58 protein-coding genes and 1 riboswitch (2 of these 59 running past the window's edge) are annotated in these 54,566 nt (G+C 70.0%); of the genes, 27 read left to right on the top strand and 31 right to left on the bottom strand.

The genetic code is table 11. The features are described 5' to 3' along the window. Positions 1-205: the end of an amino acid ABC transporter ATP-binding protein gene (locus ACIBI4_RS23815; RefSeq protein WP_399206091.1), read on the top strand. Its footprint begins 548 nt before the window's first position; only the last 205 of its 753 coding nucleotides appear in the window; its start codon lies off the left edge, out of view; its stop codon occupies positions 203-205. Positions 206-330: 125 nt separating this feature from the next. On the opposite strand, the gene ACIBI4_RS23810 is transcribed toward ACIBI4_RS23815, so the two are convergent. Continuing rightward, the gene (locus ACIBI4_RS23810) at positions 331-1,104 is read right to left on the bottom strand and encodes a class I SAM-dependent methyltransferase (RefSeq protein ID WP_399206010.1); all 774 of its coding nucleotides are present in this window, start codon (positions 1,102-1,104) and stop codon (positions 331-333) included. 101 nt (positions 1,105-1,205) lie between these two features. Here ACIBI4_RS23810 and ACIBI4_RS23805 point away from each other — a divergent pair, with 101 nt between their 5' ends. Beyond that, positions 1,206-1,835, top strand: a complete 630-nt coding sequence (locus ACIBI4_RS23805; protein ID WP_399206009.1) for a CGNR zinc finger domain-containing protein — start codon at positions 1,206-1,208, stop codon at positions 1,833-1,835. Here the strand turns inward: ACIBI4_RS23805 and sodX are convergent. Continuing rightward, on the bottom strand, positions 1,739-2,164 hold the full coding sequence (gene sodX / locus ACIBI4_RS23800; RefSeq protein ID WP_399206008.1) for a nickel-type superoxide dismutase maturation protease: 426 nt from the start codon (positions 2,162-2,164) through the stop codon (positions 1,739-1,741). The genes ACIBI4_RS23805 and sodX overlap by 97 nt on opposite strands. A gap of 174 nt (positions 2,165-2,338) precedes the next feature. On the opposite strand from sodX, the gene sodN reads away from it, so the two are divergent. Further along, a complete protein-coding gene (gene sodN / locus ACIBI4_RS23795; RefSeq protein WP_187811750.1) occupies positions 2,339-2,734 on the top strand; it encodes a superoxide dismutase, Ni in 396 nt (131 codons plus the stop codon). A gap of 101 nt (positions 2,735-2,835) precedes the next feature. Here sodN and ACIBI4_RS23790 read toward each other — a convergent pair whose 3' ends face one another. The 4 genes from ACIBI4_RS23790 to ACIBI4_RS23775 form a co-directional block, all read right to left on the bottom strand. After that, complete coding sequence (locus ACIBI4_RS23790; RefSeq protein ID WP_399206007.1) at positions 2,836-3,489, bottom strand: deoxynucleoside kinase; 654 nt, start codon at positions 3,487-3,489, stop codon at positions 2,836-2,838. A gap of 274 nt (positions 3,490-3,763) precedes the next feature. After that, positions 3,764-4,510, bottom strand: a complete 747-nt coding sequence (locus tag ACIBI4_RS23785; protein ID WP_399206005.1) for a hypothetical protein — start codon at positions 4,508-4,510, stop codon at positions 3,764-3,766. A 155-nt stretch (positions 4,511-4,665) separates the two neighbouring features. Next, positions 4,666-5,523: an ABC transporter permease gene (locus tag ACIBI4_RS23780; protein WP_399206004.1), complete on the bottom strand. Its 858-nt coding sequence runs from the start codon at positions 5,521-5,523 to the stop codon at positions 4,666-4,668. Positions 5,524-5,569: 46 nt separating this feature from the next. After that, positions 5,570-6,496 carry an ABC transporter ATP-binding protein gene (locus ACIBI4_RS23775; protein ID WP_399206003.1) on the bottom strand — a complete coding sequence of 309 codons (927 nt, stop codon included), beginning with the start codon at positions 6,494-6,496 and terminating at the stop codon, positions 5,570-5,572. A 133-nt stretch (positions 6,497-6,629) separates the two neighbouring features. Between ACIBI4_RS23775 and ACIBI4_RS23770 the strand changes: the two genes are divergently transcribed. From ACIBI4_RS23770 to ACIBI4_RS23760, 3 genes are all read left to right on the top strand, one after another. Then, the gene (locus ACIBI4_RS23770) at positions 6,630-8,042 is read left to right on the top strand and encodes a sensor histidine kinase (protein ID WP_399206002.1); all 1,413 of its coding nucleotides are present in this window, start codon (positions 6,630-6,632) and stop codon (positions 8,040-8,042) included. After that, on the top strand, positions 8,039-8,695 hold the full coding sequence (locus ACIBI4_RS23765) for a response regulator (RefSeq protein ID WP_399206001.1): 657 nt from the start codon (positions 8,039-8,041) through the stop codon (positions 8,693-8,695). Before ACIBI4_RS23770 ends, ACIBI4_RS23765 begins: the two co-directional genes overlap by 4 nt. Before the next feature lie 109 nt (positions 8,696-8,804). After that, positions 8,805-9,635, top strand: coding sequence for a hypothetical protein (locus ACIBI4_RS23760; protein WP_399206000.1), 831 nt, complete (start codon positions 8,805-8,807; stop codon positions 9,633-9,635). Between the two features lie 108 nt (positions 9,636-9,743). On the opposite strand, the gene ACIBI4_RS23755 is transcribed toward ACIBI4_RS23760, so the two are convergent. Then, a complete protein-coding gene (locus tag ACIBI4_RS23755; protein ID WP_399205999.1) occupies positions 9,744-10,907 on the bottom strand; it encodes a serine hydrolase domain-containing protein in 1,164 nt (387 codons plus the stop codon). A gap of 170 nt (positions 10,908-11,077) precedes the next feature. Here ACIBI4_RS23755 and ACIBI4_RS23750 point away from each other — a divergent pair, with 170 nt between their 5' ends. After that, positions 11,078-11,815, top strand: coding sequence for a hypothetical protein (locus ACIBI4_RS23750; RefSeq protein WP_399205998.1), 738 nt, complete (start codon positions 11,078-11,080; stop codon positions 11,813-11,815). On the opposite strand, the gene ACIBI4_RS23745 is transcribed toward ACIBI4_RS23750, so the two are convergent. The 4 genes from ACIBI4_RS23745 to ACIBI4_RS23730 all read right to left on the bottom strand — a co-directional run bounded on the left by ACIBI4_RS23745 (position 11,783) and on the right by ACIBI4_RS23730 (position 14,572). Beyond that, entirely contained in the window at positions 11,783-13,015 is a 1,233-nt protein-coding gene (locus tag ACIBI4_RS23745) for an RNA polymerase sigma factor (RefSeq protein WP_399205997.1), read from the bottom strand. The two genes, ACIBI4_RS23750 and ACIBI4_RS23745, sit on opposite strands and share 33 nt — an antisense overlap. Positions 13,016-13,030: 15 nt before the next feature. After that, entirely contained in the window at positions 13,031-13,444 is a 414-nt protein-coding gene (locus ACIBI4_RS23740; protein WP_399205996.1) for a YciI family protein, read from the bottom strand. 109 nt (positions 13,445-13,553) lie between these two features. Continuing rightward, positions 13,554-13,829 carry a hypothetical protein gene (locus tag ACIBI4_RS23735; protein WP_399205995.1) on the bottom strand — a complete coding sequence of 92 codons (276 nt, stop codon included), beginning with the start codon at positions 13,827-13,829 and terminating at the stop codon, positions 13,554-13,556. Positions 13,830-13,900: 71 nt separating this feature from the next. After that, positions 13,901-14,572, bottom strand: coding sequence for an enoyl-CoA hydratase-related protein (locus ACIBI4_RS23730; protein WP_399205994.1), 672 nt, complete (start codon positions 14,570-14,572; stop codon positions 13,901-13,903). Between the two features lie 229 nt (positions 14,573-14,801). Between ACIBI4_RS23730 and ACIBI4_RS23725 the strand changes: the two genes are divergently transcribed. From ACIBI4_RS23725 to ACIBI4_RS23715, 3 genes are all read left to right on the top strand, one after another. Next, positions 14,802-15,035: a hypothetical protein gene (locus ACIBI4_RS23725; protein ID WP_399205993.1), complete on the top strand. Its 234-nt coding sequence runs from the start codon at positions 14,802-14,804 to the stop codon at positions 15,033-15,035. 175 nt (positions 15,036-15,210) lie between these two features. Next, positions 15,211-15,801 carry an N-acetylmuramoyl-L-alanine amidase gene (locus tag ACIBI4_RS23720; protein ID WP_399205992.1) on the top strand — a complete coding sequence of 197 codons (591 nt, stop codon included), beginning with the start codon at positions 15,211-15,213 and terminating at the stop codon, positions 15,799-15,801. Positions 15,802-15,998: 197 nt separating this feature from the next. Then, positions 15,999-16,937, top strand: coding sequence for a 1-aminocyclopropane-1-carboxylate deaminase/D-cysteine desulfhydrase (locus tag ACIBI4_RS23715; RefSeq protein WP_399205991.1), 939 nt, complete (start codon positions 15,999-16,001; stop codon positions 16,935-16,937). 13 nt (positions 16,938-16,950) lie between these two features. Here ACIBI4_RS23715 and ACIBI4_RS23710 read toward each other — a convergent pair whose 3' ends face one another. Then, positions 16,951-18,543 (bottom strand): Na+/H+ antiporter, encoded by a 1,593-nt coding sequence (locus ACIBI4_RS23710; RefSeq protein WP_399205990.1) that lies wholly within the window; start codon positions 18,541-18,543, stop codon positions 16,951-16,953. Between the two features lie 88 nt (positions 18,544-18,631). On the opposite strand from ACIBI4_RS23710, the gene ACIBI4_RS23705 reads away from it, so the two are divergent. The 6 genes from ACIBI4_RS23705 (at position 18,632) to ACIBI4_RS23680 (ending at position 22,821) form a co-directional block, all read left to right on the top strand. Continuing rightward, entirely contained in the window at positions 18,632-18,892 is a 261-nt protein-coding gene (locus ACIBI4_RS23705) for a UBP-type zinc finger domain-containing protein (RefSeq protein ID WP_399205989.1), read from the top strand. Positions 18,893-19,196: 304 nt separating this feature from the next. Continuing rightward, the gene (locus ACIBI4_RS23700; RefSeq protein WP_399205988.1) at positions 19,197-19,610 is read left to right on the top strand and encodes an anti-sigma regulatory factor; all 414 of its coding nucleotides are present in this window, start codon (positions 19,197-19,199) and stop codon (positions 19,608-19,610) included. Then, entirely contained in the window at positions 19,607-20,665 is a 1,059-nt protein-coding gene (locus ACIBI4_RS23695) for an RNA polymerase sigma factor SigF (protein ID WP_399205987.1), read from the top strand. Before ACIBI4_RS23700 ends, ACIBI4_RS23695 begins: the two co-directional genes overlap by 4 nt. Positions 20,666-20,715: 50 nt before the next feature. Then, positions 20,716-21,144, top strand: a complete 429-nt coding sequence (locus tag ACIBI4_RS23690) for a hypothetical protein (RefSeq protein ID WP_399205986.1) — start codon at positions 20,716-20,718, stop codon at positions 21,142-21,144. Positions 21,145-21,278: 134 nt separating this feature from the next. After that, positions 21,279-22,247 (top strand): diacylglycerol/lipid kinase family protein, encoded by a 969-nt coding sequence (locus ACIBI4_RS23685; RefSeq protein WP_399205985.1) that lies wholly within the window; start codon positions 21,279-21,281, stop codon positions 22,245-22,247. Positions 22,248-22,563: 316 nt separating this feature from the next. Beyond that, positions 22,564-22,821 carry a WhiB family transcriptional regulator gene (locus tag ACIBI4_RS23680; RefSeq protein ID WP_052576829.1) on the top strand — a complete coding sequence of 86 codons (258 nt, stop codon included), beginning with the start codon at positions 22,564-22,566 and terminating at the stop codon, positions 22,819-22,821. 197 nt (positions 22,822-23,018) lie between these two features. Here ACIBI4_RS23680 and ACIBI4_RS23675 read toward each other — a convergent pair whose 3' ends face one another. Then, positions 23,019-24,485: a sensor histidine kinase gene (locus ACIBI4_RS23675; protein WP_399206090.1), complete on the bottom strand. Its 1,467-nt coding sequence runs from the start codon at positions 24,483-24,485 to the stop codon at positions 23,019-23,021. A gap of 453 nt (positions 24,486-24,938) precedes the next feature. After that, positions 24,939-25,637, bottom strand: a complete 699-nt coding sequence (locus ACIBI4_RS23670) for a TetR/AcrR family transcriptional regulator (protein ID WP_399205984.1) — start codon at positions 25,635-25,637, stop codon at positions 24,939-24,941. A 93-nt stretch (positions 25,638-25,730) separates the two neighbouring features. On the opposite strand from ACIBI4_RS23670, the gene ACIBI4_RS23665 reads away from it, so the two are divergent. After that, positions 25,731-26,495, top strand: coding sequence for an SDR family oxidoreductase (locus ACIBI4_RS23665; protein ID WP_399205983.1), 765 nt, complete (start codon positions 25,731-25,733; stop codon positions 26,493-26,495). Positions 26,496-26,510: 15 nt separating this feature from the next. Here the strand turns inward: ACIBI4_RS23665 and ACIBI4_RS23660 are convergent, their stop codons facing one another. Next, positions 26,511-27,566 (bottom strand): SIS domain-containing protein, encoded by a 1,056-nt coding sequence (locus ACIBI4_RS23660; protein ID WP_399205982.1) that lies wholly within the window; start codon positions 27,564-27,566, stop codon positions 26,511-26,513. A gap of 307 nt (positions 27,567-27,873) precedes the next feature. Between ACIBI4_RS23660 and nagB the strand changes: the two genes are divergently transcribed. Further along, a complete protein-coding gene (gene nagB / locus ACIBI4_RS23655) occupies positions 27,874-28,659 on the top strand; it encodes a glucosamine-6-phosphate deaminase (protein ID WP_399205981.1) in 786 nt (261 codons plus the stop codon). 109 nt (positions 28,660-28,768) lie between these two features. Here nagB and ACIBI4_RS23650 read toward each other — a convergent pair whose 3' ends face one another. From ACIBI4_RS23650 to ACIBI4_RS23635, 4 genes are all read right to left on the bottom strand, one after another. Further along, on the bottom strand, positions 28,769-30,244 hold the full coding sequence (locus ACIBI4_RS23650; RefSeq protein WP_399205980.1) for a glycoside hydrolase family 3 protein: 1,476 nt from the start codon (positions 30,242-30,244) through the stop codon (positions 28,769-28,771). Between the two features lie 9 nt (positions 30,245-30,253). Next, entirely contained in the window at positions 30,254-31,150 is an 897-nt protein-coding gene (locus ACIBI4_RS23645) for a carbohydrate ABC transporter permease (RefSeq protein WP_399205979.1), read from the bottom strand. Then, the gene (locus tag ACIBI4_RS23640; RefSeq protein WP_399205978.1) at positions 31,147-32,175 is read right to left on the bottom strand and encodes a carbohydrate ABC transporter permease; all 1,029 of its coding nucleotides are present in this window, start codon (positions 32,173-32,175) and stop codon (positions 31,147-31,149) included. The genes ACIBI4_RS23645 and ACIBI4_RS23640 overlap by 4 nt, the downstream gene beginning before the upstream one ends. A 120-nt stretch (positions 32,176-32,295) precedes the next feature. Then, positions 32,296-33,594 carry a sugar ABC transporter substrate-binding protein gene (locus tag ACIBI4_RS23635; protein ID WP_399205977.1) on the bottom strand — a complete coding sequence of 433 codons (1,299 nt, stop codon included), beginning with the start codon at positions 33,592-33,594 and terminating at the stop codon, positions 32,296-32,298. Between the two features lie 314 nt (positions 33,595-33,908). Here ACIBI4_RS23635 and ACIBI4_RS23630 point away from each other — a divergent pair, with 314 nt between their 5' ends. From ACIBI4_RS23630 to ACIBI4_RS23605, 6 genes are all read left to right on the top strand, one after another. Beyond that, positions 33,909-34,688: a GntR family transcriptional regulator gene (locus tag ACIBI4_RS23630; RefSeq protein ID WP_399206089.1), complete on the top strand. Its 780-nt coding sequence runs from the start codon at positions 33,909-33,911 to the stop codon at positions 34,686-34,688. Positions 34,689-34,835: 147 nt separating this feature from the next. Continuing rightward, positions 34,836-35,144 carry a hypothetical protein gene (locus tag ACIBI4_RS23625; RefSeq protein ID WP_399205976.1) on the top strand — a complete coding sequence of 103 codons (309 nt, stop codon included), beginning with the start codon at positions 34,836-34,838 and terminating at the stop codon, positions 35,142-35,144. A gap of 76 nt (positions 35,145-35,220) precedes the next feature. Then, positions 35,221-37,413: a carbon starvation CstA family protein gene (locus tag ACIBI4_RS23620; RefSeq protein WP_399205975.1), complete on the top strand. Its 2,193-nt coding sequence runs from the start codon at positions 35,221-35,223 to the stop codon at positions 37,411-37,413. Next, positions 37,410-37,616, top strand: coding sequence for a YbdD/YjiX family protein (locus ACIBI4_RS23615; RefSeq protein WP_399205974.1), 207 nt, complete (start codon positions 37,410-37,412; stop codon positions 37,614-37,616). Before ACIBI4_RS23620 ends, ACIBI4_RS23615 begins: the two co-directional genes overlap by 4 nt. 164 nt (positions 37,617-37,780) lie before the next feature. Continuing rightward, complete coding sequence (locus ACIBI4_RS23610; RefSeq protein ID WP_399205973.1) at positions 37,781-39,979, top strand: carbon starvation CstA family protein; 2,199 nt, start codon at positions 37,781-37,783, stop codon at positions 39,977-39,979. Further along, positions 39,979-40,158 carry a CstA-like transporter-associated (seleno)protein gene (locus tag ACIBI4_RS23605; RefSeq protein ID WP_399205972.1) on the top strand — a complete coding sequence of 60 codons (180 nt, stop codon included), beginning with the start codon at positions 39,979-39,981 and terminating at the stop codon, positions 40,156-40,158. Before ACIBI4_RS23610 ends, ACIBI4_RS23605 begins: the two co-directional genes overlap by 1 nt. Before the next feature lie 42 nt (positions 40,159-40,200). On the opposite strand, the gene ACIBI4_RS23600 is transcribed toward ACIBI4_RS23605, so the two are convergent. The 4 genes from ACIBI4_RS23600 to ACIBI4_RS23585 all read right to left on the bottom strand — a co-directional run bounded on the left by ACIBI4_RS23600 (position 40,201) and on the right by ACIBI4_RS23585 (position 44,770). Continuing rightward, positions 40,201-41,220, bottom strand: a complete 1,020-nt coding sequence (locus tag ACIBI4_RS23600) for a ribonucleotide-diphosphate reductase subunit beta (RefSeq protein WP_399205971.1) — start codon at positions 41,218-41,220, stop codon at positions 40,201-40,203. Continuing rightward, on the bottom strand, positions 41,220-43,610 hold the full coding sequence (locus tag ACIBI4_RS23595; protein ID WP_399205970.1) for a ribonucleoside-diphosphate reductase subunit alpha: 2,391 nt from the start codon (positions 43,608-43,610) through the stop codon (positions 41,220-41,222). Before ACIBI4_RS23595 ends, ACIBI4_RS23600 begins: the two co-directional genes overlap by 1 nt. A 134-nt stretch (positions 43,611-43,744) precedes the next feature. After that, positions 43,745-43,876: riboswitch (cobalamin riboswitch) on the bottom strand. Positions 43,877-43,984: 108 nt separating this feature from the next. Continuing rightward, complete coding sequence (locus ACIBI4_RS23590; RefSeq protein WP_399205969.1) at positions 43,985-44,488, bottom strand: GNAT family N-acetyltransferase; 504 nt, start codon at positions 44,486-44,488, stop codon at positions 43,985-43,987. Between the two features lie 42 nt (positions 44,489-44,530). After that, positions 44,531-44,770, bottom strand: a complete 240-nt coding sequence (locus tag ACIBI4_RS23585; protein ID WP_399205968.1) for a hypothetical protein — start codon at positions 44,768-44,770, stop codon at positions 44,531-44,533. A gap of 93 nt (positions 44,771-44,863) precedes the next feature. On the opposite strand from ACIBI4_RS23585, the gene ACIBI4_RS23580 reads away from it, so the two are divergent. Further along, positions 44,864-45,841 carry a helix-turn-helix domain-containing protein gene (locus ACIBI4_RS23580; protein WP_399205967.1) on the top strand — a complete coding sequence of 326 codons (978 nt, stop codon included), beginning with the start codon at positions 44,864-44,866 and terminating at the stop codon, positions 45,839-45,841. A gap of 53 nt (positions 45,842-45,894) precedes the next feature. On the opposite strand, the gene def is transcribed toward ACIBI4_RS23580, so the two are convergent. The 8 genes from def to ACIBI4_RS23540 all read right to left on the bottom strand — a co-directional run bounded on the left by def (position 45,895) and on the right by ACIBI4_RS23540 (position 53,252). Beyond that, the gene (gene def / locus ACIBI4_RS23575) at positions 45,895-46,545 is read right to left on the bottom strand and encodes a peptide deformylase (RefSeq protein ID WP_399205966.1); all 651 of its coding nucleotides are present in this window, start codon (positions 46,543-46,545) and stop codon (positions 45,895-45,897) included. A gap of 117 nt (positions 46,546-46,662) precedes the next feature. Further along, complete coding sequence (locus tag ACIBI4_RS23570; protein WP_399205965.1) at positions 46,663-47,643, bottom strand: tetratricopeptide repeat protein; 981 nt, start codon at positions 47,641-47,643, stop codon at positions 46,663-46,665. A gap of 145 nt (positions 47,644-47,788) precedes the next feature. After that, the gene (locus ACIBI4_RS23565; RefSeq protein WP_399205964.1) at positions 47,789-49,036 is read right to left on the bottom strand and encodes an HD-GYP domain-containing protein; all 1,248 of its coding nucleotides are present in this window, start codon (positions 49,034-49,036) and stop codon (positions 47,789-47,791) included. After that, a complete protein-coding gene (locus ACIBI4_RS23560) occupies positions 49,033-50,403 on the bottom strand; it encodes an HD-GYP domain-containing protein (RefSeq protein ID WP_399205963.1) in 1,371 nt (456 codons plus the stop codon). Before ACIBI4_RS23560 ends, ACIBI4_RS23565 begins: the two co-directional genes overlap by 4 nt. Before the next feature lie 243 nt (positions 50,404-50,646). Then, positions 50,647-50,958 (bottom strand): mycothiol system anti-sigma-R factor, encoded by a 312-nt coding sequence (gene rsrA / locus ACIBI4_RS23555; RefSeq protein ID WP_399205962.1) that lies wholly within the window; start codon positions 50,956-50,958, stop codon positions 50,647-50,649. After that, positions 50,955-51,614 carry a sigma-70 family RNA polymerase sigma factor gene (locus ACIBI4_RS23550; protein ID WP_399205961.1) on the bottom strand — a complete coding sequence of 220 codons (660 nt, stop codon included), beginning with the start codon at positions 51,612-51,614 and terminating at the stop codon, positions 50,955-50,957. The genes rsrA and ACIBI4_RS23550 overlap by 4 nt, the downstream gene beginning before the upstream one ends. 225 nt (positions 51,615-51,839) lie before the next feature. Beyond that, positions 51,840-52,487, bottom strand: a complete 648-nt coding sequence (locus ACIBI4_RS23545; protein ID WP_399205960.1) for an alpha/beta family hydrolase — start codon at positions 52,485-52,487, stop codon at positions 51,840-51,842. A gap of 24 nt (positions 52,488-52,511) precedes the next feature. Further along, a complete protein-coding gene (locus tag ACIBI4_RS23540) occupies positions 52,512-53,252 on the bottom strand; it encodes a M50 family metallopeptidase (protein ID WP_399205959.1) in 741 nt (246 codons plus the stop codon). A 49-nt stretch (positions 53,253-53,301) separates the two neighbouring features. Here ACIBI4_RS23540 and ACIBI4_RS23535 point away from each other — a divergent pair, with 49 nt between their 5' ends. Together ACIBI4_RS23535 and aroA are read left to right on the top strand one after the other, a co-directional pair. Further along, positions 53,302-54,117 (top strand): SOS response-associated peptidase, encoded by an 816-nt coding sequence (locus tag ACIBI4_RS23535; RefSeq protein WP_399205958.1) that lies wholly within the window; start codon positions 53,302-53,304, stop codon positions 54,115-54,117. A 112-nt stretch (positions 54,118-54,229) separates the two neighbouring features. After that, on the top strand, positions 54,230-54,566 hold the start of the coding sequence (gene aroA / locus ACIBI4_RS23530) for a 3-phosphoshikimate 1-carboxyvinyltransferase (protein WP_399205957.1). It continues 992 nt past the right edge of the window; only the first 337 of its 1,329 coding nucleotides appear in the window; the start codon lies at positions 54,230-54,232; the stop codon falls past the right edge of the window.

Genomic DNA, 54,566 nt, shown 5'->3' with positions numbered 1-54,566 from the left:
TGACGTCCTCGACGTCATGCGCGGCCTCGCCGAGGACGGCATGACGATGATCGTCGTCACCCACGAGATGGGCTTCGCCCGTGAGGTCGGCGACTCGCTGGTCTTCATGGACGAGGGCGTGGTCGTGGAGGCGGGCAACCCGCGCGACGTCCTGACCAATCCGCAGCACGAGCGGACGCAGTCGTTCCTCTCGAAGGTGCTGTAGTTCTTGTCGAAGCGGCAGGGGCGGTACGGGATTTCCCTGTACCGCCCCTGCTCGTTGCCGGGCTTCGCCCGGCCGCATCCGAACTCCGTTCGTTCGGATCTGCTCAATCGCCGCAGGGGCTGAAATTACTTGAGCGCGAGGACCAGCGAGTCCGCCGGGGAGGCCCAGACCGTGCGGGCTTCCGCGAAGCCCATGTCGCACAGGGTGCGGGCGTGCCAGTCGGCGGAGGGCATGTCGCCGTCGGCGTGGTCGCCGTAGATCTCGAAGCGCTCGGCGGTCGGGGCTGCGAGGACCGGGTCGGCGGCGGCGAGCTGCCACCACTCCTTCCAGTCGAGGACGCCCTCCGCCTTCACCCGCGCGGCGCGCGCGTTGCGGTAGGCGCTCTCCGCCGCGTTGATCCGCGTGGTGGCCGGGTCGGGCATGTGGTCGGCGTTCATGAAGACGCCGCCCTCGCGCACCAGATCCGCGACCTGCCCGTACAGGACGGCCAGTTCGGGGCTGTGCAGCCAGTGCAGTGCCGTCGCGGTGAGCACGGCGTCGTAATTGTCGTACGGGAGCTTCGCGGCCCACTGCGGGTCCTTGAGGTCCGCCCGTACGAAGGTGACGCGGTCGTCGCCGGCGAAGGTGCCCTCGGCGATGGTGAGCAGCGCCGGGTCGAGGTCGACGCCGGTGCTGACGGCCTCGGGGAACCTCTTGAGGAGCCGGTCCGTAATACTCCCCGTACCGCACGCGAGATCCAGCACCCGCGCCTTCGGACCGACCAGGGCCTCCACCATGTCGAGCATGACCGAGAACCGCTCCTCGCGGTCCGGCAGATACCACTGCTGCTGCCGGTCCCAGCTGTCCTGCCAGGCCCGCCAGTCGGTGCCGAGGCCGCTGCCGCTCTTGGTGTCCGCCATGGTTCCCCTCCGTACGTAATACCCTGTAGGTAAGCCCCTGCTATGGGCTCCACCCATTACTTCGATACGACGACGATAGACCGCCTCCGTAAGGACTACAAGTGGAACTGGCCTATTACTCGGACTACGCTGTGCGTCTCGTGAACAGCGAGGAGCCGCTCCGCGAAAAGGACGTGCTGACAAGCGTCGAGGCGGTCCGCGCGCTGTTCGGCGCGAATCAGTCGGCGGCCCGGCGCGCGACGGACGCGGACGTCACCCGCTTCCGGTCCGTACGGGCCCGGCTGCGCGCCGTCTTCGAGGCGGCCGACGGCGGCGACGAGACGCTCGCGGTCGACCTGCTCAACTCCCTGCTGCTCGAGTTCCCGGTGAGCCCGCAGATCTCCGGGCACGACCACCGCGACGACGACGGCCATCCGCTGTGGCACATGCACCTCGCGGACCACCCGTCGAACGCGACAGCGGGCTACGCGGCCATCGCCTCGATGGGCCTGGCCTTCCACCTCACCGAGCACGGCGTGGACCGCCTGGGCCTGTGCGAGGCGACGCCGTGCCGCAATGCGTACCTGGACACGTCCACGAACCGCTCGCGCCGCTACTGCTCCGACCGCTGCGCGACCCGCGCCAATGTCGCGGCCTACCGGGCCCGCAAGCGCGAGGAGGCCGCCGAGCGCATCGAGCGGGACGCGAAAACGGGCCGCACGGCGGAGAACAGCCAGAACGGCAGCCGCTGACCCTTCGCGCGCGGCCGGTAGCGGCCCAGCACCTTCGCGAGCACCAGCTCCTCGGGGACGGTCCCGTAGTCCGTACTGTCCCCGCCCGCAAAGGAGTTGTCCCCGAGCACCCACCAGCCGCCGTCACGGCGCTCGACCGCGCGCTTGACGACGAGCAGATCCTGCTGGAAGGGGTGGCGCAGGACCACCACGTCACCGGGACGGACGCGCGTCCCGTAGCGGATCAGCAATTGGTCGCCGTGGTGCAGCGTCGGCACCATGGACGGCCCGTGCACCTCGGCGATCCCGAACGGCACTCTGCCCTCGCCGCCTTGCCCCGACTCCCGCATCAGGCACCTCCCGCCATCCGTGTCGCCACCCCTTCCCAGTGTGCAGTGGGATCGTCCACGGGTCCCAGGCCCACCCTGGACTTTTGACCTAAGCCACCGGGGGCACCCGCGAAAGTCCCTCCTCCAGGGAGTAATGTCCCACCTGAGAAGACGATCACGAGGAAGGACAGCCACATGCTCTCCCGCCTGTTTGCGCCCAAGGTGAAGGTCAGCGCCCACTGCGACCTGCCCTGCGGTGTGTACGACCCCGCCCAGGCCCGTATCGAGGCGGAGTCGGTCAAGGCCGTCCAGGAGAAGATGGCGGCGAACGACGACGCCCACTTCCAGGCTCGCGCCGTTGTCATCAAGGAGCAGCGCGCCGAGCTCGCCAAGCACCACGTCTCGGTGCTGTGGAGCGACTACTTCAAGCCCCCGCACTTCGAGAAGTACCCGGAGCTGCACCAGCTGGTGAACGACACCCTCAAGGCCCTCTCGGCCGCGAAAGCGTCGACCGACCCGGCGACCGGCCAGAAGGCGCTGGACTACATCGCCCAGATCGACAAGATCTTCTGGGAGACGAAGAAGGCCTGATCCAAGGCCTGTTCGCTCCGGGGCTGCGGTTGGTGCACCATCGCAGGCCAACGAGCGGAACACAGGGGCTCGGCCGGTGATCCGGCCGGGCCCCTCTTCGTTCAGCGCGTGAGTGCCAGAGCCTCGCGGACCTCGCGGGCCACCCGTGACGCGTCCTCGGGGTTGTGGACGACGTCCGTGTTGTTCATGTCGATGACCAGGACCTCGCTGGCCGAGTAGTGCTTGTGCACCCAGTCGTCGTAGCCGGACCAGAGCGTCTTGTAGTACGCGACGAGGCTCTCGTCCTGCTCGAAATCGCGCCCTCGCAGGCCTATGCGGTGCAGCACGGTCTCGAAGTCCGCCTTGAGGTAGACCATGAGATCCGGCGCCTTGCGGTACGGCAGCCCGTCGATCTCGCGCATCATCTCGTCGAGCAGACCTTCGTAGACCTGCATCTCCAGGGAACTGATCCGGCCCAGGTCGTGGTTGACCTTGGCGAAGTACCAGTCCTCGTAGATGGACCGGTCCAGGACGTTGTCCCCCTTCTTGTACGCCTCCTTGATCGAGGCGAACCGGGTCTGCAGGAAGTACAGCTGCAGCAGGAAGGGGTAGCGCTTCGCCTGGATCTCCTCGGGGCTCGCCGTGTAGAAGAGCGGCAGGATCGGGTTGTCGTCCACGCTCTCGTAGAAGACATCGCTGCCCAGATCCTTGGCGATCAGCTCGGCGACGCTCGTCTTACCGATGCCGATCATGCCTCCGACGCAGATCACTGGCATTCCTCACTTCCCCCTGGGGGTCTTTTACCGCGCTTACGGACGGTCCCCGCGTATCCGGGTTCCTGGAGTCCGGGCAGGCGGAAACGGTCGTCACCCCCCGAGCCGCCCTGAATCCTAAAGGACGGGAGCGGCGAGGGAGCCCGGCCGATATCTCGGCCGGGCTCCCTCGCCGTCGTACCGGGCTCCCGCTTCGTCGTCGTACCGGGCTCGCTCTTCGTCGGACCGGGCTCCTCGTCGGCGTACCGGGCTCCCTCGTTGTCGTACGCGCGCCGGATCAGAGCGTCGCGACCTCGTCCGCCGGCGGCGGCGTGACGGTCACCAGCTCGTCGAAGTCGCTGAGCTCGGCGGACATCTTCCCGTCCGCCGACTCCGACTTCACCGGATAAGGCTTGCCCTCGGTGGCCACGTACAGCGTGTGCTCCTGCCCCCTGACCGTGCCCTTGACTGCGATCACCTTGGTGTCGTCGACCTCGCTCTGATCACCCTTGACCGGGTCGGTGATCTGCGTACCCGCCAGGGACTGCAGCGTGCCCAGGTTGCACAGCACCTTCAGGCTCGCGAGCTCCGGCGAACTGTTCAGGTTGCGCTTGATGTACTTCCCCTTGAGATCGTCCGGTACTGCCGACGCGCTGGAGCCCGCGTCGGATGCCAGGCTCTCCAGCAGCTTGTCGTCCGGCTTGATCCACGCCGTACGGTCCGCGAGGACCAGGAACTCGAAGCCGCCACCGTCGTCCGGCAGCTTCATGTCCCCCGTGCAGTTGCCCTGCCGGTCCACCGACAGCTCGGTCTCCCTGGCTCCCGTGGTGGCGGCCTCGTCGTCGATCTCGATGTGCACGGACTCAGCGGTCTTGAACGCTGCTACCGACCTGCGCAGGATCTGTTCCGCGTCCAGCTCCGCGACGCCGTTGTCATCCGCCGCGGCCGCCGGCCCCGCGAAGCCTCCCGCGAACAGGGTCGCCGCGGTGACGGTGACGGTGGCGACGGTGACGCCCAAGGTCCTGGCCGTTCGTGGGCTGCGCATGAGAAGCCTCCCGCTACCCGATAGGTCTGATCTATAACGATTCGACCGTATCCATCACCCATTCGGCCCGCATCCGGAGACTTCCGGGTTCTACGCCGCCGGCGGCGCGGAACCGGCGCCTGCAGGACGCGGGCGCCGGGCTTCGGCTTCGCGCCCTACTGATCCCGCCGCCGTACGCAAACCACTGCCAGCCCGGCCGCCACGACAACCCACACCGCATACACCGTCCACGCGCCCGTCTCCGTCCAGCCGAACTGCGGCGGTATCGAGGGAGGTTCGGCGAGGCGGAGCCAGGCCTGGTACGGCTGAGCGTGGCCCAGGAGCGCGGACCAGTAGCGGCCGTCGGTGAGGGCGATCGGGAGGAAGACCAGGACCGTCACCGACGCGATCATCGTCGTCGCGGTCTGTCGTATGAGGGCGCCGAGCGCGAAGCCGGTCAGGGCACACACCGGGGCCAGGAGGGCCGAGGCGAGCAGGACGCGCAGGGCCCCGGGGTGGTCTATGCCTACGCCGGCATCGCGTGCACCGAGGATCGCCTGTGTGCCGAAGAAGGAGGCGGCAGCCAGGAGCAGGCCGTAGACGGTGGTGATGGCGGCGAGCACCGCCGCCTTCGCCGCCATCACAGCGCTGCGCGCCGGGACGGCCGCGAACGTGGTGCGGATGGTGCCGGTGCTGTGTTCGCTGACGATCGTGAACGCACCGATCGCACCGAGCGCGAGCATCATGATCAGCGCAGCGTTGGTATTGAAGGCGTGCTGGAGCGGGATGCCGTCCGCTATGAACTGGGCGCGGTCGGCGGCCGTTCGCGCCGTCCAGTAGTTGTACGTGTCGTAGGCCTGGCCGAGGTTGAAGGCGAGGACGGCCAGCGCGGTCGTGCCATACGCGATGAACGTCGATCGCAGGGAACGGATCTTGATCCACTCCGCGGCGGCCAAGTCCCGGAAGCGGGCACTTGGTTCGGCGGGCTTTGCCATGTCCGCACGGGTGGCATGGGTGAGGGAGGCGAGTGTCATGGGGTCTCCTTGCAAGGCTGATGAAACGGGCGCTGTGGGGTGGGCGTCACCCGGCAGCTCGGGCTGACGCACCCTCCCGGCCCGCGTACTCCACGCTGTCGGCGGTCAGCTCCATGAACGCCCGCTCCAGCGAGGCGTTCTCCGTCGACAGGTGGTGCAGCAGGATCCGGTGGTCGAGGGCGATGCGGGCTATCTCGGGGGCGGTCGCACCCGTGATCTCCAACCTCTCCCCGTACGCAGTGACGGTGGCCCCGGCCGCCGACAGGAGGTCGATGAGCGCATCGCCCTGGGGTGTGCGGACCGTGACATGGCCGCGGGTCGCGCGCGCGGAGAAGTCGGCCACGGACTCGGCCGCTATGAGCTCGCCCCGTCCGATGACGATCAAGTCATCGGCGGTGTGCTCCATTTCCGACATGAGGTGGCTGGAGACGAAGACCGTGCGGCCATCGTCGGCCAGCCGTCGGAACAGGTCGCGCACCCACTTCACGCCCTCAGGGTCAAGCCCGTTCAGCGGCTCGTCGAAGAGAAGGACCGGCGGGTCGCCCAGGAGTGCGGAAGCGATGCCCAGGCGCTGCTTCATTCCGAGCGAGTAGCCGCCGATGCGCTTGCCGGCGACCTCGCTCAGGCCGACCTCGGCCAGGACCTCGTCCACGCGTGTGCGCGCGATCCTGTTGCTGCGGGCCAGTGCGAGGAGTTGGGCGCGGCCGCTGCGCCCGCCATGGACATCGTGTGCGTCGAGCAGCGAGCCGACGTGGCGGAGCCCGCGCGGCCGGTCCGCGAACGGGCGGCCGTCGACCGTCACCGTGCCCGAGGTCGGCGCGTGCAGGCCGAGGATCATGCGCAGGGTCGTCGACTTGCCGGCGCCGTTCGGACCGAGGAAGCCCGTGACGCGGCCGGGCCGCACCGTGAACGTCAGGTCGTGGACGGCCGCGGTGCGGCCGTATTGCTTCGTCAGCTGCGTGGCTTCGATCATGCGAATACGGTCCCGCGAGCGGCGGTGCCGCGTCGTCCGGCGACGGCTGACAATCGGCGGCCTCGATTGTCACCCCAGGTTGTACAGCCGCGGGCCGATGACCGCGACGGGCCCTCGTCGCTACGATCGCGGCATGCCCACGACCTCGGCCGATTCGGCCTCCGCAGCGCCTGGCACGCCCGCCGTGCCCGGCGGCCCGGGCGCGCCCGCGGCTCCGTTCCTACGGCGGATCCCCGCGGAGACGTGGGCCGTTGTGCTGTGGTTCGGGACGCTGGTGTTCAGTCTTCTCGACAGGTTCTATCGGCTGCCGGGCGAAGCCACGATGGACAACCAGCCCCTGCCGTCGTTCGAGCCCGGTCTGCTCGGCTGGGTGATCATCGTCGGGATGTGCTGTGGTGTGATCCTCGGTGGCCGGCTGCTGCACCGTCGCCCGCTCGCGGGCTATGCGGTGTTCCTACTCGGCCCGGCGGGAGCGGCCGGAGTGCTCGGCACCTCCGAGTTCCCCTTTGTCGCGTTCCTCGGCCCGGCGCTCGCCCTGTATTACGTCGCGCGCACGCGCGGGCGACGTACAGGTGTCATCGCGGCGTCCTACGCGCTGGCCGTCATCCTGTGCCCGGTGGCCGTCCGCATAGCCGTGCGCGGAAACATCGATACGGCCCAGCTGCTCGCGGTCGTGCTGCTGGTCCTCGTCGCCCTGGTGGTCGGCGACTCCACGCACCAGGCCCAGGTTCACGCACAGGCGCTGCGCACCCAGGCCGACCGTCAGGCGATCACGGCCGAACGGCTGCGGATCGCCCGCGAGATGCACGACACCGTCGCACACAGCATCGGCATCATCGCGCTCCAGGCGGGCGCGGCCGCCCGGGTCGTGCACAGCAGGCCGGATCTCGCGGGCGAGGCGATGCGCACCGTGGAGGAGGCGGGCCGCGAGACGCTCTCGGGGCTGCGGCGGATGCTCGGCGCGCTGCGCGAGAGCGAAGGCGAAAGCGAGGGCAGAGGTGAGCGAACCCGTGAGCTCACGGGTTCGTCCGGGCAGACTGTGCCTCCTCCGATGCAGGGTCTGGCCGACCTGGACCGACTGGCCGAGTCCACCACGGCGGCGGGCGTCCGCGTCGCCCTCACCTGGCAGGGCACCCGCCGCGCCCTGCCGCCGGACATCGATCTGTCCGCGTATCGCATCGTCCAGGAGGCGGTCACCAACGTCCTGCGGCATGCGAGAACGGAGGCTTGCGAGGTGCGGGTGACGTACGAGGAGCAGGCAGTCGCCTTGGAGATAACCGACCACGGCGCGGGGTCCGGCCAGGCGAAGAATCTCGGCGGCGGCTTCGGGCTGACCGGGATACGGGAACGGGTGGCGCTCCTGAAGGGCGAGTTCGCGGCAGGTCCACGCCCACGTGGCGGGTTCCGCGTGATGGCCCGGCTTCCGCTGCCCGCGAGTGAGGAGGTGCGATCGCATCGGAAGGACACTGGTGCGGCGCCCGAGGGTGAGACGGTCCCGTCACCCGAGGACAGGATCAGCGCGGTGCCCACGGGTGAGGTCCGGTGATCCGCGTGGCGCTGGTCGACGACCAGCCCTTGGTGCGGACCGCCCTGCAGATGGTGATCGGGGAGGCCGCCGACCTGGAGCTGGTCGGTGAGGCCGGCAATGGGAAGGAGGCGGTGAAGCTCGCGGAGGAGACTGCTCCGGATGTGATCGTGATGGACATCCGGATGCCGGAGATGGACGGGATCGAGGCCACCCGGCAGATCGTCGCCGGGCCGTCCGCGGCCCAGATCATCGTGCTGACCACGTTCGATGACGACGAGTACGTCTACGGTGCGCTGCGGGCCGGCGCGGCCGGGTTCCTCGTCAAGGACATGGCGCTGGAGCAGATCCTTGACGCAGTGCGTGTGGTGTCGTCCGGCGACGGGCTGCTCGCTCCGGCGGTCACGCGTCGGCTGATCAAGGACTTCGCATCCAGTCGGGATCAACAACCTGGGCCAGTAAGGGAGCTGAGCGGGATCACGGACCGGGAGCGCGAGGTGCTGACACTCATCGGCTCCGGTCTGACCAACACGGAGATCGCCGAGCGGCTGCACATCAGCGTTGCCACATCGAAGACGTATGTGACCCGGATCCTCGCGAAGCTGGGGGCACGGGACCGCGTCCAGCTGGTGATCATGGCGTACGAGGCGGGGCTCGTGACCATCGGCGGGTGAGGCCCCGGATAACTTGAACACGCAACAACCAGCCGCGCCCACGCTCCCCCGAGCCCAGCCCACCGCACCCGCACCCGCACCCGCACCCGCACCACGAAAGGTCCCGCACATGCCGTCCCCCAAGCCCCGGATCCTGTACGTCAGCGACCTCTCCTACCCTGCGCGCGGGCGGCGGTACGGGGATGAGGATGTCGCGTTGACCGCGCGGCTGCGGGAGCACTTCAGCCTGGCCGTGTGCCACCCGCTCGACGCCACCGCGTTGATGGAGGGCCACGACGCGGTGATAGTCCGCAACAGCGGGCCGGTGCTCAACTACCAGGAGGAATACCAGGCGTTCGGGCATGCCGCCCTGATGAGCGGCATCCACGTCTACAACACGCTCAACGGCAGCGGTGACATGGCCGGCAAGGAGTACCTCATCGACCTCACCGAGGAGGGCCTGCCCGTCATCCCCACGGTCGACAATCCGCAGGGCATACGGGCGCTCCCGTCCGTGGACGCGTATGTGGTCAAGCCGAAGCTGGGCGCCGATTCGCTCGGGCTGCGCACGGTCACGCCGGCCGAGCTCGACTCGCTCCCGTACGAGGACGGGATCCTGGTGCAACCGATGATCCCGTTCCTGTACGAGGTGTCGTTCTACTTCGTCGACGACGCCTTCCAGTACGCGCTGTACGCGCCCGACCCCGAGCGCCGCTGGGAGCTCGTGCCGTACGAGCCCACCGCCGACGACCTGGAGTTCGCGCGCCGCTTCATCGCGTGGAACGACCTGGCGTACGGGATCCAACGTGTGGACGCCTGCCGCGCCCCCGACGGCGAGCTGCTCCTCGTGGAGCTGGAGGACCTGAACCCGTATCTCTCACTGGACCGGGTGGACGCGGGGACGCGGACGCGCTTCGTGGACGCGATGGTCACGTCCGTGCAGGCGCTGCTCCGTTCCTGACGGAAGCGGGAGGCGGGAGGGCGCCGGAAGCGGGCACGGGAGCCAGACACCCACCCGCCCAACGCACCCCTGCCGAACCACCTCGCCCCCACCCCCGCACCCGCCACCTCACCCAGCAGCCACAGCCTCAGCCGCCCCCACCACAACCTCCCCCAACCGCAAGTTCTCCGGGGCCGCGCCGCCCGGGAAGGCCCACAGGCGGCGGGTGTACGCGTAGGTGAGGCCGGTCGACGGGTCCGCCCAGACCTCGGCGCCCGCCGCACCGCAGTGCCCGAAGGCGTCGGCGCCGAGATACGGGTAGCGGACCTGCTGTGCCTCGAAGCCGACCAGGAAGTGCCCCACCTCGCCGGTGACGACGTCGGCGCCCACGGTCGAGGTGCCCGGGCCCGTGAACAGCGCCACGGTCTCGGGCATCAGGAACGCGTCCGCACCGTCGAGCCCGGTCAGCGCAGCCGCGTACAGCCCGGCGATCCCGCGCGCGCTGCCCACCCCGCCGGCGGACGCGGGGCCCTTGGCGCGGACGGCCGGGGAGTTCCCGTAGACGCTGAGTTCGGGGATGCCGTCGATGTCGAACGAGACGCGCATCGCCTGCGAGGGCACCGACTCCGCCAGGAGTGCGGCCTGTTCCGGTGTCGGCCGCATCGGCAGCATGTCGCGTGTGCGGGCCGCTTCCTTCTCCGGAAGCCCCATGAAGAAGTCGAGGTGGTGCGGGGCGCGCAGCCGCTCCTCGTAGATCTCCTGCAGCGAGCGGCCGGTCGCGCGTCGCACCACTTCGCCGACCAGCGCGCCGATCACCAGTGCGTGGTAGCCGTACGCCGTACCGGGCTGCCACAGCGGCACCTGGGCCGCGAGGCGCGCGGCGATCTCCTGCTCGTCGGCCAGTTCCTCGGGGCTCGCCCCGCCCGGGATCCCGACCACGCCGGCGCGGTGTTGGAGCAGTCCGCGCAGGGTGAGCGCGCCCTTGCCCTGGTCAGCGAATTCCGGCCAGTAGTAGGCGACTTCGCGGTCCAGATCGAGGACGCCGTCCTGGACCAGCAGCGCGACGACCAGATAGGCGGCGCCCTTGGTCACGGAGTACAGGGGTGCGAGCTCGTCCCCGGTCTCACCCACGCCGGTCGCCGCCCAGAGGTCCACCACGCGTCGGCCGTCGCGGTAGACGACGAGCTGCGCGCCCGTGTCCGCGGGCTCGCGCGCGACGACCGCCGCGAACTCCTCCCGTACGGCCTCGAATCCCGCCGCGACCTCGCCCACGACCTGTGCCGCGTCCGTCATGATTCCCCCTTGCCGACCGTTCCCGGCGTTGCATCCCGCGTTCGAACGTCACGTTCCGCGCCACGTTCTCACGGGGTCAACTGCGCCTATACACAAGGCATTCCCACCCTCACAGCCCAGCCGCCGCGAACCCACCCGTAACCGGAACCCTCTCCCTACACTTCTGCACCATGCCCCACCCGATACCCCGCCCGTCCCCCGACGCCGGCGCCGACGCCATATCGATCCGGACCACCAACCGCGCGAGCCTCGCCGTGCCGCTCGCGCTCGGGGTGATCGCCGTGGGGGTGCTCGGTGTCGTCGGCGCGGTGAGCGTGATCGTCGGTGAGCGGCGCAGACCGCCGCCGGCCGCGGGCTATGTGGGCGTCGTCCTGATGCTGGGCTTCGTCGCGCTCGGCGTCCTCGCGCTGTTCGCCACGTACCGGTCCCGCAATGCCCGCGCCCTGTTCGACGGCACCGGCTTCTGGTGGGACAACGGGACGGCACGCGCTCTGATCCCCTGGGACGTGCTGTCCGGGGTCGCCGTGCACTGGAGCCGTCTGGGGCGGGGTACGAAGCTGTACTCGCTGGAGCTCTATCCGGCTCCGCAGGTCACGGTCGACCGTGACGATCCGGTGCTGTGGCCGCTCGTCCGCGATGCGGATCCGGCGGGTCCGGAACTGCCGCGGGTGCACTACCAGTTGCCGTTCCGTGCTGGGGCGCGCGATCCGCTGATGGCGGCGCTGCGGCAGTACGCGCCCGCGCTGTGGCTGGGTGAGCTGCGGCGCCCGCCGGGGCACATCGGCCGCCCCGACCGTCGCGGCCACCGGGCACGCCTGCGGGCCCACGCGGAGGACAGGGAGGGCAACGGTCCCCACTCCGGCAACGGTCCCGGTTCAGGAGGGCAGCCGGGCCGCCCGCGCCCGTAGGTACCGCCGTTCCGGACGGCTGAGCGTCCCCTCGGCCGCAGCGCCGTACGCCGCCCGCGCCCCGGCCGCGTCACCGGACTTCTCCAGAAGGTGGGCCCGTACCGCATGAAAGCGGTAGTGCGCGCCCAGCACCTCCTCCAGGCCGGCCAGTTCGCCGAGCCCGGCGCTCGGACCGCGCACCATCGCGACCGCCACCACCCGCCCGAGCTGCGCCATCGGCTCGGGTGCCTGGCGGACGAGCAGGTCGTACAGGGCCAGGATCTGCGGCCAGTCCGTGTCCTCGGCGCGCGCGGCCTCGTCGTGCAAAGCGCCGATGGCGGCCTGCAGTTGGTACGGTCCCGCCGGCCCCTGCGCGAGCGCCTCCTCTACGAGCTTGAGGCCCTCGTCGATCGCGGGACGGTCCCATCGCGTGCGGTCCTGTTCGTCGAGCGGGATCAGCTCGCCGTGCGGGCCGCTGCGGGCGGGCGTCCGCGCGTCGGTGAGCAGCATCAGCGCGAGCAGCCCGGTGACGGCGCCCTCGACGGGCAGCAGCCTGCGCACCGCACGTGTGAGCCGGATCGCCTCGCGTGCGAGGTCGGAGCGGTGCAGCTCTGCCCCTGAGGTCGCCGTATAGCCCTCGTTGAAGATGAGATAGAGGATCTGCAGGACGGCCGCGAGCCGCTGGTCACGGTCGTCGGGCCCGGGCTGGCGGAAGGGCACACCCCGTATCGCCTTCTTCGCGCGGCTGATGCGCTGCGCCATCGTCGCCTCCGGCAGCAGATGGGCGCGGGCGATCTCGGCGGTGGTCAGCCCGCCGACCGCGCGCAGCGTCAGCGCGATCTGTGCGGCGGGCGTCAACTGCGGGTGGCAGCACAGGAAGAGCAGCGTGAGCGTGTCGTCCTCGGAGGGAGCGCGCGACTCCCCCGGCGCGGGCGCCGCCCACGTGTCGACGGGCGCGAGGCGCGCGGCCTCCTCCTCGCGCCGGGCGCGCGCCTGCTCGCTGCGCAACCGGTCGGTGAGCCGGCGCGATGCGACGCGGATCAGCCAGCCGCGCGGATTGTTGGGCACACCCTCGTCCGGCCACTGCTCGGCGGCGGCCAGCAGCGCTTCCTGTACGGCGTCCTCGGCGAGGTCGAAGTGCCCGTACCGGCGCACCAGCGCACCGAGGACCTGCGGCGCGTGCTTGCGCAGCAGGTCCTCGGTGCGGTGTTCGTGTCTCACCCGTCCAACTCTGGCTCAGACGTCGCCCCCGCCGGAGTCGATCGGCCGGATGATCACTGGATAGAAGGGCGCGCCCTCGGGCTGCGGACACTCGGTGATCTTCTCGGCGATCTCGGTGACGCGCTCGACCGACTCGCAGTCGAGCACCCAGTAGCCGGCGAGCAGTTCCTTGGTCTCGCTGTACGGGCCGTCGGTGACGACCACCCGGCCGTCGGCGCCGCGGAAGACCGAGCGCTGCTGCGCGGGCGAGGTGAGGCCCTGGCCGTCGACCATCTCGCCCGACTCGGCGAGGTCGTTGTTGAGGTCGGTCATGAACGCGTACATGGCCTGCAGGTCCTTCTCGCTCCAGGCCGGGCTGTGCTCGTTCGCCTGCCCGCTCATCGCGTCGTAGTCGGCCTTCGAGCCCTGCACCATCACGAGGTACTTCATGAGTCCACTCCTTGTTCGTGCCGCCAGGCTGTCCGCGGCGGCTTTCACAGGAGACGTCGGAGCGGGCGGCTGCTTCTCGACAGCCCGCCCGCACCTTTCTCAAGATTTTCTACGCGGGTTCGGTCCGGGTCTCGTCGCCGGTCCTGCTCCCGGCCTTCTCCTCGGCGCTTGCACTGGCGTATTCGGCGCTCGTGGAGCAGCGCGGGTTGTGGCAGGGGCCTGCCGAATAGCTGGGTACGTACGCGCCGAGCACCTTGCGGGGCTTGACCACCGTGTCCACCGCTTGCTTGCAGACCGGGCAGATGTCGCCGTCGCGATGCGAGCCGATCCGGCTCGTCACTCCGAGAACACGCGCCCCGGCTGTGCGCTCATCTCGTTTGGCCATGCTTCCAAGGTAGGCCCGGCCGCGGGCTCCGGCCAGAGTGGAAGGCCCGCCCGGATCGGAAGGCCCACCGGTCAGAGCTGCGGGCCGGAGGTGTCACGGAGCGTGGTCAGGACGGATGCGTACATCCGCGCCTTGATGGTGGCGAGGGTGTCGCCCGCCTTGGCGGCCTGCGCGGCCGCGAGCCCGATCGCGGTGGAGCGCACGGCGTCCTCGGCCACCGCGTGGTCGACGATGCCGGCGGCCGCGGCGTCGCTGCCGCCGTAGCGACGGGCGGTGACCATGGCCTCGTGGGCGGTCTGCGGTGCGAGCCGCGACTGGATGAGCGCGGACATGCCGGGCGTGAACGGGATGTGGATGTCAGCCTCGGGCAGGCACCAGAAGCCACGGTCGGCCCGCATGACACGGAGGTCCTGCGCGAGCGAGAGCATCGCACCGGCCGCGAAGGTGTGGCCCTGCAGCGCGGCCACGGTGACGACGGGCAGGGCCAGCATGCGCGCGAACAGTCCGTGCACCGAGGCCACGTACTCCTGGTACTGCTCGGCGTGCGCGCCCAGCCAGTCCAGGTCGAGGCCGTTGGACCAGAACTTCCCGGTCGCTGCCGTGACCAGCGCGCGCGGCCCGTCCGCTTTCTCCACCTCGTCGAGCGCGGCGCCGACGGCGGCGATCCAGTCGGGGTGGAAACGGTTCTCCCCGTCCCCGAGATCGAGGACGAAGACGGTGTCCTGGCGGTCGAGCGAGGGCATGGCGACTCCTTCTCACACGCGGGTCGGCCGGACGGCTCAGACGAACTACCCGTCGGTAACTTATGGGTCGCAACGCGCGGCACGCAAGGGGTACGCAGCGGCCGGCTCCCCTGGGCGCAGGCGCAGGGACCATCGACTCGGATTGGGCCGATGGAGGCTACGAGGGGAACCTCAAGATCCGCCCGGGCGTTCACCTCGTACCAACCGCACCACGAGACAGGAGAAAGCCATGGCAGGGTTCCTGGACCGGGCCAAGGAGCAGGCGCAGCGCGGGCTCACACAGGGCAAGCAGAAGATCGACGAGGTGCAGAGCCAGCGCACGGGAGGTGACCTCCTGAAGAAGCTCGGCGCCGCCTACTACGCGGAGCGGCAGGGCACCGGCAGCCCGCAGGCCACACAGCAGGCGCTGCAGGCGGTCGAGGCCCACATCGCGACGAACGGGGACGCGTTCCTGCGCGGCTGAGCCCTCCGGCACGCCGGGGCACGGTCGGACACCTGTTCCCGCCTGAGCCCTGCTGACTCATTCGGCTCGCTCGCGGCTCGAACAAGTCGCCCTCGTCAGGGAGTTCCGGTACAAGCGACCGCAGTGAGGCGGACGCATCCGGGCGCTTCCGCCGACCCCATACGAGGAGGGCGGCATGGCCCCACCCATGTCCGCGAGCCGTCTGCTGGACGCCCTGCGGGACGAAGGACTCACGGTCGTCGAGGTCGGCGACTGGCGCCACCACAACCGCAACCACAAAGGCCCCTGGGGCCCGGTGCACGGCGTGATGATCCACCACACCGTGACACGGGGCAGCGCACAGACCGTCCGCATCTGCCGCGACGGCTATGCCTCGCTGCCCGGCCCCCTGTGCCACGGAGTGATCACCAAGGACGGCCGGGTCCATCTCGTGGGCCACGGCAGGGCGAACCACGCGGGGCTCGGTGACGACGACGTACTGCGCGCCGTCATCGCCGAGAAGGGCCTCCCGCCGGACAACGAGGCGAATACCGACGGTAACCGCCATTTCTACGGCTTCGAGTGCGAGAATCTCGGCGACGGTGAAGATCCTTGGCCGGATGCCCAGTTGGAGGCGATCGAGCGCGCGGCTGCGGCGATCTGCCGCCACCACGGCTGGACCGCACGGTCGGTGATCGGCCACCGCGAGTGGCAGCCGGGCAAGGTCGATCCGCGCGGCTTCACGATGGGCTCGATGCGCACGCGGATCGAAGAGCGTCTGAAGTGAACGAAGTACCTGCAGTGTGCGTGACATGACTGCAGAGCAGTGCAGTGCAAGACAGTGCAGTGCAACGCAGTGCAGCAGGACCGGGACACCGGACACCCCCGTACCCCGGCCGGCTCGCGTCGTCCGAGTCCACACGTTCGCGAGCCGGCCGGCCTCCCGCTGCGCCGAAACCGCACGTCACCCCCGACAATGGGCGGGTGACCGCCCCCGACAGCGCACCCGTCCTGCGTCCGCGGCTGCCGTCCCCGCTGCAGCCGCTGGACGACGAGCGGTTCGCCCGCCGCGGCCTCACCCTGCTGCTCAAGCGCGACGACCTGATCCACCCGGACCTGCCGGGCAACAAGTGGCGCAAACTCTCCCTCAACCTGCGCGCGGCGGCGGGCCGCCCGCTGCTCACGTTCGGCGGCGCCTACTCCAACCATCTGCGCGCGACCGCCGCCGCGGGCCGCCTCCTCGGCTTCCCGACCCTCGGCGTCGTACGCGGCCATGAGCTCGCCGGTCAGGCCCTCAACCCGTCCCTGGCCCAGTGCGCGGCCGACGGGATGCGGCTCGTCTTCATCGACAGATCGACCTACCGCCGCAAGCACGAGCCCGAGACGCTCGGCCACATCCTCGACGAGGCGGCGGCTCAGCACGGGTACAGCGCGTCGGACCTGTACGTCGTCCCGGAGGGCGGCTCCAACTCCCTGGCGGTACAGGGCTGTACGGAGCTCGGCCGCGAGCTGCACGGAGCGGCCGACGTCGTGGCCGTCGCCTGCGGCACCGGCGGCACGCTCGCGGGGCTCGCCGCGGGCCTCGCACCGGACCAGAGCGCGCTCGGCGTCCCCGTGCTCAAAGGCGGCTTTCTCGATACGGAGATACGGCGCCTCCAGACGGAAGCGCTCGGCGCGCCCACGCCCAACTGGCGCCTCGACGACCGCTTCCACTGCGGCGGATACGCCCGTACGACCCCTGAACTGGACGCCTTCGCCGAGGACTTCACACGGCGGCACGGGCTGCCCGTGGAACGTCTCTATGTCGCCAAGTTGCTGTACGCCCTGGTCACCCTCGCCGAGGAGGGCGCGTTCCGGACCGGCACCCGGATCGCGGCAGTGATCACCGGCCGCCCCGGACCGGAGGCCCCGCACACGCCGTGACCTGGGGCGGGCACTACTCCTCGCGGTAGGCCGCGGCCTCCTCCAGGTCGAGGCGGCGCAGCAGCGTACGCAGCATCTCGTCGTCGATGCGGCGCTCGTCCCGCAGCCGGACGAAGACCTCGCGCTCGGCGTCGATCATCTCGCGCGCGAGCCGCCGGTAGGTGTCGTCGGCGGACTCCCCGGTCACCGCGTTGACCGTGCCGAGGCGCTCCCACACGGCGTTGCGCCGCCGCTCGAGGACCGCCCGCAGCCGGTCGGTGAGCGCGTCCGGCAGCGTGTTGTGCTCGTCGGCGAGCAAGGTGTCGAGCCGCTGCTGAGCCGCGCGTGACGCCTCGCTCTGCGCCTGAGCCTCCGCGAGCGTCTCGGCCCGCACATCGCGACCCGGCACCTTGAGGATCTTGATCAGCGCGGGCAGGCTGAGCCCCTGCACGACCAGCGTGCCGATCACCGTCGTGAAGGTCAGGTACAGCACAAGGTTGCGCGCGGGGAAGTCGGAACCGTCGTCGAGATAGTGCGGGATCGAGAACGCGATGGCCAGCGACACCACCCCGCGCATCCCCGCCCAGCTCACGATGACCGGCCCCTGCCAGCCGAAATCCGCCTCCCGCTGATGGATCTTCGGCGAGAGCCACCGCGGCAGATATGTCGCCGGATAGACCCACACGAAGCGCGCGACGACCACGACAAGGAACACGGCCAGCGCGTACCAGGCGGCGACCAGGCCCTCGTACTCCCCCAATGCGCCGAGCACCACCGGCAGTTGCAGTCCGATCAGCGCGAACACCGCGCACTCCAGGATGAACGCGACCATCTTCCAGACGGCCGCCTCCTGCAGCCTTGTCGCGAAGTCGACCTGCCACGAGCGATGCCCGAGGTAGAGCGCCACGACGACCACGGCGAGCACCCCCGACGCATGCACCTCCTCGGCCGCCGCGTAGGCGACGAACGGGATGAGCAGCGAGAGCGTGTTCTGCAGCAGCGCTTCCTTGAGGCGTGTGCGCAGCCAGTGCAGCGGCACCATGAGGACGAGGCCGACCCCGACTCCGCCGAGCGCAGCGACGGCGAATTCGGCCGTGCCGCCCGCCCAGCTGGCCCCCTCGCCGACCGCCGCGGCCACCGCCACCTTGTACGCGGTGATCGCGGTCGCGTCGTTCACCAGGGACTCGCCCTGCAGAATCGTGGTGATCCGTGACGGCAGTCCCACCCGGCGCGCGATGGCCGTGGCCGCCACGGCGTCCGGCGGCGCGATCACGGCGCCGAGCACGAGCGCGGCCGTGAGCGGCAGATCCGGCACGATCAGGTACACCGCGTACCCGACAGCGAGCGTCGCGAAGAGCACGTACCCGACCGAAAGCAGGAGCACAGGGCGCCAGTTGGCCCGCAGATCGAGATACGAACTCTCGACGCCGGCGGTGTACAGGAGCGGCGGCAGGATCAGCGGCAGGACGATGTGCGGGTTCAGTTCGTACGGGGGGACGCCCGGCAGATACGACACGGCGAGGCCGGCCGCGACCAGGAGCAGGGGCGCGGGCACCGGCGTGCGGCGCGCGAACCCGGCGACCGCCGCGCTGCAGGCGACCAGCATGAGCAGTGGCAAGACATCCATCGTGATCCCCGCGCCGTCCCTGACCGTGAGCCACGGCGGCCGCGCCGAAGCCGCGCCGCCTCCCTGACCTGCGTCGTACGCTGCAATCATGAACGAGTGCCCGCACGTTGACCTGCTGCCTCACCCGGAACCGGCGGCACTGAGCGCCACGTGCCCCGAATGCGAGGCAGCGGGCAGTCACCCCGTGCAGCTGCGGCTCTGTCTGACCTGCGGCCATGTGGGCTGCTGCGACTCGTCGCCGTTCCAGCACGCCACCGCGCACTTCAAGGAGACCGGGCACGCGGTGATGCGCACGTTCGAGCCCGGCGAGAACTGGCGCTGGTGCTTTGTCGACAGTGCGATCGTCTGATCCGCGGGGCACGCGGGGCGGCTGCGAAACCGTGCTCAGGGAGGCGTACGCGGGCGGGGTTCGGCCGGTCAAGGCGTGGGTACGTCAACCCGGCGCACACTCTTGGCAATTGGGCCCGCAGACCCCTAGCCACTGTCCGTGCTCATGGACTTACCATGAGTGACACCGAGGGGCCCTCCGGCGTTCGGGCCCCCGGGACAGGGAGCCTCGGAGCGCGATAGCGTCACCGCTGGACCACGCGGCGCGTTACCCGTGCGACGCTGCGTACAGGACCCGACGTTTTTTACCCACCTTGGAGGTGAGGGTGTCCCAGATCGCAGGCGAGCCCGCAGCCCAGGACTTCGTGGAAGTCCGGCTTCCGGCTGCCGGTGCCTACCTGTCCGTGCTGCGCACCGCCACAGCAGGACTCGCGGCACGTTTGGACTTCACCCTCGACGAGATCGAGGACTTGCGGATCGCGGTCGACGAGGCCTGCGCGATCCTGCTCCAGCAGGCCGTGCCCGGCTCGGTCCTCAGCTGCGTCTTCCGGCTGATCGACGACTCCCTCGAGGTCACGGTCTCGGCCCCCACCACCGACGGCCGCGCCCCCGCGCGCGACACCTTCGCGTGGACGGTGCTCTCCGCTCTCGCGGGCAAGGTCGAGTCCACGGTGGACGACGACAAGAACGTCTCGATCAGCCTGTACAAACAGCGCGGCGCGGGACCCGGGCCGGCGTGAGGGACGGGGACGGGCCGGTGCAAAGCGATGAGCGTGGCGCATGGGGTCTGCCCGCCGATGGCAGCGAGGCCACCGGCGGCGGGCGCGGACCCGCGGTCCGCGACGGCGGCGCGGGAATTCCCGAACAGCAGGCCCGGCCGCACCCGGACACGGAGGATGCCGCGGACCCGGGGCAGCAGGTGGTACGGAGCGACAGGGGCGAGCGCGGTGCGCTCTTCGGCCAGGCCGCGCGCGGCCTCGGCTCACCTCCCGGCGGCAGCCGGGGGAGGGCGGGACACATGACTCATCAGCAGCACGATCCGCAGGACCGCAGCGGCGCGAAGGCGATGTTCCTCGAACTGCGCAAGCTGCCGGACGGCAGTGCGGAGTACGCGGAGCTGCGCAATCAGCTCGTCCGGATGCACCTCCCGCTGGTCGAGCACCTGGCACGCCGCTTCCGCAACCGCGGCGAGCCGCTGGACGACCTGACGCAGGTCGCCACCATCGGCCTGATCAAGTCGGTCGACCGCTTCGACCCGGAACGCGGCGTCGAGTTCTCGACGTACGCGACACCCACCGTCGTCGGCGAGATCAAGCGCCACTTCCGCGACAAGGGCTGGGCCGTCCGCGTACCGCGCCGGCTGCAGGAGCTGCGTCTCGCCCTGACCACGGCGACGGCCGAGCTCTCGCAGCAGCACGGCCGCTCCCCCACGGTCCATGAGCTGGCCGAGCGGCTCGGGATCTCCGAGGAGGAGGTCCTGGAGGGCCTGGAGTCCGCCAACGCGTACTCGACGCTCTCGCTCGACGTCCCGGACACGGACGACGAATCACCGGCCGTCGCGGACACGCTGGGCGCGGAGGACGAGGCGCTGGAGGGCGTCGAGTACCGCGAGTCGCTGAAGCCGCTCCTGGAGGACCTGCCCCCGCGGGAGAAGCGCATCCTGCTTCTGCGTTTCTTCGGCAACATGACGCAGTCGCAGATCGCGCAGGAGGTCGGCATCTCGCAGATGCACGTCTCCCGCCTGCTCGCCCGCACGCTGGCACAGCTGCGGGAACGGTTGCTCGTCGAGGAGTAGGACGGGTGGGGGCGGGCCGCGCGCCGCGACCGCCCCGCTACCCTGCAAGGGTGAGCAGCGACCAGACCACCGGCCCCGAAGCGCCCGCCTCCCGCCCCCCGCGCCTGACCGCGGCAGCGGCCCTCGCCGCGCTCGAAGGGGTCGCGCTGCTCGTGGGCGGCGTCTGGATGCTGGTGCAGGGCCTCACCGGCACCGCCGACAACGTGACGTCGGCCGAGACCGGCGGCGTCACCCTGATCGTCCTCGCGGCCATCCCGCTGCTCGCCGCCCGCGGCCTCCTGAAGCTCCGCAGCTGGAGCCGCGGCCCCGCGATCATCACCCAGATCATGGCGCTTCCCGTCGCCTGGCAGCTCCTGCAGGCGGACAGCATCGCGATCCCGGCGGGCATGGCCCTGGCCGCCGTCGCGGTGGCCTCCCTGATCCTCCTGCTCAACCCGACGACGACCCAGGCACTGGGGATCGGGCCGCGGAGCTCCTGAGGCCGGGGCGCAACTCAGCCCGTCCCCCTCCACCCAAGGGGCGCACCCGAAATTAGCCCCGCCCCGGGGGCACCCCCAACAGATGCGTACCCCTCGGTATGGGCGACATCAACATCGCTAGGTACCCTTCCGGCATGCGCGCACTCCTCGTGGTCAACCCGGCAGCAACCACCACCAGTGCCCGCACCCGCGACGTACTGATCCACGCCCTCGCCAGCGAGATGAAGCTCGAGGTCGTGACCACCGAGTACCGCGGCCACGCCCGCGATCTCGGCAAGCAGGCCGCGGAGAGCAAGGACACCGAGCTTGTCGTGGCCCTCGGCGGCGACGGCACGGTCAACGAGGTCGTCAACGGGTTGCTGCACAACGGCCCCCGCCCCGAGTCCCTGCCCGGCCTCGCGGTCGTCCCGGGCGGCTCCACCAACGTCTTCGCCCGCGCCCTCGGCCTCCCGAACGATCCGGTCGAGTCCACCGGCGCCCTCCTCGACGCCCTGCGCACCGGCAGCCGCCGTACCGTCGGCCTCGGTCTCGCCTCCGGCACCGAGGGCACGGAGGACGAGGGTGTTCCGGCGCGCTGGTTCACGTTCTGTGCCGGACTCGGATTCGACGCGAGCGTCATCGGGCGAGTCGAACAGCAAAGGGAACGCGGCAAGCGCTCCACCCACGCGTTGTACGTACGGCAGATGGTCCGACAGTTCCTCGACGAGCCCAACCGCCGGCACGGAACGATCACGCTCAGCCGCCCCGGCGAGGACCCCGTCAGCGATCTTGTGCTGTCGATAGTCTGCAACACCTCCCCCTGGACCTACCTGGGCAATCGCCCGGTCTACGCGTCCCCGCAGGCCTCCTTCGACACCGGTCTCGACGTGCTCGGTCTGAGCAAGCTCTCGACCCCCGCGATGGCCCGCTACGCCACGCAACTGCTCACGTCGACCCCCGAGCGCGGCCCGCACGGCAAGCACGCCGCCCTGCTGCACGATCTGACGGACTTCACCTTGCAATCAAAGGTGCCGCTGCCCTTCCAGATGGACGGTGACCACTTGGGGCTCCGTACGAGCGTCACCTTCACAGGCGTACGTCGTGCACTGCGTGTGATTGTGTGAGTGGAAGGGGCGAAAGTCCTTTCACTCGAACGTTTAGGCGCGGGTCCACCCCATGGAAGTACGGCTGTGAGCTAGCCGACACCGAGGAATCAAAAAAAACTTTCCGGAAGGGGTTGTATCCGCCGTCGAGGTTTGCGAATCTCTTCTTGGCGCTCGACGCGGCTCGCAACACCAGCCCCACAGAGAGCCGAACCCCTCCTCTTCTCACAGGACCTACACCAGGAAACTGGTCGCGGCCCTTCCGTCGCGGAGGGATTCGTGAAAGCGTTCACATTCACAAGCAACCTGCCAGCAATACCTAGGAGATGGAGCAGCCATGGACTGGCGCCACAACGCCATTTGTCGTGAGGAAGACCCGGAGCTGTTCTTCCCCATCGGCAACACCGGTCCTGCGCTGCTGCAGATCGAGGAAGCCAAGGCCGTCTGCCGTCGCTGCCCCGTCGTGGAGCAGTGCCTGCAGTGGGCGCTCGAGTCCGGTCAGGACTCCGGCGTCTGGGGTGGCCTCAGCGAGGATGAGCGTCGCGCGATGAAGCGCCGCGCCGCCCGCAACCGAGCCCGTCAGGCTTCCGCCTGACACTCCGCCCCGAACGGACCTGAGCCCGGCGGCGCGTACAGCGAGTACGCATCTCCCGCCCCCGAGCCGCAGCGCGCAGTACCCTCAACGCGCAGAGCCGTTTGAAGCGTTAAGCCCTCGACCGATCGGTCGGGGGCTTCTTGCTGTCCCGGGCCGGCCAAGTCGGCCAAGTCGGCCACGCACGAACGGAATTGACGCTACCGCTGCGAGCTCACCGGGATGTCGAGGAGCACCTGGGTGCCGCGCTCGGGGGCCCGCTTCATGTCGAAGCTGCCGCCCAACTCGCCCTCGACCAGGGTGCGGACGATCTGCAGGCCGAGGTTGCCGGCGCGCTGCGGGTCGAAGCCCTCGGGCAGTCCGACCCCGTCGTCCTGGACGGTGATCAGGAGGCGGGTGTCCTTGCTGGTGCCGCCGCGGACCGCGGAGACCTCCACCGTGCCGTGCTCACCCTCACGGAATCCGTGCTCCAACGCGTTCTGCAGGACCTCGGTGAGGACCATGGAGAGCGGAGTTGCCACCTCCGCATCGAGGATGCCGAAGCGGCCGGTGCGCCGGCCGGTGACCTTGCCCGGGGAGATCTCCGCCACCATCGCGAGCACCCGGTCGGCGATCTCGTCGAACTCGACGCGCTCGTCAAGGTTCTGGGAGAGGGTCTCGTGCACGATCGCGATCGAGCCCACCCGGCGTACCGCCTCCTCCAGCGCCTCGCGGCCGCGCTGCGAATCGATGCGGCGGGCCTGCAGGCGGAGCAGAGCGGCCACCGTCTGGAGGTTGTTCTTCACCCGGTGGTGGATCTCCCGAATGGTGGCGTCCTTGGTGATCAACTCGCGCTCGCGGCGGCGCAGTTCGGTCACGTCGCGCAGCAGTACGAGCGAGCCGATGCGCGTCCCCTTCGGCTTGAGCGGAATCGCCCGGAGCTGGATCACACAGTCATTGCCCTCGACCTCGGTCTCGCGCGGCGCCCAGCCGCTGGCCAGCTTGACCAGGGCCTCGTCCACGGGGCCGCGGGAGGGGGCGAGCTCGGCGGTGGCCTTGCCCAGGTGGTGCCCCACCAGGTCGGCGGCGAGGCCGAGGCGGTGGTACGCGGAGAGGGCGTTGGGTGATGCGTACTGGACGATTCCGTCGGCATCGAGCCTGATCAGACCGTCACCGACGCGCGGCGACGCATCCATGTCGACCTGCTGGCCGGGGAACGGGAAGGAGCCCGCGGCGATCATCTGGGCGAGATCGGACGCGCTCTGCAGATAGGTCAGCTCAAGGCGGCTCGGGGTGCGGACCGTGAGCAGGTTGGTGTTGCGCGCGATGACGCCGAGGACGCGCCCTTCCCTGCGTACGGGAATCGACTCGACGCGAACCGGAACCTCCTCGCGCCATTCCGGATCGCCCTCGCGCACGATCCGGCCCTCGTCGAGCGCGGCGTCCAGCATGGGGCGGCGGCCGCGCGGCACGAGGTGGCCGACCATGTCGTCCTGATACGAGGTCGGGCCGGTGTTGGGCCGCATCTGGGCGACCGACACATAGCGCGTGCCATCCAGGGTGGGCACCCACAGGACGAGGTCGGCGAAGGAGAGGTCGGAGAGCAGCTGCCACTCCGAGACCAGCAGATGCAGCCACTCGAGGTCGGTGTCCCCGAGGGCGGTGTGCTGGCGTACGAGATCGTTCATGGAGGGCACGTGTGCGAGCGTACCTGCCCGCTCCGGCAGGTGTACGGGCCGTGGCGCGGGGCCCGATACGGGCCCGGAAACACCCGCGGGCCGCGGCGCCTGAGCGGGACCCTCAACCCGCCCGGCACCGCAGCCCGGAGTTGCATCGGCCATCGGGCGTGCGGGCCCGGGGACCGAGTGGGGGTGCGCGCGCAGTCAGGGCAGAGAGCGCTGCACCCCATCCGCTCTTCTGTGCGGGAAGAGCGGAAGCTCGTGTGGTTCGTACGTGGTCGTGCGTGCTGTGCAGTGTGCTTGCTTGCTTGCTTGCTGTGCAGTATCGCGTTGCGTACGAGGTGGTGTCTCGGAGCCTGGGCTCCTTCTCGTGCATTGTGGACTAGACCATTATCCGATGTCCATGCGTCGGGACATGTTTGTTCTGGTCTCTTTCTCCAACGTCCCGCCGCTGGAAAAAGTTCACGCTTCCGCGGATTCGGTTCGGGCGAAGGTCGGCGCAGGAGGCCAGGCCCGCATCGCCAGCCCGGCGACGCGGTCGAGGTCCTCGGCGCTCGCACCATCCCTGGCCTGCTGCGACATGCCCTGGAAGACGGCGGCGACATGCAGGGCGAGCGCCCGGGCATCGACATCGGGCGGCAGGTGACCGGCCGCGATGTCGGCGCGGATACGGCGCTCGAAATCAGCCACATTCGCGTTGCGGTGCGCCCGGAGCGTCTCCTCGACCTCCGGCGTACTGCAGTTGGTGGCCGCGTGGATCACCATGCAGCCGTGCGGATGGCCCGGCTCGGTGAAGGCCCTCGCCACGTCGCGCAGCATCCGCTCGAAGCCGGCGCGCGCGGTGGGCTCCTCGTCGAGCGCGCGGCCCGGGACGGAACCGTGCGTCTGCCCGTACTCGACGAGGACCTCGGCGAAGAGCGTCCGCTTGTCACCGAACGCCGCGTACAGGCTGGGCGGGCCGATGCCCATCGCGCGGGTCAGGTCGGAGACCGAGGTCGCCTCGTAGCCGCGCTCCCAGAAGATGAGCAGCGCCTTCTCCAGCGCCGTCGCGCGGTCGAAGGAGCGGGGGCGGCCGCGGCCGCGGGGCTTGGCCTCGCGGGCCTGCTTGCCTGTCGGCTGCTGCGTCGAGGGCTCGTCCGCCGACGGCTCGTTCTCCACCATGGAGTGAATTCTATAGCGGGCACTAGAAATCTACGGCGACGGCGACTACGTTTTCTTTTTGTAGCGACCACTAGCGAAACGAGAGGCGCAGTCATGGGCGTGCACGCAGGCAGGCTGACGGGGAAGACGGCGCTGGTCACGGGCGGAAGCCGAGGGATCGGGCGCGGGATCGCGGAGCGGCTCGGGCGGGACGGTGCGCGGGTCGCCGTGCACTTCGGGAGCAATGAGACGGCAGCCAAGGAGACGGTCGCGGCGATCGAGGAGGCGGGAGGCGCGGCCTTCGCGATACGGGCCGAGCTCGGGGTTCCGGGTGATGCGGCGGCCCTGTGGGCGGAGTTCGACCGGCACGCCGAAGGGCTCGACATCCTGGTGAACAACGCGGGGATAGGAGTGACAGAGCCGTTCGGGACGCTTCAGGAGGAGGAGTACGAGCGGGTGTTCGCGGTGAACGCGAAGGCACCGTTCTTCGTGACCCAGCTCGGCGCGGAGCGCCTGCGGGACGGCGGGCGGATCATCAACGTCTCCACCGGCCTCTCGCGCGCCTCGATGATGCCGAACCTGGTGGCGTACGCGATGAGCAAGGGCGCCCTCGATGTCTTCACGCGCGATCTGTCCAAGGTGCTCGGACCGCGCGGGATCACGGTGAATGCGGTGGCGCCGGGCATCGTCGACACCGACATCAATGCGGACTGGCTGCGCACGAGCGATGAGGCATGGGCCGGCGCCGCGGCGATGTCCGCGCTCGGCCGCGTGGGCGAGCCCTCCGACATCGCGGATGTCGTGGCCTTCCTTGCGTCGGAGGACGGGAGGTGGGTGACCGGGCAGTGGATCGACGCAACGGGCGGATCGCTGGCGTAGGCCCCGGGCTTCGCGTCAGTGGGTCTCGGTGACCTTGGCCAGGGCGCGCGGGGCGTCCGGGTCCTGGCCGCGGGCGATCGTGACCTCGTAGGCGAGGAGCTGGAGCGGAATGATCTCGAGGATCGGCTGGAGCTCCTCCGCCAGGCCTGCAGTGGGGAGCACGAATCCGGCGGAGGCGGCGGCGACTTGTTCGCGGGGGCCGATGACCACCAGGTCGGCGCCGCGTCCGCGGAGGCGGTCGAGCACGGGCTGGAGGGCCTCGCCTCCCTTGCCGTCCGTGACGACCGCGATCACCGGCGAGATGTTGTCGACCATCGCGAGCGGGCCGTGCAGGAGGTCCGCTCCGGAGTACGAGAGGGCGGGGATGTAGCTGGTCTCCATCAGCTTGAGCGCGGCCTCCTTGGCCGTCGGATAGCCGTAGCCGCGCGAGGTGATCACCATGCGTTCCGCGAACCGGTAGCGGGAGGCGAGCTGCTTCACCTCGGCGCCGCGGGCGAGGAGTTCGGCGGCGAGGTCCGGCAGGGGCGCGGCCTCGGCACCGTCGCCGCCGCGCAGGCCTTCGACGAACAGATACAGCGAGAGGAGGGAGGCCGTATAGGTCTTCGTCGCGGGGAGCGCCTTCTCCGGTCCGGCCAGGATGTCGATGTGGTGCTCGGAGACGGCGGCCAGCGGGGAGTCCGGGTTGTTGGTCACGGCGAGGGTGATCGCGCCGGCGTCACGGGCGGCCCGGGTGGAGTCGACCAGGTCGGGTGAGCCGCCGGACTGGCTGACTGTGATCACCAGGACGTCGCGCAGATCCGGGCGGGCGCCGTACGCCGTGGTGGTGGACATCGAGGCCAGACCGCAGGGCAGGCCCAGTCGGATTTCGAGGAGGTACTTGGCGTAGAGGGCGGCGTTGTCGGAGGTGCCGCGGGCGGTGAGCAAGACGAAGCGGGGCTTGCGGGCGGCGATCTGCTCGGCGACCGCGCGGATCCTCGGTGCGCCCTGCTCCAGAATCCGCCGCATCACCGCGGGCTGCTCGGCCATCTCGGCCGCCATGATCCGGCCTGCGTGCTCACTGTGGGACGCCATGGTGGGTACCTTCCCGGGTCGGCCTGCCCTCAGTCTGCGGGGTGGGATGCCGAGGCGCTGCCTCACGGGGGCCATCCGTCGGGCGAGGTGGGGCCGGCGCGGCGCGGGGGCGACCTGTGGGGCGGGGCTCGCGGAGTTCGGGGCGGGTCGAGGGGGCGGGGGCTGTCCGTGAGTCGGAGGGTCGTCGATTGGTGCCACGGGCGGAGCAGTTCCGGGGGCGGGGTGGGGATTGCTCTGTTAGATTGGTCTATACCACGACGCTTCGTCGTCCACATTTCGCCCGACTCTCCAGATCGGCAGGCCCAGCGTGGAAGTTGTCATCGTCAAGGACGCCAAGGCAGGCGGCGAGCTCATCGCGGGGGCCATTGTGGACCTCCTGGCCCGCAAGCCCGACGCGCTGCTCGGCGTGGCCACCGGCTCCACCCCGCTGCCCATTTACGACGCGCTGGTCGCCCGGGTAGGTGCCGGTGACGTGGATGCGTCGAAGGCGCGGATCTGCCAGCTCGACGAGTACGTGGGGCTGCCCGCCGGGCACCCGGAGTCGTACCGGGCGACGGTGCTGCGGCAGGTCGTCGAGCCGCTGGGGCTGCCCGAGTCCCAGTTCATGGGGCCCGACGGCAGCGCGGAGGATGTGCAGGCCGCGTGCGAGGCGTATGACGAGGCGCTGGCGTCCGCCGGTGGGGTGGATCTGCAGATCCTCGGGATCGGGACCGATGGGCACATCGGTTTCAACGAGCCCTGTTCGTCGCTTGCTTCGCGGACGCGGATCAAGACGCTGATCGAGCAGACCCGGATCGACAACGCGCGGTTCTTCGACGACGACATCGACCAGGTGCCGCACCACGTGATCACCCAGGGCATCGGGACGATCCTCGACGCGCGGCACCTCGTGCTGCTCGCGACGGGCGAGGGGAAGGCCGAGGCGGTGGCGCAGACAGTGGAGGGGCCGGTGTCCTCGCTGGTGCCGGCGTCTGCACTGCAGTTGCACCGGCATGCGACGGTGGTGGTGGATGAGGCTGCGGCGTCCAAGCTCAAGCTTGCGGACTACTTCCGGCACGCGTTCGACAACAAGCCTGCTTGGCAGGGTATTTGAGGTTCCGGCTCGGCCCGGCCGCCCCGTGTCCCGGTTTGGGATGCGGGGCGGTTCGGTTGTGCCGAAGCCCGAGCCGGCGCCCCCCTCTCGCGTCGGCTCGGGCTCAGGTTCATGCGCCGGTGAGGACCTCGGCTGCTGCCATGCCGCAGACTCGGGCCGCGCCGTACGTTGCCACGTGCAGGGCGCCTCGCGGTTCGGACTGGGGGACGCCCATCTCGATGACCACGGTGTCGGGGCGGGCGGCGATCAGGGCGTCCACCGCCGAGGCCATCCACGCGTGGCGGTGGACGTCGCGGACCACGGCCACGATGCGGCGGGTGCCCGCCGCGGCCAGGACGTCGTCGGCCGAGACTCCGTCGCCGTAGGTGCCGGTTTCGGTGCCCGGCAGACGGCGGGTCAGTTCCGCGGCCACGCCCCACGGTGTCTCGTCGCCGACCGCGATGTTGGCCATCGGCGTGAACGCCGCGACGTACGGGGGCGAGGTCAGCGCGTCGTGCGTGCCCGTCACCGAGAGTGCGCGGCGGGCCGCGACAAGGCCTATGCCGGTCTGCGGCGCGTGGTCGGAGCGCAGGGACGAGCCGGTCCACTCCCCCAGCGCGCGGACCCGGGCGGCCGCGTCCGCGAGGCGTTCCTCGGGGAGTTCGCCGCTGCGGACCGCGGCGACGAGGGCGTCGCGCAGCACGACCACCGTGTCGTCGTCGGCGAGTCCGCCGCCGACGCACAGTGCGTCGGCGCCGGCCGCGATGGCGAGGACGCTGCCGCGCGCGATGCCGTACGTGGCGGCGATGGCCTGCATCTCCACGGCGTCCGTGACGATCAGCCCGTCGTACCCGAGTTCCTCGCGGAGCAGCCCGGTGAGGATGCGGTGCGAGAGGGTCGCGGGGCGGTCCGCGTCGAGCGCCGGGACCAGGATGTGGGCGCTCATCACCGCCTTCGTACCGGCCTCGATCGCCGCGCGGAACGGCGCGAGTTCGCGTTCCCGCAGCACTTCGAGCGATACGTCGATGGTCGGCAGCGCGTGGTGCGAGTCGACGCTCGTGTCGCCATGACCCGGGAAGTGCTTGGTGCAGGCCGCGACGCCCGAGGACTGCAGACCGCGGACGTACGCCGCGGTGTGCCGGGCCACGAGTGCGGGGTCGGCGCCGAAGGAGCGGACGCCGATGACCGGGTTGTCGGGGTTGGAGTTGACGTCCGCGGACGGTGCCCAGTTGAGGTTCACGCCGCAGGCCGCGAGGCGCCGGCCGAGTTCGGCGGCGACGTCATGGGTCAGGTCGGCGTCGTCGACGGCGCCGAGCGCGTGGTTGCCGGGGAACGACGAACCGCTGCGCACCTCCAGGCGCGTGACGTCGCCGCCTTCCTCGTCGATGGCGACCAGGACGTCGTCGCGTTCGGCCCGCAACTGGGCGGTGAGCGCGGCGAGTTGTTCGGGTGTGTGGATGTTGCGGCCGAACAGGCCGACCGAGTGGAGGCCTTCTCCGATCCGTCGCAGCAGCCAGTCCGGTGCGGTGGTCCCGACGAAGCCGGGCTGGAGGACGGCGAGCGCATCGCGGGTCAACGTGTCCGCTCCGCGGGCGAGTGTCGTCATCTGCGGGGGTTATCCCTTCACGGCGCCTGAGGTGAGACCCGTGGCCATCTTCTTCTGAATGATCATGAAGAAGATCACCACGGGCAGTGCGATCATGGTGGAGCCGGCCATCAACGCCCCGTAGTCCGTGCCGCGTTCGGTGGTGAACGTCATCAGCCAGACATTGAGCGTGTACTTGTCGTTGTCGTTCATCAAGATGTACGCGAACAAGTACTCATTCCACGCGTTGACCAGCGCGAAGATCGAGGCGGCGGCGAGGCCGGGTGCGAGCAGCGGGAAGACGACCCGCATGAAGGCACCGAAGCGCGTACAGCCGTCGACCATGGCGGATTCCTCGAGCTCCACCGGGATGTTCACCACGAAGCCGCGGATCATGACGACCGCGAACGGCAGGGTGGCCACGAGGTAGATGGCGATCAGGCCCCAGTACTCGTTGAGGCCGCCCATGGCGTTGAGCTGGGCGTAGATCGGGATGAGCATCGCCGTCGGCGGCAGCATCTGGACCAGGATGAGGACCACGAGCAGCGGCTTGCGGCCGAAGAACTTGAAGCGTCCGATGGCGAGGGCCGCGAGGGTCGCGATCACCATGCCGCCGACCACGGCGGTGAGCGAGACGATCAGCGTGGACTGGACCGCGGTGTCGAAGTTGGGCTGGTTCAGGGCCCGCTTGAAGTTGTCGAAGGTGATCGACGACGGCCACAGGGTCTGGTCGTACGAGCGGATCTCCTGGTTGGGGCGCAGGGCGCTGACGATCAGCCAGTACACCGGGAACGCCATCACCGCAGCGAACACCAGGCCGATGATGTTGTAGCCGAGGCGGGACTTCTTGCGGTCCGGGCGCAGGACCTGCGGTTCGCGGGTGGTGCCGGCCTTGGCCACCGGAGTCGTCGGAGTCGAGGCGCTCATTCGACCTCTCCCGTCTTGATCAGCTGACGCACGTAGTACACGGCCACACCGGACAGCAGCAGCACGGTGATGAGTGCAATCGCCGAGCCCTGGCTGAACGACGTGGACTCGAAGGCCTTGGAGTAGGAGTAGAGGCCGAGGGTCTCGTACTCGGGTTCGGGCTTGTTGCCGCGCAGCAGCCAGATCTGCCCGAAGACGTTGAAGTCCCAGATGACCGAGAGCGTGCCCACCATGATGAACACGGGCTTGATCACGGGCCAGGTGACGTAGCGGTAGACGCCGAAGGCGTTCGCACCGTCGAGCTGGGCGGCCTCCTCAAGCTCTGCGGGGACCTGGGTCAGGGCCGCGTAGAGCGTGATGGAGACGAAGGGGATCGCACCCCAGACCACCAGGGCGGTGATCACGGCGAAGCCCTGCCAGGGGTTGAGGAACCAGTTGTGGCCGAGGAAGTCCTCGCCGGCGACCTTGGCGATCAGGGTGTTGATCAGGCCGTAGTCGGAGTCGGCCAGCCAGCGGAAGATCGAGGCGGCCACCATGAGCGGCATCGACCAGGCGGCGATCAGGGCCACGGTGAGGGTCAGTCGCACCCAGGTGGTCAGCCGCTGCATCAGCAGCGCGATCATGAGTCCGATGGCCATCGTGAGCAGGACGCAGACCGCCATGAACAGGACGGTGCGGCCGGTGACGTACCAGAACTCCGAGTCGCCCAGGATGTTGGTGAACTGCTCGAAGCCGACCCACGGCGGGTCGTCCCCGCTCCACAGCTCACGCCGTCCGAGGTCCTGGAAGGACAGCATCACTGTCTTGACCAGGGGATACGCATAAATCACGGCGATCGCGACGATCGCCGGGAGGATCAGGAGATAAGGGAGCAGGGCTCCCTTCTTGAAGGTGCGCTTCGCTGCGCCCTGCACGGGACCACGAGGAGTGCCGTCCGGTGAGGACGAGCCGCGGTCGGTGACTTTCGTGGCCGTTTGTACGGGGATCTCGGCCCCCGCGGCCTTGGTGGTGTCGGCGGCACTCACGTGGCTGACCTTCCGTTTGTCTCTCTGCACCCCGGTGAACTGGCTGCGGGTGCACCGAAAGGGGCGGTCGGCGGGGCCCGCGAGAGCCCCGCCGCCGCCTGGGAGCCTTCCGGCTCTCGACTACTTGTTGATCAGCTCGTTGATCTTGTCGTCGGCCTTCTTCGTGGCCTCGTCGACCGAGGTGCCCTTGAGGATGGACAGGAGCATGTTCTCCAGGACCTCCTCCTTCTCGATCGAGGTCCAGCCCGGAGCGATCGGGGTGAACCAGGCGTCCGGCACGGCGTTGGCCACGGGGGCCGTCTCGGGCTTGGACTTCAGCGGTTCGAGCTGCTTGGTGTTGTTCGGCAGGATGTTCTTGCCGGCCAGCACCTCCATGGACTTCTCGCTGGTGAAGAGGGAGATCCACTCCTCACCGAGGTCCGCGACCTTGGACTTGCCGGTGACGGCGAGGTCCGAGCCACCGATGAACGACGGCAGGGCCTTGCCGTTCGGGCCGGGCATACCGGCCACCTGGATCTTGCCCTCGAGCTTCGGGTTGCCGTTGTTCTTGCCGTCGATGACCGAGCCGGCCTCCCAGCCGTTGCCGTAGAGAAGGGCGGCCTTCTCGTTGGCCATCACGTTGGCGTGGTCCTGCTCGTCCTTGGTCTGGTCGGCCTTGTTGTACTTCTTGACCAGGTCGATGAAGTGCTCGATGCCCTGCTTGGCCTCGGAGCTGGAGAGCGCGCCCTTCCACTCCTTGGAGCCCTCGTCGTACTCGGCGATCTTGCCGCCGTACGCGGCGACGTAGGACATCGCGGCGTACCAGTAACGACCGGGCAGGTAGAGCGAGGAGAAGCGCTTGTCCTTCTTCGTGTACTCGGCCTGGACCTTGTCGAGGGCCTTGAGCAGGTCCGCCTCGGTCTCCGGCAGCTTGTCGCTGCCCGAGCCCTTCTTGAACATCTCGGTGTTGTAGATCGCGACACGCGCACCGGCGTAGTAGGGCACGCAGTACTGCTTGCCCTCGAACGAACAGGTGTCCTTGAGACCCTGGATCCAGGTGTCGCTGTTGTCGTACTTCTTCGGGTCGATCTCGGCGAGCGCCCCGTTGAGGATGTACTGCATGGTCTCGGTGTTGCCGAGCTCGACAACGTCCGGGAACTTGTCGCCGCCGAGCGCGGTGTCCAGCTTCTTGGCCTTGTCGGCCCACTGCTGGTACTGCACCTTGACGTTGACCTTCGGGTACTTCTTCTTGAACTGCGCGTTGACGTCCTTGACCAGCTCCGGCCAGGTGCTCTGAGCGTCGACCATCAGCCAGACGGTCAGCGTCTCGTCGCGGTCCTTCGGGTCCTTGGCGGAGTTGTCACCACTGTCCGAGCCACACGCCGCGATACCCGACATCATCGCCGCGACGCCCACCGCCGCAATCAGCTTGCGCTTCACGCCACCCTCCTCAGGGATCTGCCCACCCCCCTGCCCACATGCGGTGACATACGCCAAGTACTGCCGTGGGGCTGGGACCTGGTCTTTAATGGTGTAGACCAGTACCGGGAGCTTGGCCTAGACCTTTAGGGGTGTCAAGGGTGTATAAGAGGGGTCTCACATCCCGTTACCGGACCGACACCTGAGCGAGAGCGACAGGCCGGGACAGGGCCGTGTCACGATGTGAGCCGCGACAGACGGAGGAGCCGGTGACGGCAGCAGCGCAGGAGCCGCACGAGAGCACCGCACTCGGCGGCAAGGAGACGGGCGGGCGTATGGGCACGGAGGCGGGCAGCGCAGGGAGCGGCACCGCGGCGGCCGAACCGACGGGTACCGGGCGCGCTGCCCGTGTCCCCAAGTACTACCGCCTGAAGCGGCATTTGCTGGATATGACGGAGACTCTGCCGCCCGGCACACCCGTCCCTCCGGAGCGCACACTCGCGGCCGAGTTCGACACCTCGCGCACCACGGTGCGCCAGGCGCTGCAGGAACTGGTGGTCGAGGGCCGGCTCGAGCGGATCCAGGGCAAGGGCACCTTCGTCGCCAAGCCCAAGGTCTCGCAGTCGCTCCAACTCACCTCGTACACCGAGGACATGCGGGCGCAGGGCCTCGAACCGACCTCGCAGCTCCTCGACATCGGCTACATCACCGCCGACGACCGGCTCGCCGAGCTGCTCGACATCACCACCGGCGGCCGTGTCCTGCGCATCCAGCGGCTGCGTCTGGCGAACGCCGAGCCGATGGCCATCGAGACCACGCATCTGTCGGCGAAGCGTTTCCCCGCGCTGCGCCGCTCGCTCGTCAAGTACACCTCTCTGTACACGGCGCTCGCCGAGGTCTACGACGTCCATCTCGCCGAGGCCGAGGAGACCATCGAGACCTCGCTCGCGACCCCGACCGAGGCGGCGATGCTCGGCACGGACGTGGGCCTGCCGATGCTGATGCTGTCGCGCCACTCGGTGGACGCCGAGGGCAAGCCGGTGGAGTGGGTGCGCTCGGTGTACCGCGGTGACCGGTACAAGTTCGTGGCGCGCCTCAAGCGGCCGGTTGACTGACCGCCCACCCCTGGAAGTTCAACTCCCCCACAGGGCAAGGGAATTGGTACGGACCAATCCCTTGCCCTGACCCATGCGCCCCGCTTACGGTCCTGATCGATCACTTCGACCGAAGATCGACCGAGACCGACCGAAGGGGGAACCCCCATGCGTATCGCCAAGAAGCTGGCCACCGCGGGGCTGACCGGAGCACTGATCCTGGGCGGCGTCGCACTGGCGGCGCCCGCCCAGGCAGCGGGCTGCTCCACCGGCAAGTCCGGCCACACGGGCTGGGCCAAGTGCCCGGCCGGCGTGTCCAACAAGACGTTCCGCGTCAAGGTGGTCTGCACCAACGGCACCACCAACAACACCATTTACGGCCCCTGGCGGCGCGCCAACGCCGACTGGAACATGACCTCCCTGGCCGACTGCGGCCCGACCCGCGGCCCGCTCTCGGCCGTGATCGACTGGGCCTGAGGTCCCCCGCGGTGTAGCGCAGATCACATCCTTGCTCTACGGTCCTCCCGTCGCCGCATGAACGGGAGGACCACCCGTGTCAACCGCAGTCACCGGTCGAAGCCGCAACAAGACCCGCTCGATCGTCATATGGACCGTCGTCTCGCTGATCGGCGCAGCCGGCTGGACCGTGCTCGCGCTGTCGCGGGGCGAGGAGGTGTCGGCGGCCTGGATGGTGGCCGCCGCACTCGGCTCGTACGCGATCGGCTACCGCTTCTACTCGAAGTTCATCGCGTACCGCGTCCTGAAGGTCGACAAGACGCGGGCCACGCCCGCCGAACGGCTCGACAACGGGATCGACTACCAACCCACCGACCGCCGGGTCCTCTTCGGCCACCACTTCGCCGCGATCTCCGGCGCGGGGCCGCTGGTCGGACCCGTACTCGCCGCGCAGATGGGCTATCTGCCCGGCACCATCTGGATCGTGGCCGGCGTGATCTTCGCGGGTGCCGTCCAGGACATGGTGGTGCTCTTCTTCTCCACGCGGCGCAACGGCCGTTCGCTCGGCCAGATGGCCCGCGAGGAGATCGGCCCGATCGGCGGTGCGGCCGCGCTGCTCGCCGTCTTCACCATCATGATCATCCTGCTCGCGGTGCTCGCGCTCGTCGTGGTCAACGCGCTCGCGGAATCGCCGTGGGGCACGTTCTCCATCGGCATGACGATCCCGATCGCCCTGTTCATGGGCTTCTATCTGCGGGTGCTCAGGCCGGGACGGATCGCCGAGGTCTCCCTCATCGGTGTCGCGCTGCTCCTGTTCGCGCTGATCGCCGGCCGCTGGGTGGCCAACTCCTCCTGGGCGGAGGCCTTCACGCTCAGCAAGGAGTCGCTGGTCTTCTGGCTGGTGTCGTACGCGTTCGTGGCCTCCGTGCTGCCGGTGTGGATGCTGCTCGCGCCGCGTGACTACCTGTCCACGTTCATGAAGCTCGGCACCATCGGACTGCTCTTCATCGGCGTCGTGTTCGCCGCGCCCACCCTCAAGATGGACGCGGTCACGGACTTCGCCACGCAGGGCACCGGGCCGGTGTTCGCCGGATCGCTCTTCCCGTTCGTGTTCATCACCATCGCGTGCGGGGCGCTCTCCGGCTTCCACGCGCTCATCTCCTCGGGCACCACACCCAAGATGGTCGAGAAGGAGACGCAGGTCCGCATGATCGGCTACGGCTCCATGCTCCTGGAGTCGTCCGTGGCGATCATGGCGATGATCGCGGCCTGTGTCCTCGACCCCGGCCTCTTCTTCGGGATGAACTCGGCGCCCGCGGTGCTCGGCGAGAACGTCCAGGACTGGGTGAACACCATCCAGGGCTGGGGCTTCTCGATCAGCGAGGCCGACATGGCCGCGTACGCGAAATCCGTCGAGGAAGCCTCGCTCTGGGGCCGTACGGGCGGGGCGCCGACCTTCGCGATCGGGGTCTCGGAGATCTTCTCGGCCGTCACCTCGGACGGGCTCAAGGCCTTCTGGTATCACTTCGCGATCATGTTCGAGGCGCTGTTCATCCTGACCGCACTCGACGCCGGAACCCGCGTCGGACGGTTCATGCTGCAGGACACCCTCGGCAACGTCTACAAGCCGCTCAAGCGCGTCAGCTGGTGGCCGGGTCTGCTCGTCTCCAGCGCGATCGTCACCGGGCTCTGGGGCTACTTCCTGTGGGTGGGCGTCCGCGACCCGCTGGGCGGCATCAACCAGCTGTTCCCGCTGTTCGGCATCTCCAACCAGCTCCTCGGCGCGGTCGCCCTGACCGTCTGCACCACGCTCCTGATCAAGTCGGGCCGCCTCAAGTGGGCCTGGGTGACCGGCGTTCCGCTGGCCTGGGTCGCGGTCGTGACGCTCACCGCGAGCTGGCAGAAGGTCTTCTCCGGCGACCCGCGCGTCGGCTTCTTCGCGCAGGGCGACAAGGCGCAGGCCGCCATCGACAGCGGCACACTGGAGGGCAAGGCCCTGGAGGACGCGCGCACGATCGTCACCAACACCACGGTGGACGGGGTGCTCTCGGCCCTGTTCGCGCTCCTTGTCGTCGTGGTGATCGCCGATGCGGCGCGCGTCTGCATCAAGGCCGTACGCAATCCTCAGTCCGTGGTCTCGCACGAGGAGCCGCACGTGGAGTCGCAGTACGTGGCTCCGGCGCAGCTGTTCGCGACCAAGGACGAGAAGGCCGAGCTGGCCGCGGCCGGGCTCGGGTCTGGCGGCGGACGCGTGGACGGTCCGCGGGAGGGATCGGAGGCATCACCATGAGCGTGGCCGTGAGCGCACGGAGCGCGGTTTCCAAGATCTGGTGGTACGTACGGGAGTTGACGGGCGAGACGGCGTACGAGCGGTACGTCGCCCACGCCCGCAAGGACCACCCCGACGCGCCCGTGTGCTCGCGCCGTGCGTTCGAGCGGGCGCGCACCGACCGGCAGGAGGCGGACCCCCGGCAGGGATTCCGCTGCTGCTGAGCACCTGCCGAGCGCCTGCGGAGGTCCGGCCGGGAGCCAGTTGAGCTCCTGTTGAGGTTCCGGAGGTGTCCTGGCCCGATATCCGGACAGGGGGTTCCGTCCTCCGAGACCCGTCCCTTAGATTGCGCACGCAATCGCACGGTGATCAAGGGGACGGAGCCACCATGCCGGAGACGGCGACGGATACCGCAAGACGAAAGATAACGACCAAGTCGGTCATCATCTGGACGCTGGTCGCCCTGGTCGGCGCCACCGGCTGGGGCGTCCTGGCGCTCTCGCGCGGCGAGGAGATCTCGGCCGCGTGGCTGCTCGCCGCGGCGCTCGGCTCGTACGCGATCGCGTACCGCTTCTACGCGAAGTTCATCGCGAACAAGGTCCTGAAGGTCGACAAGAAGCGGGCCACGCCCGCCGAACGCCTGGACAACGGTGTCGACTTCCACCCCACCGACCGCCGGGTCCTCTTCGGCCACCACTTCGCGGCCGTCGCGGGCGCGGGGCCGCTGGTCGGTCCCGTGCTCGCCGCGCAGATGGGCTATCTGCCGGGCACCATCTGGATCGTGGCCGGCGTGATCTTCGCCGGTGCCGTCCAGGACATGGTGGTGCTCTTCTTCTCGACCCGCCGCAACGGCAAGTCGCTCGGCCAGATGGCGCGCGACGAGATCGGCCCGTTCGGCGGCGCCGCCGCCCTGGTCGCCGTCTTCGCCATCATGATCATCCTGCTCGCGGTGCTCGCGCTGGTGATCGTGAACGCGCTCGCGCACTCGCCGTGGGGTGTCTTCTCCATCGCGATGACCATCCCGATCGCCCTGTTCATGGGCGTCTACCTGCGCATCCTGCGTCCGGGCCGGGTCACCGAGGTCTCCGTCATCGGCGTCGCACTGCTGCTGCTCGCGATCGTCTCGGGCCGCTGGGTCGCCGAGTCCTCGTGGGCCGAGGCGTTCACGCTCGCGCCGTCCTCGCTGGTCATCTGGATGGTCATCTACGGCTTCCTGGCCTCGGTCCTGCCGGTCTGGATGCTGCTCGCGCCGCGTGACTACCTCTCGACCTTCATGAAGGTCGGCACGATCGTGCTGCTCGCACTCGGTGTCGTGATCGCGATGCCGACGATGAAGATGGACGCTGTCACCGAGTTCGCGACCAGCGGCGCCGGTCCGGTCTTCGCCGGCTCCATGTTCCCGTTCGTCTTCATCACGATCGCCTGTGGCGCCCTGTCCGGCTTCCACGCGCTGGTCTCCTCCGGCACGACGCCGAAGATGGTGCAGAAGGAGACGCAGGTCCGGCTGATCGGCTACGGCTCGATGCTCACCGAGTCGTTCGTCGCGATCATGGCCGTGATCTGCGCGTGCATCCTGGAGCCCGGTCTGTACTTCGCGGTCAACTCGCCCGCGGGCGTGCTCGGCCCGACGCTGGAGTCCGCCTCCGAGGCGGTGAAGAGCTTCGGCTTCAGCATCGACCCGGCCGCTCTGGCCCAGGCCGCCAAGGACGTGGGCGAGCCCGCCATCACCTCCAAGACCGGTGGCGCGCCGACCTTCGCACTCGGTATGTCGGAGATCTTCTCGGCCGTCATCGGCGGCGCCGGGATGAAGGCCTTCTGGTACCACTTCGCGATCATGTTCGAGGCGCTCTTCATCCTCACCACGGTCGACGCCGGTACGCGCGTGGGCCGCTTCATGCTGCAGGACACCCTGGGCAACGTGTGGAAGCCGCTGCGCGACGTCTCGTGGAAGCCGGGTGTCTGGCTGACCAGCGCCATCGTGGTCGGCGGCTGGGGCTACTTCCTCTGGGTCGGCGTCCATGACCCGCTGGGCGGCATCAACCAGCTCTTCCCGCTCTTCGGCATCGCCAACCAGCTGCTCGCGGCGGTCGCGCTGGCGGTCTGTACGACGCTGCTCATCAAGTCGGGCCGCCTCAAGTGGGCCTGGGTGACGGGCATTCCCCTCCTGTGGGACGTCGCCGTGACCCTCACCGCGAGCTGGCAGAAGGTGTTCTCGGACGACATCAAGGTCGGCTTCTTCGCCCAGCGCAAGGCCTACCAGGACGCACTCGACTCCGGCGCCGAGTCCTTCGGCACGGCCAAGACCCGCGACGCGATGGAGACCATCGTCACCAACGCCACGGTGGACGGCGTCCTTTCGGCCCTCTTCGCGGTCCTCATCGTCATCGTCCTGGCCGACGCGACCCGCGTCTGCGTCAAGGCGATCCGCAACCCCGGCTCCGCCGAGATCAAGGAAGCCGAGTACGTGGAGTCGAAGATCGTCGCCCCGGCGGGCCTGTGGCCGACGGCCGAGGAGAAGGCGGAACTGGCGGCGGCCTCGGCCGGCCCGGACGGCGGCGCCACCTCGGTGACGGCCGGCACGTCCTGATGACCGCCCTCCGGAGGGTCCGCTACTGGTGGCGCGAACTCTCGGGCGAGGCGGCGTACGACCACTACGCCGCCCACGCCCGCTCCCACGGCCAGGAGCCCAAGTCCCGCAGGGAGTTCGAGCGGGAGCGGATGGACGCGCGGGAGGCGGACCCTCGGGAGGGGTTCCGGTGTTGTTGAGCGCCAGGGCCTGATCCGCCGGTCAGGCCCTGGAACCGGACCCTAGAACTCGTCGTCGAACGACACCGAACCCTCGACCGCCACCTGGTAGGCGGAGGGGCGGCGCTCGAAGAAGTTCGTGAGCTCCTGGACGCCCTGGAGTTCCATGAAGGAGAACGGGTTCTCCGAGCCGTAGACCGGCGCGAAGCCCAGCCGTTCGAGCCGCTGGTCGGCGACGCATTCCAGGTACTGGCGCATCGACTCGGTGTTCATGCCGGGCAGCCCGTCCCCGCACAGGTCGCGGCCGAACTGCAGCTCCGCCTCGACGGCTTCCTTCAGCATGTCGGTGACCTGCTGCCGCAGCTCGTCGTCGAAGAGCTCGGGCTCCTCCTTGCGGACCGTGTCCACGACCTCGAACGCGAAATTCATATGCATGGTCTCGTCCCGGAACACCCAGTTCGTTCCGGTGGCCAGCCCATGCAGCAGCCCCCGCGACCGGAACCAGTACACGTACGCGAAGGCCCCGTAGAAGAAGAGCCCTTCGATGCATGCAGCGAAGCAGATCAGGTTGAGGAGGAAGCGGCGGCGGTCGGCCTTTGTCTCCAGGCGGTCGATGGACTCGACCGAGTCCATCCACTTGAAGCAGAACTCCGCCTTCTCGCGGATCGAGGGGATGTTCTCGACCGCCGCGAAGGCCGCCGTGCGGTCCTCCGGGTCGGGGAGGTAGGTGTCCAGAAGGGTCAGATAGAACTGGACGTGGACGGCCTCCTCGAAGAGCTGGCGGGACAGGTACAGCCGCGCCTCGGGGGAGTTGATGTGCTTGTAGAGCGTCAGGACCAGGTTGTTCGCCACGATCGAGTCGCCCGTCGCGAAGAACGCGACGAGGCGGCCGATCATGTGCTGCTCCCCCGGCGAGAGCTTCGCGAGGTCGGCGACGTCGGAGTGGAGGTCGACCTCCTCGACGGTCCAGGTGTTCTTGATCGCGTCCCGATAGCGCTCGTAGAAGTCGGGGTAGCGCATGGGGCGCAGGGTGAGTTCGAAGCCCGGGTCCAGAAGGTTCTTCGGGCGGCTTTCGGTCGTCATTACTGGCAGGCCTCGCAGGACTCGGGGTTTTCCAGGGAGCAGGCGATCGCGTCGGGGTCCGCCTGCTGGACGGGGATGGGCGCCGCTTCCGTCGTACGGGCGGCTCCGGCGGCGCGGGCGATCCGGGTGGCCGGGCGCGAGCGCAGGTAGTACGTGGTCTTCAGACCCTGCTTCCAGGCGTACGCGTACATCGAGCTCAACTTGCCGATGGTGGGCGTCTCGAGGAACAGGTTGAGGGACTGGGACTGGTCGAGGAACGGGGTGCGTGCGGCGGCCATGTCGATGAGGCCGCGCTGCGGGATCTCCCAGGCCGTGCGGTACAGGGCGCGCACGTCCTCCGGGATCCAGTTGAGGCCCTGGACCGAGCCGTTGGAGTCGCGCAGGGCCTCGCGGGTCTGCGCGTCCCAGACGCCGAGCTTCTTGAGCTCGTCCACGAGGTAGGCGTTGACCTGGAGGAACTCGCCGCTGAGCGTCTCGCGCTTGAACAGGTTGGAGACCTGCGGCTCGATGCACTCGTAGACACCGGCGATGGAGGCGATGGTGGCGGTGGGCGCGATGGCGAGCAGGAGCGAGTTGCGCATGCCGGTGGCGGCGATGCGGGCGCGCAGGGCGGTCCAGCGCTCGGGCCAGTTCAGGGTCGCGTCGTAGTGGTCGGGGTGCAGGACGCCGCGGGCGGTGCGGGTCTTGTCCCAGGCCGGGAGCGGGCCGTCCTTTGCGGCGAGGTCGCAGGACGCCTCGTATGCCGCGAGCATGATGCGTTCGGCGATACGGGTGGACAGGGCACGGGCCTCGGGCGAGTCGAAGGGCAGGCGGAGCTTGAAGAAGACGTCCTGCAGGCCCATGGCGCCCAGACCCACCGGGCGCCAGCGGGCGTTGGAGCGGCCCGCCTGCTCGGTCGGGTAGAAGTTGATGTCGACGACGCGGTCGAGGAAGGTGACGGCCGTGCGGACGGTTTCGTCCAGGCGCTCCCAGGCGATGGAGTCGCCCCGTACGAAAGAACCGAGGTTGACCGAGCCCAGGTTGCAGACGGCCGTCTCCCCGTCGTCCGTCACCTCCAGGATCTCGGTGCACAGGTTCGAGCTGTGGACGGTGTGGCCGGGCTCCGCGGTCTGGTTGGCGGTGCGGTTCGCGGCGTCCTTGAAGGTCATCCAGCCGTTGCCGGTCTGCGCGAGGGTGCGCATCATGCGGCCGTACAGGTCGCGGGCCGGGATGGTCTTCGACGCCTTCCCGTCCGCTTCGGCCCGGCGGTACGCGGCGTCGAACTCATCGCCCCACAGGTCGACGAGCTCGGGCACGTCGGCGGGCGAGAACAGCGACCAGTCGCCGCCCGCCTCGACGCGGCGCATGAACTCGTCCGGGATCCAGTGCGCGAGATTGAGGTTGTGGGTGCGGCGGGCGTCCTCGCCGGTGTTGTCGCGCAGTTCGAGGAACTCCTCGATGTCCGCGTGCCAGGTCTCCAGGTAGACGGCCGCGGCGCCCTTCCTGCGCCCGCCCTGATTGACCGCCGCCACCGACGCGTCGAGGGTCTTCAGGAACGGGACGATGCCGTTGGAGTGCCCGTTCGTGCCGCGGATCAGGGAGCCGCGGGCGCGGATACGGGAGTAGGCGAGGCCGATGCCGCCGGCGTGCTTGGAGAGGCGGGCGACCTGGTGGTAGCGGTCGTAGATCGAGTCGAGCTCGTCGAGGGGCGAGTCCAGGAGGTAGCAGGAGGACATCTGCGGGTGGCGGGTGCCGGAGTTGAAGAGCGTCGGCGAGGACGGCAGGTAGTCCAGGCGGCTCATCAGCCGGTACAGGGCGGCCACTTCGTCCACGGAGCCCGTGGACTCGTCGGCGGCGAGACCGGCGGCCACGCGCAGCATGAAGTGCTGCGGCGTCTCGATGACCTTGCGCGTGATCGGGTGGCGCAGGAGGTAGCGGGAGTAGACCGTGCGCAGGCCGAAGTAGCCGAAGCGGTCGTCGGCGGCCGGGTCGATGAGCGCGTCGAGGGTCGCGTGGTGCACCCACACGAACTCGGCGGTGCGGTCGGCGATCAGGCCTTCGCGGTGCCCGGTCGAGACGGACTCGGTGAAGGTGCGCACGCCCTGCGTGGCGGCCTCGTCGGCGATCGTGCGGGTGAGGAGGCGGGCGGCGAGCTTCGCGTACGCGGGGTCCTCGGCGATGAGTCCGGCGGCCGCCTCCGTGGCGAGCTCGCGCAGCTCGGCCTCGTCGGCGCGGGCGCTGCGGCCGCGCAGCGCGGCGGCGGCGACCCGGCCGGGGTCGGTGTCGGGGAGGTCCGCGGTCAGATCGGTGAGGGTCCGCAGGAGAGCGGCACCGGGCTGGTCCTGGACGGTCTCATCGGCGGCGGCCGCGGCGGCCCGCCCGGTCGCCGGATCCACTGGCGCGATGGTCACGGGGTGCACTCCCTCGCTCGGCTCCGGGCCGTGCGGCGAGGCGGTGTGCACGAGGTGTACGCGGGCAGGGCGCACCCCTCGGCGTCCACCGGCCCATTCCGCGAGGCCCGGACGTCAACGGCGCCCGGACCGGTCGGCTCGGGCGCGCTGCCGGCAGGTCCTCGGACTCGCCAAGGCCCTTGTGCGGGCCCTGAACACCGTTGCGGGACAGTCCCGGATTCACACCGGATTCCCCTGCGACGACAGCGAGCATGAGCATACATGTTGTGCCGCGCCCGGACGGCATGCCCATATGTTGTGTCGGCGGGGCCGCGATGTGCTGCCGGTCGGGGTGGCGCGGGAGTTGGGCGCCTGCGGGACTTCGCGGACTCGGCCTAGAACGTGAGGACGTACGAGAGCAGCTGCAGGTCGTCCCGGTCCGGGAGGGGATTCCAGTCACGGTCCGGGGTGCGGACGAAGCCGAGGCGTTCGTAGATGCGGTGCGCGCTGTGCATCATGTGCTGGGTCGAGAGCGCGACGCCGGTGCAGTCCGCCGCCCGCGCCCGGTCGACGCAGGCCCGTACGAGCGCTTCGCCCGCTCCGCGTCCGCGGCCCGCGTGGGCCACGGCCAGGGCGCGGAACTCGGCCTCGCCGGGACGGGCGATCTGCGCCTGCGGGGTCCCGTACCGCGCGAACGTGACGCCGCCGAGCAGCTGTTCGCCGTCGACGGCGACGAGGACGTCGGAGGTGGCGGCGCGGCCCGCCACGTCGCGCAGGGTCGGGATGTACGGGTCGTCCTCGCCGTAGTCGAGCAGGCCGTCGGCGAGGTAGACGTGGACGGTGAGGTCGCCGAGCGCTTCGTACTCGCCGGGCAGTGCGGGCCTGATCGTGAAGTCCATGCCCGCATTCTGCCGCCCGGGTGCCGGGGCGGCTCAAGCGGTTTACGCGGCGCGCGAGTAGCTGACGCGGGCGGACGGCGTGGCGCCGGCCGCGTCGGTGGCACCGGCAGCGCCCGCCGCATCGGTGGCGCCGGACGCGTCGGCGGCGAGCTCGCGCCGCTCGGCCTGCCGCAGCTGCCGGTCGATCCGGCGCTCGCGGGCCTGCCCGGCGAGCGCGGGGCCCGCGACGAGGGCGAAGAGGACGAGGAAGGTGAACCAGTCGAGGAGGGTCTGTGTCGTCATGCCCTTACGATCCCGCGCACGGCCGCGCACGGTCAGTGGCAGGACTGCCGCGCACCCTCGATTTCCTGCCAGTCACGCGGCACACTGGCAGACATGCTTCAAAACGTTGCAGCAGTGCTCCTGAACGGGGTCCATCCCTTCGAACTCGGCGTCGTCTGCGAGGTGTTCGGCCTCGACCGCAGCGACGAGGGCCTGCCCGTCTACGACTTCGCCGTGGCCTCCGCCGAGGGTCCCGAACTCTCCACGCACGCGGGCTTCTCGGTCCACGTGGAACACGGCCTGGAGCGTCTGGAGGAGGCCGATCTGATCGCCGTGCCCGCGGGGCAGGCGTATGTGAACCGCGCCTATCCGCCGGAGCTCCTCGACGCGCTGCGCCGCGGAGTGGACCGGGGCGCGCGGATCCTGTCCGTGTGCTCGGGGGTGTTCGTGCTCGGGGCGGCGGGCCTGCTCGACGGGCGGGAGTGCGCGGTGCACTGGAAGCACGCGCAGGAGCTGGCGATCCGGCATCCGCGGGCCAAGGTGCTGCCCGATGTGCTGTACGTGGACGAGGGGCCGGTGATCACCTCGGCGGGCACGGCCGCCGGGATCGACGCCTGTCTGCACATCGTGCGCACCGAGCACGGCACGGAGGTCGCCAACGCGATAGCGCGCCGCATGGTCGTACCGCCCCATCGGGACGGCGGGCAGGCGCAGTTCGTGGCGCGGCCGCTGCCCCGGACACCCTGCGACACCGTGGGCGGGGTGCTGACGTGGATGGAGCGGCATCTCGACGAGGAGATCACGGTCGAGCAGCTCGCGGAGCGGGCGCTGATGTCGCCGCGGACGTTCGCGCGCCGCTTCAAGGAGGAGACGGGGACGACGCCGTACCGCTGGCTGCTGCGCCAACGGCTGCTGCTCGCACAGCAGTTGCTGGAGTCGGGCGACGAGACGGTGGACACGATCGCGGGCCGTACGGGCTTCGGCACCGCGGCGGCGCTGCGCCACCAGTTCCTGCGCGCGCTGGGCACGACACCCAACGCGTACCGGAGGACGTTCCGGGGGCCGATGCCTTTCAGCCCGGCCGGCGTCTGAGACGGCAGCGGGTGGGGGCGGGGCTCACGCGCCCGCCCCCACCCGGAGAACGCCTACGCGTTGGGAACCACCTCGTAGCGAGGCGTCCCCTCCTCCATCTGCCGCAGCGCGTCCTTGCGGTCCCGCTTCGACAGCCGGTCGATGTACAGGTACCCGTACAGGTGGTCCGTCTCGTGCTGCAGGCAGCGCGCGAAGTAGCCGGTGCCGCGGACCTTGATCGGGTTGCCCTTCTCGTCCTGCCCGGTGACCTCGGCGTAGTCGGGCCGCGCCAGCGACACGTACGCGGTGGGGACGGACAGGCAGCCCTCGTTGTTGTCGTCGAGGACCCGCCGGTCGGCCGGGAGTTCGGTGAGCACGGGGTTCACGACCACACCCGTGTGACGGACGCCCTGGTCGTCGGGGCAGTCGTAGACGAAGACCTTCTTGTCGACGCCGATCTGGTTCGCGGCCAGACCCACGCCTTCGGCGACCCGCTGGCTCATGAACATGTCGTCCACGAGCTTCGCGAGCTCGTCGTCGAACTCCGTGACGTCCTTGCACTCCTTGTGCAGAACGGGGTTGCCGACGACCGTGATCGGGCGGAACGTGCCCCGCTCGCGGTAGGCCGCCTCGCGCTCCTCGCAGTCCTCCGTGTCGATGACGTAGCCCTCGTCGTCGACCGGGAGAACCGCCGAATGCTCAGTTGCCTGCTGCTGGTCACTCATTCCGCCGTACGCCTTCCTCGACATGCCATGTGATGGACACCAAGCCTACGGGGCCCGGCGGCGCACGGTCCCACGGACCGGACGGTCACGCGGTGCGGACCGGTCACGCGGTGCGGGTCAGCAGACCTCTTCGAGGTCCCGCCAGTCCCGCGAGTCCGGACTGTCCGCGACCCAGCCGTCGAGCAGCCCCCGGACGAGCCCGGGCGGCGCCGCGATCCCGCACTCGCGCTCCGGCACCCACAGGGCGCCGGCCGTGCGATGGCCGAGCGGTCCCGGGTGGCCGGGCTCGCTGTGGTCGTGCGGGTCGAGGTGCTCGCCGTCGCCCTCGTCGGAGGGCATCCGGGACTCGGAGCACATACGGCAGAGCAGCCGCACCGACGAGGACCAGTCCTCGGCGGCGAACCCGGCGTCGGAGGCCAGCTTCTCCAGGGCGTCCCGGTCCGCCTCGGTGGCGGCCTCCAGGAGCACCACCCACGTCGGTACGGGCGAGGGCGCCCACAGCTCGATCTCGTCGAAGACGGGGAAGGACTGGCCCGAGGCGGTGGTGCGCTCGCCGTGCGGCACCCCGTCGTGCAGCACGACCTCGCCCCAGCGGCGGCCGGAGCTGGGCAGCGGGATGGAGAGGACCTCGATCCGGGCGGGGTCGAGCCTGCGGCCCCAGACCACCTCGGCCTCGCCCTCGGGCGAGAGACGGACGGCGGCGCTGCCCAGGTCCATGCCGAGCGGCTCGCCCGCGGCGACCGCGCCGCCGGGGACCTTCAGGCCGTACGCCTGCCAGGCACGCCGGGCCAGCGGCCAGTCCTGCAGGGCGGTGGCGGCGATGCCGACGTTCCACCAGTCAGGGGCGCCGGTCTCGCGGTCCAGGAGGGCGACGGCGCGCAGTCCGGCGGCCCGCGCCTGCTCCCAGTCGTGCCGGAACTTGTGCAGCAGCGCGAGGTTGAACCAGGACTCGGACAGCCAGGGCTCCAGGTCCGCGGCGCGCGTGAGCAGCGCGCCGGCGTCCTCGTACCGGCCGTCGCCGATGAGCGTGAACGCACGGTCGGTGGCCTGCCGCCATGAGGCGGAGGGCCGGTGCCGTCCCTTGCCGAAGATCCTCACGATTCCCGCCTGCGGTCCCTTTTTCGCCGGTGTGTGCTGTGCCGTTTCTGCGTACATTCGCATCCAACCATGCCGGGTTGGAGCCCCGCTCATTACCCATGGGTTACCCGGGTCGGGGGACCTGCACGCAGCCCGTTTCCGGACCTCATGCGGCCCGCCCCACCACACGGGACAGCGACTCCACCACACGGGGGTGGTAGTCATGCCCCGTCCCCAGGCGCAGCCGTTCCAGTGCCGTGAGGACTCCGCCCGGTCCGCTGGAGCGTGACAGCTCGTCGTAGGCGTTGGCCGCGCGGACGATACGGGCCGTGAGCGGCTGGTCGCGGAACGGGTCCGCCTGGCGCTCCACGACCACCGCGACGTCCGAGGGGACGCCCGTCTGCCGCACCACCGCACCGCCGAGCAGCGCGATCCGGCGCTGCTCCACCGCGGGCAGCAGCGCCGTCGCGCCCGCCGGTATCGGGTCGACAAGGGAGAGCTGTCCGATGTCGTGCATCAGGGCGGCGTACTCGAGGACGGTGAGATCCGCCTCGGAGAGCCCCAGGTCGCGGCCGACCGCGCAGCTGAGCGCCGCGACCCGGCGCGCGTGCCCGGCGGGGGTGTAGCCCGCGATCTCGGTGGCCCGGGCCAGGGAGGTGATGGTCTGGCGGTAGGTCGTACGGACGGCCGCGTACCGCCGGAAGGCCAGTTGGGTGAGGAGCAGCGGGGCACTGAAGACGGGCAGCGCCCACAGTCCGGCGACCGCGACGGCGAGCGACATCACCGCGCCCGTCGCCCCGACCGCCGAGCCGATGCCGACGAGCGCCCGCAGTTCGTCGCGGAGCACGGGGCCGTACGGCCAGTGGGTGCGGGCCCGCAGCAGGGCCGCGGAGACGACCGCGTCGAAGAGCGAGGTGAGCATCAGGACGGCGACGATCCACAGCGCGTACCAGGGACCGACACCGATCAGCCCCTTCAACTCCCCGGAGTTGTATAGGGGTTGGAAGCAGACCGCGGCGAAGCCGACGGACAGGACGCGCCGTACGAGATGGTCGAGGGAGGGGCCGCGGCCGAGCGCCACGTGCGGGACGGCCCCGGCGAGCGTGGCCGCGGCGACCACCGCGACGATCTGCAGTACGCCGTGGTGCGTGGGCGCCCCGCCGCTCTCGCCGAGCAGTGCGTACGCCAGCGCCCCGGCGGCGCCGAGCGGTGCGGGCTCGCGGGCCACCGCGCCCGGGACGTCCCGCCCGCCCCAGCGGGCCAGCTCACCGACGGCGATGAGGATTCCGAAGGCGAGCGCGATGCCCCGCTCGGCCAGGCCGAACCAGAGTGTGTGCCCGAGCGCGACGGCCGCGAGCACGCCCGCGGCACCCGCCGCGGCGACGATCACGGGCGAGCCGTGCGCCCGCGTCACGGGGCCGTGCCCGTGGGGGTCTCGCGCGGCACCGGCCGCAGCTGCGCCGGAAGGATCGCCGGGTGCTGCTCGTCCGAGGTGACGGACGGGTGCCAGCCGTGCCGTTCGAGCGCGCGCGCCAGGGCCCGCACCATCTGCGGGTCGAACTGCTTGCCCGCGCACCGCTTCAGTTCGGCGAGCGCCTTCGCCACGGGCCGTGCGCGGCTGTAGGAACGGGTCGAGGTCATCGCGTCGAAGGCGTCGGCGACGGCCACGACCCGGGCGAACTCCGGGATCTGCCGGCCCACCAGGCCGTACGGGTAGCCGCTGCCGTCGAGCCGTTCGTGATGGTGCAGGATCGCCGTGCGCGCCTCGCCGAGGAAGCCGATGCCGCGGACCATCTCGTGCCCGTACTCGGGGTGCAGTTCGATGACCCGGCGCTCCTCGGGCGTGAGCGGTCCGTCCTTGCGCAACAGGCGGGTGGGGACGCCGAGTTTGCCCACGTCGTGCAGGATGCCGGCGAAGCGGAGCACCTCCACGCGCTCGTCCGCCATCCCCAGCTCGCGCGCGATGAGCACGGACGCCTTGCCGACCCGCTCGCTGTGCCCGCGGGTGTACTCGTCCTTGATGTCCACGGCCTGCACGAGGGCCCGGATGGTGGCCTGGTGGGCGGTGCGCTCGCGGTGGTACTGCTCGAAGACCCAGTACGAGATGTACATGGGCAGCAGGACGAGCAGCGCGGCCACGGGCCCGTACGGACTGACCCAGAGCACCGCCATCATCAGGCCCGCGAGCCCGTGCACGAGCGTGGGGGCGAGCGAGCCCGCGAAGTTCCCGCCCCCGCCGCGTACGAACGCCGCGAGCCGGCGGCCGCTGCCGCCGACGGCTGCCAGGATGACGCCGTCGAGCACCGCCATCACCAGGCAGAAGACCGCGGCGGCCGCGGCGGCGGGCAGCAGTGCGTACGGGAAGTCGGGGGCGCCGGCCGCGCCCAGCGAGGCGCGGCCGCCGAGCGAGCGGTGCGTCTGGCCCGCGCACCAGCAGGCGAGCGCGAGCTGGCCCGCGCGCCAGATCCGCCGGGGCGCGACCGGCCGCTGCTCGACCCGGCCGAGCAGCGCGCCCGGTACGGCGGCGAGGGCTGCGGCCGGCGGGGGCAGCAGGAAGATCGCGGCGAGCAGCACCGGGAAGAACGCGCCCATGGAGCGCGGCGCCCGCTCCCCGAGCAGGGGGCAGCGCGTGAGCCACTCGCACAGCGCGTACAGCGCGGCGAGCAGGGCGACGGCGCCCCAGCGGATGCCGGGCAGCGTGAGGACGGGGAGCACACAGGCCGCTCCCCCGAGCGCGGTCACGGCGATGAGCAGGCGCGCCGGGACAGGCACCGGCCGCATGACGATCTCCTCCCCCGTACTTCACACCCGTACAGGTTCCGGAGAATAGAGCGGCGGGCGGTGCCAGGGGGACGGGATCGGGGGAATCAGCCGGTCACGAGGGCGCGGATTAGCGCCAACGGGTGACAGACGGCCGCGGCTTCCCTGGAGGGAGGCCGCGGCCGGTCAACTGTGTGGTATTGGACGCCAGTTCGCGTACGCGAGGCAGCCGGGCGTCATCGGCCGGGCAGGTGCCGACAGGTGCTAGGCCTCGGCTGGACGGTCCGCCGACACCGGCAGATCGTGCTCCGGCACGGCCTGGCCCGAGCGGATCAGGTCGATCCGGCCCATGACCTTGGCGCGCAGGTCCGAGGGCACGTCGTCCTGCCCGCAGCACCGCTTGACCAGCTTCTTCACGGCCTGCTCGAGCCCGTACTTCTCCAGGCACGGGGAGCACTCCTCGAAGTGCACCTCGAACTTGGTGCAGTCGGAGTCGGGCATCTCGTGATCCAGGAACTCATAGAGATGGTCCAGGACCTCGGAGCACTCCGTCTCGTGGTGCTCTCCGCAGCTCATGAGCCCGAGCCTTTCGTTCCGTTCGTCGCATCCGACGCACCCGCGGGTACGAGTCCGCGCTCGCGCGCGTAGTCCTCGAGCATGCCCCTCAGCTGGCGCCGTCCCCGGTGCAGGCGGGACATCACCGTACCGATGGGTGTCCCCATAATGTCCGCGATCTCCTTGTACGCAAAGCCCTCTACGTCCGCGAGATACACGGCGATGCGGAACTCCTCGGGGATCGCCTGCAGCGCTTCCTTCACGTCCGAGTCCGGCAGGTGGTCGAGCGCCTGCGACTCGGCGGAGCGCAGCCCCGTGGACATGTGGGACTCGGCGCGCGCGAGCTGCCAGTCCTCGATCTCCTCGGAGGCGCTGCGCAGGGGTTCGCGCTGCTTCTTGCGGTACGAGTTGATGAAGGTGTTGGTGAGGATGCGGTACAGCCACGCCTTGAGGTTGGTGCCCTCACGGAACTGGTGGAAGGACGCGTACGCCTTGGCATACGTCTCCTGCACCAGGTCCTCCGCGTCCGCGGGGTTGCGCGTCATCCGCAGCGCGGCGGAGTACATCTGGTCGAGAAACTCCAGCGCGTCCCGCTCGAAGCGGGCGTTGCGCCGGGCCGTCGACTCCGCTGCGGTGTCCTCCGTGTGGCCCTCGTCGGTACCGGTGACCGGACCCACCTCCTCAAGCGTCGTCGCAGAACCGAGTGCGGCCCTGCCCGAATCGGAGGATAGACGACCAACCGGTCCGCCCGCCGCCCGGATAGGGGCGGTCTTGGCCGCGGCCAGCAGCTCCCGCTCCATGTCGGAGGCACTGGTGCGGCTGGGGCAGGCGACAGATCCCATTACGGCGAACACCTTCCACTTCGTCTTGTACCGACGCCTTTCACAACCCTCGTAGAGCGCTCAACATTCCCGCAGCCGCTTGATCCACTCGATGACCGCCTGTGTGATGAGTCCCACTGCCTCGTCCTGTCCGAGCTCGGCCCGCTTCGGAATGCCGAAGCTGTGATCGCCGTACGGGATCCCGGTCAGGTCGTACGTCCCCTCGGGGAACTCCTCGGGCTTCCCGAAGGGGTCGTTGCCGCCCTGCACGACGAGCGTGGGGACGCCGGCGCCCAGGAGCTCCTCGGCGCGGGACTTCTCGGGCCTGCCCGGCGGATGCAGCGGGAAGCTGAGCGCGAGGACGGCGGCGGCGCCGAGTTCCTGCGCGGTGCGGCAGGCGACACGGGCTCCCGCGCTGCGGCCGCCGGAGATGACGGGGAGCTTCTTCTTCGCGAGCGCGGGCCAGATCCCCCGCCATCCGACGTCGAGCGTCCTGGGCGCGGGCGCCACCTTCTTCCCGGCCACGCGCCAGGGCTGCTCGACGAGGGCGACGGTCACGCCGTGCTGCGGGAGTTCGGCGGCGAGGGCCTGCAGATCCCGGGCCTCGATGCCGCCCCCGGCGCCATGGCTGACGGCGAGCACGAAGTCGGCGTTCTTGGCGCGGTGCCAGGTGATGCGGGCGGTCCCGGCGTCCGTCTCGACGGTCTCGGTGGTCTTGGTGGTGGTCACCCGCTCATCTTCGTACGGGCGGCGTCACCAGCCGAGCAGCCACCGCCCGCCGCCTATCAGCGAGGCGAGCGAGACCGCGTGGAAGAAGAAGAACCAGAGCGCGGCCGGTACGTGGGTCAGGCGGGACAGCTGGTCGGCGTCCGAGTCGGGCGCACCCCCGCGCCGGCGCTTCGACTGGAGCTCGAACGCCGGGCGGACACCGCCGAGGAGCAGGAACCAGACGACGACGTACGCGAAGGCGGCCTGGACGTCGGGGTTCGCGAGCCAGGAGATCAGCAGGAACGCACCGCCGGTGACGATCACCGTGACCGCCCCGTACGCGTTGCGGATCATCACGAGCATCGCGACGAGCAGCGCCGTGGCCAGCCACAGCAGGGCGGTGATGTGGTTCGCGGCGAGCAGCCACGCGCCGCCGAGGCCGAGCAGCGGAGGTGCGGTGTAGCCCGCGGCCGCGGTGAGGATCATGCCGATCCCGTGCGGCTTGCCGCGGCTCACCGTCAGCCCGCTGGTATCGCTGTGCAGCCGGATCCCTTCGAGCTTGCGGCCGGTGAGCAGCGCCACGAGCCCGTGGCCGCCCTCGTGCGCGATGGTGATCGCGTTCCGCAGGATCAGCCACAGCTGACGCGGCAGGATCGCGCCGAGCGCCACCACACCCGTGACCACGACGAGCCACTGCTCGGGGTCGGGCTGGGTGCCGAAGACGCGGTCCCAGAGGTCGGCCAGGGACGAGGCGGCGACGGTGGCCGGTGCGGCGAGGCTGTGCATCTGCGGACCGGGCTCCTCTGGACGGGGGTGATCTGGCAGTGTGGCACGTATGTGCGGACGGTATGCATCGAGTCGTAAGCCCGAGGACCTGGCGACGATCTTCGAGGTCGAGACGTGGGACCCCGAGGAGACTCTGGAGCCCGACTACAACGTGGCCCCCACCAAAGAGGTCTACGTCGTACTCGACCGTCCTGTGAAAGACGCCGAGTCCCCGCGTCCGGTTCGCCAGCTGCGCAAGCTCAAGTGGGGGCTCGTGCCGTCGTGGGCGAAGTCGCCGGAGGGTGCCGCGCGGATGATCAACGCGCGCGCGGAGACGGTTCACGAGAAGCCCTCGTACCGCAAGGCCTTCACCTCGCGGCGCTGCATCATCCCGGCGGACGGCTATTACGAGTGGGTCACCGCCGCATCCGAGCGCGACCTGGAGGTCGAGGGCAAGAAGAAGCGGCCGCGCAAGCAGCCGTACTTCGTGACGCCGGCCGACGGTTCGGTCTTCGCGATGGCGGGCCTCTACGAATTCTGGCGCGACCGCACGCTCGCCGACGACCACCCGCTGGCGTGGTGGGTCACGTGCTCGGTCATCACGACCGAGGCGGAGACCGGCCCGCTGGGCGTCGCCCCCGCGGAGGGCCCGCAGTCCCTGGCGGACATCCACCCGCGCATGCCCCTGATGCTCACCCCGGACCGCTGGGACTCCTGGCTCGACCCGTCCCACACGGACCTCCACGACCTCCAGCCGCTCCTGGCCCCGCCCCCGGAGGGCCTGATGCGGGCGTTCCCGGTGTCGACGGCGGTCAGCAATGTACGCAACAACGGGCCGGAGCTCCTGAAGGAGCTGGAGGGGCCGGAGGAAGGGACGCTGTTCTAGTTCCGGCTCCGGGCCCGGCTTCTGGTTCCGGCCAGCTGGTTTCGGACCCACCCGCACCCCCACCGGCCCGCGCCCGAAAACGCACCCCACCCACCCCCACTAAAGTGGGCGCATGACCGAAACCCCCGCGCACACCACCCTCTGGCCCGCCCCCCACGCGAGCGGCGCCATCGACACCACGGTCCACGTGCCCGGATCCAAGTCGGTCACCAATCGCGCCCTCGTCCTGGCCGCCCTCGCCGCCGAGCCCGGCTGGATCCGCCGTCCGCTGCGCAGCCGCGACACCGTGCTCATGGCGGAGGCCCTGCGCGCCCTCGGCGTCGGCATCGAGGAGGGCGTCGGCCCCGACGGCTCCGGCGAGGCCTGGCGGGTGATCCCCGCGGGCCTGGCCGGGCCCGCCACGGTCGACGTCGGCAACGCGGGCACCGTCATGCGCTTCCTGCCCCCCG

The sequence above is a fragment of the Streptomyces sp. NPDC050418 genome (assembly GCF_044458745.1).
Lineage (GTDB): Bacteria > Actinomycetota > Actinomycetes > Streptomycetales > Streptomycetaceae > Streptomyces.
This window is presented reverse-complemented; position numbering and strand designations above follow the sequence as displayed.

Coding starts and splice junctions, on each gene's coding strand:
- ACIBI4_RS23810 (WP_399206010.1), bottom strand. CDS start 1,104: ATGGCGGACACCAAGAGCGGCAGCGGCCTCGGCACCGACTGGCGGGCC.
- sodX (WP_399206008.1), bottom strand. CDS start 2,164: ATGCGGGAGTCGGGGCAAGGCGGCGAGGGCAGAGTGCCGTTCGGGATC.
- sodN (WP_187811750.1), top strand. CDS start 2,339: ATGCTCTCCCGCCTGTTTGCGCCCAAGGTGAAGGTCAGCGCCCACTGC.
- ACIBI4_RS23790 (WP_399206007.1), bottom strand. CDS start 3,489: ATGCCAGTGATCTGCGTCGGAGGCATGATCGGCATCGGTAAGACGAGC.
- ACIBI4_RS23785 (WP_399206005.1), bottom strand. CDS start 4,510: ATGCGCAGCCCACGAACGGCCAGGACCTTGGGCGTCACCGTCGCCACC.
- ACIBI4_RS23780 (WP_399206004.1), bottom strand. CDS start 5,523: ATGACACTCGCCTCCCTCACCCATGCCACCCGTGCGGACATGGCAAAG.
- ACIBI4_RS23775 (WP_399206003.1), bottom strand. CDS start 6,496: ATGATCGAAGCCACGCAGCTGACGAAGCAATACGGCCGCACCGCGGCC.
- ACIBI4_RS23770 (WP_399206002.1), top strand. CDS start 6,630: ATGCCCACGACCTCGGCCGATTCGGCCTCCGCAGCGCCTGGCACGCCC.
- ACIBI4_RS23760 (WP_399206000.1), top strand. CDS start 8,805: ATGCCGTCCCCCAAGCCCCGGATCCTGTACGTCAGCGACCTCTCCTAC.
- ACIBI4_RS23755 (WP_399205999.1), bottom strand. CDS start 10,907: ATGACGGACGCGGCACAGGTCGTGGGCGAGGTCGCGGCGGGATTCGAG.
- ACIBI4_RS23750 (WP_399205998.1), top strand. CDS start 11,078: ATGCCCCACCCGATACCCCGCCCGTCCCCCGACGCCGGCGCCGACGCC.
- ACIBI4_RS23740 (WP_399205996.1), bottom strand. CDS start 13,444: ATGAAGTACCTCGTGATGGTGCAGGGCTCGAAGGCCGACTACGACGCG.
- ACIBI4_RS23735 (WP_399205995.1), bottom strand. CDS start 13,829: ATGGCCAAACGAGATGAGCGCACAGCCGGGGCGCGTGTTCTCGGAGTG.
- ACIBI4_RS23730 (WP_399205994.1), bottom strand. CDS start 14,572: ATGCCCTCGCTCGACCGCCAGGACACCGTCTTCGTCCTCGATCTCGGG.
- ACIBI4_RS23725 (WP_399205993.1), top strand. CDS start 14,802: ATGGCAGGGTTCCTGGACCGGGCCAAGGAGCAGGCGCAGCGCGGGCTC.
- ACIBI4_RS23720 (WP_399205992.1), top strand. CDS start 15,211: ATGGCCCCACCCATGTCCGCGAGCCGTCTGCTGGACGCCCTGCGGGAC.
- ACIBI4_RS23710 (WP_399205990.1), bottom strand. CDS start 18,543: ATGGATGTCTTGCCACTGCTCATGCTGGTCGCCTGCAGCGCGGCGGTC.
- ACIBI4_RS23705 (WP_399205989.1), top strand. CDS start 18,632: ATGAACGAGTGCCCGCACGTTGACCTGCTGCCTCACCCGGAACCGGCG.
- ACIBI4_RS23685 (WP_399205985.1), top strand. CDS start 21,279: ATGCGCGCACTCCTCGTGGTCAACCCGGCAGCAACCACCACCAGTGCC.
- ACIBI4_RS23680 (WP_052576829.1), top strand. CDS start 22,564: ATGGACTGGCGCCACAACGCCATTTGTCGTGAGGAAGACCCGGAGCTG.
- ACIBI4_RS23675 (WP_399206090.1), bottom strand. CDS start 24,485: ATGAACGATCTCGTACGCCAGCACACCGCCCTCGGGGACACCGACCTC.
- ACIBI4_RS23670 (WP_399205984.1), bottom strand. CDS start 25,637: ATGGTGGAGAACGAGCCGTCGGCGGACGAGCCCTCGACGCAGCAGCCG.
- ACIBI4_RS23665 (WP_399205983.1), top strand. CDS start 25,731: ATGGGCGTGCACGCAGGCAGGCTGACGGGGAAGACGGCGCTGGTCACG.
- ACIBI4_RS23660 (WP_399205982.1), bottom strand. CDS start 27,566: ATGGCGTCCCACAGTGAGCACGCAGGCCGGATCATGGCGGCCGAGATG.
- ACIBI4_RS23650 (WP_399205980.1), bottom strand. CDS start 30,244: ATGACGACACTCGCCCGCGGAGCGGACACGTTGACCCGCGATGCGCTC.
- ACIBI4_RS23645 (WP_399205979.1), bottom strand. CDS start 31,150: ATGAGCGCCTCGACTCCGACGACTCCGGTGGCCAAGGCCGGCACCACC.
- ACIBI4_RS23630 (WP_399206089.1), top strand. CDS start 33,909: ATGGGCACGGAGGCGGGCAGCGCAGGGAGCGGCACCGCGGCGGCCGAA.
- ACIBI4_RS23625 (WP_399205976.1), top strand. CDS start 34,836: ATGCGTATCGCCAAGAAGCTGGCCACCGCGGGGCTGACCGGAGCACTG.
- ACIBI4_RS23615 (WP_399205974.1), top strand. CDS start 37,410: ATGAGCGTGGCCGTGAGCGCACGGAGCGCGGTTTCCAAGATCTGGTGG.
- ACIBI4_RS23610 (WP_399205973.1), top strand. CDS start 37,781: ATGCCGGAGACGGCGACGGATACCGCAAGACGAAAGATAACGACCAAG.
- ACIBI4_RS23605 (WP_399205972.1), top strand. CDS start 39,979: ATGACCGCCCTCCGGAGGGTCCGCTACTGGTGGCGCGAACTCTCGGGC.
- ACIBI4_RS23600 (WP_399205971.1), bottom strand. CDS start 41,220: ATGACGACCGAAAGCCGCCCGAAGAACCTTCTGGACCCGGGCTTCGAA.
- ACIBI4_RS23590 (WP_399205969.1), bottom strand. CDS start 44,488: ATGGACTTCACGATCAGGCCCGCACTGCCCGGCGAGTACGAAGCGCTC.
- ACIBI4_RS23585 (WP_399205968.1), bottom strand. CDS start 44,770: ATGACGACACAGACCCTCCTCGACTGGTTCACCTTCCTCGTCCTCTTC.
- ACIBI4_RS23580 (WP_399205967.1), top strand. CDS start 44,864: ATGCTTCAAAACGTTGCAGCAGTGCTCCTGAACGGGGTCCATCCCTTC.
- def (WP_399205966.1), bottom strand. CDS start 46,545: ATGAGTGACCAGCAGCAGGCAACTGAGCATTCGGCGGTTCTCCCGGTC.
- ACIBI4_RS23560 (WP_399205963.1), bottom strand. CDS start 50,403: ATGCGGCCGGTGCCTGTCCCGGCGCGCCTGCTCATCGCCGTGACCGCG.
- rsrA (WP_399205962.1), bottom strand. CDS start 50,958: ATGAGCTGCGGAGAGCACCACGAGACGGAGTGCTCCGAGGTCCTGGAC.
- ACIBI4_RS23540 (WP_399205959.1), bottom strand. CDS start 53,252: ATGCACAGCCTCGCCGCACCGGCCACCGTCGCCGCCTCGTCCCTGGCC.
- ACIBI4_RS23535 (WP_399205958.1), top strand. CDS start 53,302: ATGTGCGGACGGTATGCATCGAGTCGTAAGCCCGAGGACCTGGCGACG.